The organism is Thalassospira sp. TSL5-1, assembly GCF_001907695.1.
GTDB lineage: Bacteria > Pseudomonadota > Alphaproteobacteria > Rhodospirillales > Thalassospiraceae > Thalassospira.
The window spans coordinates 173,014-230,684 of the sequence record NZ_KV880640.1 but is presented as its reverse complement, the minus strand read 5'-3'; the positions used below and the strand labels follow the sequence as shown (position 1 = coordinate 230,684).

Below are 57,671 nucleotides of genomic sequence, written 5' to 3'. Positions count from 1 at the left end.
AGGTCTGGCGGCGGTGCTGCTGATTATCTGGATTGGCTTTGACATCGCCTCTGGCGGGCGTTTTATCACCCCGCGCAATATTTTTAACCTCTCTGTCCAAACCGCCTCGGTCGCGGTTATGGCCTGCGGCATGGTCCTGATTATTGTGACACGCCATATTGATCTTTCTGTCGGCTCCATTCTGGGGGTGCTGGCGATGATCATGGGCGTTATTCAGGCCGATATTCTGCCGGAGTTTCTGGGCTACAACCATCCGATGACCTGGATCATCACCCTGCTGGCAGGCGTGGCAATTGGTGCCGTAATTGGCGGCATTCAGGGTGTTGCTGTGGGCTATTTGGGTGTCCCGGCCTTTATTGTCACGCTGGGGGGGCTTTTGGTGTGGCGCGGGGCGGCATGGTGGGTAACACAGGGCCGCACTGTTGCGCCGCTTGATGCCAATTTCATGCTGCTGGGGGGCGGTATTTATGGCACGATTGGCGCAACCTGGAGCTGGATTGTCGCGGCCATTGCCATTTGCGCCATTATTTATAATGCTGTGATGAGCCGACGGCGCAGGCTGGCCTTTGAATTTCCGGTTAAACCGGTTTGGGCGGAATGGACCAATGTGTGCCTGATGGCCGGTTTGGTGCTTGCGGGTATTACCACCCTGAATGCCTATATGCTGCCAAGCCGTGCAGCTGAGAAAATTCTGGAAAGCCGGGGCATACCCGTTACACCGGAAAACCTTGAAATTTCACATGGCATTGCCATTCCGTTGCTGATTGTCGCGCTGGTAGCGATTGTGTTGACCATTGCAGCAAAACGCACCAGGTTTGGCCGTTATGTTTTTGCCATTGGTGGCAACCCGCAGGCCGCCGCCCTTGCCGGGATTAACGTTAAACGCATGACCGTGGCGGTTTTTGCCCTGATGGGGGTGTTGTGCGCCATTAGTGCGGCGATTTCTTCCGCGCGTTTGCAATCGGCGGGCAATGACCTTGGCACGCTAGACGAGCTTCGGGTGATTGCGGCTGTTGTGATTGGCGGCACGTCGCTTGCCGGGGGGCTTGGCACCATTTATGGCGCGCTGATTGGCGCCCTGGTCATGCAAAGCCTGCAAAGCGGGATGGCGCTTTTGGGGGTCGATACATCCCTGCAAAGCATCGTCATTGGCCTTGTGCTGGTTCTTGCCGTGTTCAGCGACAAATATTTCCACCGTCGTTACAGTGACCCAAGCGCATAAAGGAGACCGGAAATGTCTGATATCAATGCCGGTAAAAATCCGCTTGTTGAAATGCGCGATATTCATCTCAGCTTTGGCGGGGTCAAGGCGGTGGATGGCGTGTCGATTGACCTGTATCCCGGCGAAGTCGTCGGGGTGCTGGGCCATAACGGTGCCGGGAAATCAACCCTGATCAAGGTTTTGGCCGGGGCTTACACGCCCGATAGTGGCCAGATCATCGTGAATGGGCGCGAGGCAAAAATTGAAAATGCCCGCGACGCCCGCGACAATAAAATTGAAACCATCTATCAGAACCTGGCGCTGGCCGATAATCTGGATGCCGCGCAAAACCTGTTTTTGGGGCGCGAAATTGTGACCAGGGCGGGGTTTTTGGATGATGTGGCGATGGAACACAAGGCGCGCGAGGTGTTGCACCGGCTGAACCCGAATTTCAAAAAATTCAATGCCCCGGTTGCGGCCCTGTCAGGCGGGCAAAGACAGTCCGTTGCCATTGCCCGCGCCCTGTTATTCGAGGCCCGCATCCTGATCATGGACGAACCCTGTGCCGCGCTTGGGGTACAGGAAACCCGAATGGTGGGCGAACTGATTGACCAGCTAAAGAAAGACGGGTTGGGCATTTTGCTGATCAGCCATGATTTGCACGATGTTTTTGATCTTTCCGACCGTTTGCATGTGATGAAAAACGGCCAACTGGTTGGCACGGTTCGCACGGCCGACGTTAGCCATGACGATGTTTTGGGCATGATCATTTTGGGAAAAATGCCCGAACATTTAATGCACCTGGCGGGGCCTGGGGCAACCAATGTTCCGGCGCCTGCCTGATTTAGGTGGCGGTACGCTATAGGGCGCGGGTTCGGTGAGTGCGCCGAACCCGGCCACGCCTGCCGGTACATTTCCTGAGTATCCCCGGATATAGGACTGTTGTGCCAATTGCCAAACCGGGCCCGCACATATAACAATCATCGGGATAGGGGCACCCTGTCTCAAATCACTTTCATTGCCAAAGCCCCCTGCTTTGTTTCCTCATATCACAGGCCCCTGCATGAGCCGTCGTTCCGCCTCCGATATTCCACGTCAACCTTCCCAAATCGCCATTTTGCGATATTTAAGGCTGCATGGCCCGGTTGCCCGCATTGATATTGGTAACGCAACCGGATTAAGCCCGGCCTCTGTTACTTCGCTGACGGCTGATCTGATTGCGCAGGGACTGGTGCAGGAAATTCAAAGTGTACCGGGCACTAATGACGGATCAAACGGAGCATCAGGCAGCGGACTGGACCCGCATGGGGGGATCACGGGTGCGGCTGCGGGCAGTGGCAATGCGCGCGGACGGCCGAAAGTGTTGCTCGATCTGGTGCCAACAGCGGCTTATGTTATCGGCATCAAGATTACGATCAATCTGATCGAAATTGCGCTGGGCAATTTTAAAGGCGACATAGAACGCATCAGCGAACATCGCATTCAAACCCGCGACCTTGATGAACATTCACTGATTACAACATTATGCGCGTTGATTGAGCAGTTTATCGCCGAGCATACCGATGTCATGGCGCGAAACCCGGCAGGGATCAGCATCGCACTGCAGGGTGTTGCCGATAATAATAGCGGCGAAATCATGTGGTCCCCTGCCCTGCGCCATCGCCAGATCGCGGTGACGGAACCCTTGCGCGCCCGCTATGGCGGGCTGGTGATGATGTCGAACGATGCCAATTGCATTGCCACGGCGATTACACAAAATACCGCGCTGCATCATGGCGGTGATTTTGCCGTCATCATGCTGGGTTATGGTATTGGCATGGGGCTGGTTTTAAACGGCACGGTGTATAATGGCCCGTTTGGCGCTGCTGCCGAATTTGGCCATATGAAATATCAGCCCGATGGTCCGTTGTGCAATTGTGGCAAGCGCGGATGTCTTGAGGCCTATATCGGCGACTATGCCATCCTGCGCGATGCCAGTGCGCTGACTGATATGCCAAACGACACCACCATCAGCAATCGTTTGCACCCCAGCGAGCACCAGATGATGGCGCTGGTGGACAAGGCACGTTGTGGAAACGAGGAATTTGCCGATCTGTTTCGCCATGCCGGGAAGGTGCTGGGCTATGGCATTGCCAATCTTATTGCCCTGCTTGGCCCGGAACGGATTTTTATTACAGGTTCCGGTGCCCGTGCCTTTGATCTGATGGAACCCGACCTTCACCGCAGCCTGCAGGATGCCCAGGTGCCGGAATTACGGCGTGGCCCGCAAATCGTTCATCTGCCGTGGGACAAAGATATTGCGATTCAAGGGGCCATCGGGCAATGCCTGCTGCGATACGATGAAAACATGTTTGTAGTGCGGCCCTGAACCAAAACTCAGGTAGAGCATTAATTATTTGCCATATCACACTGATTATTAAGCTTATTTATCGTTTCCGTCATCAAGTTTGCCCTCTGCCGCCTTAAAATAATACTGGCAGGCGATGAGCCATCCCTTGAGCGGGCGTAACGGTGGAATACAGGTCAACAGCAAAAACGGCAATGTTGTTACCAGATGCACCCAATAGGGCGCCTGATAGGCAAGCTCGATCCACAGGCCCATGATCAAAGACGGAATGCAGGCAAAACAAATGACGAAAAAGGCTGGTCCATCGGCGGGATCGGCAAAGGAAAAATCGAGATCGCAATAATCGCATTTATCCGCAATTTTCAGAAATCCGGAAAACATGTGCCCCTGTCCGCAGCGGGGGCAGCGCCCGCGAATGCCAACCCCAACGGGGCGTAATGGAGGCCATTCATCATCATTCAGCATCATGTTTTCTCCGTGCGGTCTTTAGTGTATGGACAATGTATGGATTTATGCTAAAACTTTAAGTCATCCGATACGCTTGAATCGTCATGCCCGGTTCAAGAAAGTTTATAATAATATTTCAGCATGTTATCGATTGATTTAAATCATATCTTTGAGCTGATTTAACAATCATAGGTAGGCATAACACAAACGAACCGGTTGGTGTATGTCTTTTTGTCACAATGCACACTTGCAATTTATCCATACAATGAGGGGCGTATGTGGAACCCGTGGGTCAAGGAAAATGCCCGTCTAAAATATATCGGTATCGTCGATGCGCTTGAGGAAGACATTAACAATGGTCTGATCGCGCAGGGCGAACGCCTGCCCTCGCAACGGGCCATTGCAGAAGCGGTCGGGGTGGACCTGACAACGGTGACACGCGCCTTTAACGAGGCCCGAAAACGTCACCTGGTGGATGCAAGCCCCGGGCGTGGGACCTTTATTCGCAAGGGCGTTGAAGTCACCGGTGTTGTGAATGACCGGCTGCCGCTGATTGACATGAGCATGAACACCCCGCCCCAGCTTGCGCATATGAATTTTCGCCGGTTGTTTGCACATGGCATGTCCGACATTTTGTCGAGCAAAACCGGCCTTTTGAACCTGCAATATCAGGAAAGCCGTGGTGCGGAATTTGACAGGATTGTCGCGGCTGACTGGCTGTCGTCCCGTCTTGGCAGCGTTGCCCCCGAATGCGTTTTGTTAACTGCCGGGGCGCAGGTTGCGCTTTATGCGTTGTGCGATCTTTTACTGCAGCGCGGTGATGTGCTGGCGGCAGGAAACCTGACCTATCCCGGCTTAAAAGCCGTGGCTTTGCAACGCGGGCTGCATCTGGTGGGTTTGGAAATGGACGAACATGGCATTATCCCCGATTCCCTTGAAAAGGCATGTGTCGAGGATCGGCCAAAGGCGATTTATCTAGTCCCCAATATCGATAATCCGACAACGGCAACAGTGCCGCTGGAACGCCGTGCCGCCATTGCCCGCATCGCCCGTAAATATCGCATTGCGATTATAGAAGACGACCCCTATTGGCCGTTACTGGATGATAGAAACAACCGGGCCATCGCCAGTATTGCCGGGGACATCACCTGGCATATTGCCACCTTGTCAAAATGTGCCAGCCCTGCCCTTCGCATTGCCTATGTTGTCGCACCTGACCCCGCGCAGGCGCAGGGGCTGGCCGCGATCCTGAGAACAACCATTCTGATGGTGCCGTCGCTGATGTCGGCACTGGCAAGCCGCTGGATTGTTGAAGGTGTATTGCAAGATTTGGTCGCGGCCATCATTGCCGAAAATAACGCCCGACTGGCCCTTGCCAAAAGCGAATTGGGCCGGCCTTTCCATGCCAATCCAAACGGACATCATATCTGGCTGGAATTGCCGACCCATTGGTCGGCAGATAATTTTGCCCGACAGGCCGAACTGGCAGGGGTCGCCGTTGTTCCGGCATCGGCATTTGCCATTGGACGAAGCAACGCAAATGCCGTTCGCATTTCGCTCGGGGTTAGTCCAGACCGCGAAACCCTGACAGGTGGCCTGCGCCGATTGGCCCAGTTACAAAACCCCGATATGCTGTCGCCCCGTATTATCGTTTAAAGACGATTGCCCTGAACCAGGCGCAATTCCCGTGGTATTTCAGGCGTTTACAGCCCTGGATTTATGGCGGCTCAAGACAATCAGTCCTGCGGTTTTATTTGTAGATTTCTGCAAGGTCAGCCAGGTCCCAATTCCCACCAGACAATATGGCGCACACCTTTTCATCAGGTCGAACCTTAACATTACCCGCCAGCAAGGCCCCGACACCGATGGAGGCGGCGGGTTCCGCAATCAGTTTTGCGTCTTTGGCAAGGCTTCGCATCCCGGCAATAATATGTTCGTCTTCAACAAGAATGATTTCATCAACATATTTTTCAATGATGGGAAACGGGTTCTGGCCGGGAACGCTGATCCGCAGACCATCGGCGATTGTATTTTTCAGGGGCAATGACGTTCTTTCTTTGTTCAAACGGCTCTGAAAATATTTCGGTGTCAAGGCTGGTTCCACGCCGATCACGCGAATGGAGGGTTTCGTTTCTTTAAGAGCGGTGGCCACACCCGAAATCAGCCCGCCGCCGCCAACCGGCACAAGAACCGTGTCAATGTCGGGCATATCCTCCAGGATTTCACAGCCCATTGTGCCCTGGCCAGCCATGACCCTTGGGTCTTCAAAGGCATGAATAGGAGCATATTTGTTTTCTTCGGCGATTTCATACACTCTTTTCCAGCGGGCAGCCGTGTCGCCATCGAAAAGAATGACCTCGGCGCCAAGGGCCTTTGTATTTTCGATTTTGATCTTTGGTGTTGTCACCGGCAGCACCAAAATGGCTTTTACACCCAGCATCCTGGCGGCATATGCCAGCCCTTGCGCGTGATTGCCCGACGAGGTGGCAATAATACCGTTTGCGATTTCGTCTCTCGGCAACGACAGCGCCGTATTCAGGGCCCCGCGAATTTTAAACGCACCGGTGATCTGCAATGTTTCCGGCTTGAGATAAAGCTGGCAGCCAACCTGACGCTCGATTTTATCGGCATGTAAAAGCGGTGTGTGCCGGATATGAGGCTTCAGTCGTGCTCGTGCTTCGTGGATGTCCTGGAGGGTCGGGTAATTGCGCATGACCATTACTCAAAAAAGGTAAAAAAGGAGCCGATATTTCTGTTTATCGCGTTCTGATAAATTCTGTTTGCCGTTGTATTGTCCTGTATGGCCATGCCGGTGGAATCAAATAGAGTGATTTCGTCTTCACTCTCCCGCCCGGATTTGTGCCCCAGCAGTATTTCGCCAATCTCGGCATGGATGCCATCGCGGGTGATGATATTGTTTTTAACTGCGTGGCTGGTTTCGCCTTTTTCGCAGCACTGCGAAACGGAATCGACAACAACTTTGGCAATGCCAAAAATTTCGGGGTCAAATTCCTGTTTGCCAGGCGCATCTGCACCAATGGCGACAATATGTGTCCCGGGTTTTACCCACGATGCTTCAACGACGTCCCCTTCACCCCGGGTTGTTGTGACGAGGATATCAGCCTGTTCAACTGCTTCCTTTTTGGAAGTGGCGATGATAACGGGGATCCCAAATTCCTGCTCGATTTCCGTCTTAAAAAGTAACCGCTTATCCGACGTCCGGCTCCATGCGTGAATTGCGTCAATCTTCATGACTTCAGTTAGCGCACGTATCTGCATCCGTGCCTGGTTGCCTGTTCCAACACAGCTTATTGTTCGGGAATTTTTGCGGGCCAGTGCCTTCGCCGAAACGGCACCAGCTGCACCGGTACGAAGCCCCGTGATCAGGCTGCCATCCATAACACAAATCAGGGTGCCACTTTTCGCATCAAACAAAAGAACGGTTCCCATGCTGTTGGGGACACCATGTTGTTCGGGATTATCCGTGAACCCGCCTGAATGCGCCTTCATCGAAATGATTTCACTAGTTCTGGAATAACCGAGCTTGAAATCAATCTCGCCACGATGATCGGGTAATTTGATCCCAATATAGCCCGGTTGTACAACCTGCTTGCTGCTAAACGCCTTATAGGCATCTTCGACTGCGTCTATCACGTCGGGCATTTTGATCAACTGATCTACTTCACTTTTTTTTAGCAGAAGTGTTTTCATTAAAATACCTTACCCTGAAAATGAGTCGCAGCCAGTCTGCCCCACAAGCCTTCCAGATTGCACCGTCAGGAAACAAGTTCTGTGGCCCGATTGTCATCAAAGGATTTTGCGCTCTCTTTTCCCAATAATATGCCGAATGCGATCCTGTTTTCCCAATTTATGATTACATTCGGCCTGTCGGCGAAATTTCCTAGCGAAAACGATATCCCCCTGCCTGACCGAGCACTGTTCTATGTGTTCCGAATGCCACCTTTGACAAACACCACATTATTGCCAGACTTTCCGCCAATATGAGGGATAATTGTTGGCACGAGGGTTTGCATACTCAAGCACTAACTCGCCTTCCAGAGAAGGGCCTTCGCAATAGCGCTGCCAATTAATCGAAAAAAACTATCAAAAAATAAAAAAATAACTATTTCACCTATCGGGCAATTCCACGCTAATTTTTTTCTACAGCAAAAACACACCGACACAGCACACCGCGACAAAGAACAAGCCATACACCTAAGTTGAACATTGACTTGGACATAAACGTATTTCGCACATATTCTGATAATCAGGCCATGCGTTTACAAAAGTCCTGATCAAGACAACAAGCGGCACACATCTCAGCCAGCATACGGAGAGAGAAATGGACGGAAAAGCAACAACAGGCAAATGCCCGGTCATGCATGGCGGTCAAACCGCCCTGGGCACCACAGTTATGGATTGGTGGCCCAATGCCCTGAATTTCGACATTCTGCATCAGCATGACGCCAAAACCAACCCGCTGGGCCAGGATTTTGATTATCATGAAGAACTGAAAAAGCTGGATGTCGAAGCTCTGAAAAATGACCTTCGCCAGCTGATGACCGAAAGCCAGGATTGGTGGCCGGCAGACTGGGGCAGCTATGTTGGCATGTTCGCCCGTGTCGCCTGGCATGCCGCAGGATCCTATCGTCTGGCCGATGGCCGTGGTGGTGGCGGTACCGGCAACCAGCGTTTTGCCCCGCTCAATTCCTGGCCCGATAACGTAAATACGGATAAAGGCCGCCGTCTGCTCTGGCCGATCAAAAAGAAATATGGCAACAAAATCTCCTGGGCGGATTTGATCATTCTGTCGGGCACCATTGCCTATGAAGTAGCCGGTCTGAAAACCTTTGGTTTTGCCTTTGGCCGCAAAGACATCTGGCACCCGGAAAAAGACATTTACTGGGGAGCTGAAAAGGAATGGCTCGCCCCGAGCGATGGCCGCTATGACGATGTTTCCAAGCCGGAAACGATGGAAAACCCGCTTGCCGCCGTGCAGATGGGCCTGATCTATGTGAATCCGGAAGGTGTTAACGGCCAGCCGGACCCGATGAAAACCGCCGCCCAGGTGCGTGAAACCTTTGCCCGTATGGCAATGGATGACGAAGAAACCGCCGCCTTGACCGCCGGTGGCCACACCATTGGCAAATGTCACGGGAATGGCGATGCCTCCAACCTGAGTGCCGAACCCGAAGCAGCCGACGTCACCGCACAGGGCATGGGCTGGATGAACACCAAGGGTCGTGGTATTGGCCGTGACACGGTTGTTTCCGGTATCGAAGGTGCCTGGAGCAAAAACCCGACCGAGTGGGATATGGGCTGGTTTGACCTGCTGTTTGGTTATGAGTGGGAACTCAAGAAAAGCCCGGCCGGTGCCTGGCAGTGGATGCCGATCGACATTAAAGAAGAAGACATGCCGGTCGATGTCGAGGACCCGTCGATCCGTTGCATGCCGATCATGACCGATGCTGACATGGCGATGAAGGTTGACCCGACCTATAACGCCATTTGCCAGAAATTCATTCAGGATCCTGAATATTTCTCGGAAACCTTTGCTCGTGCGTGGTTCAAGCTGACCCACCGTGACATGGGACCGAAGGCCCGCTATTTTGGCCCGGATGTGCCGAGTGAAGATTTGATCTGGCAGGACCCGATCCCGACTGTGGATTACACCCTGTCGGATAGCGAAATAGCTGATCTGAAGGCAAAGCTGCTGAATTCCGGGCTGAGCAGTGCTGAACTGATCAACACCGCCTGGGATAGTGCCCGTACCTATCGCGGTTCGGACATGCGCGGTGGTGCCAATGGGGCCCGCATTCGCCTCGCCCCGCAAAAGGATTGGGAAGGCAACGAACCGGACCGTCTGGCAAAGGTTTTGAAAACCCTTGAGGGTATTCAGGCTGGCCTGGACAAAAAGGTCTCGATTGCGGATCTGATCGTTCTTGGCGGGACGGCAGCGGTTGAAAAGGCCGCCCATGATGCGGGTGTAAACATCACTGTTCCGTTTGCAGCCGGCCGTGGCGATGCCACCGATGACATGACCGATGCGGACAGCTTTGACGTTCTGGAACCGCTGGCAGATGGTTTCCGTAACTGGTTGAAGAAAGACTATGTGGTTTCGGCTGAGGAAATGCTGCTGGACCGTGCCCAGCTTCTGGGGCTGACAGCACCGGAAATGACGGTTCTGGTTGGCGGTATGCGCGCCCTTGATACCAACTATGGCGGGACCAAGCATGGCGTCTTTACCGACCGTCCGGGCAAGCTGACGAACGACTTTTTCGTCAATCTGACCGACATGGCCTATAGCTGGAAACCGGCAGGGCAGAACCTTTATAACATCGTCGATCGTAAAACCGGCGATACCAAATGGACCGCAACCCGTGTTGATCTGGTATTTGGTTCCAATTCGATCCTGCGTTCCTATGCCGAGGTTTATGCCCAGGACGACAACCTTGAAAAATTCGTCAAGGATTTCGTTGCCGCCTGGACCAAGGTGATGAATGCTGACCGGTTTGATTTGCAGTAACCCGGTAACTGACTGAGACATAGAGCCATTTGGCTTGAACATTGGAACACTCCCGGTTTTGCGGCCGGGGGTGTTTTCTGTTTTATCGCGATCCAGACTGGTGAAAAGGCGCAAGGCCCCTTACCATGCGTTGTGCGCAAAACGAGGAGCCTGCCATATGGTGAAACTTGCCGAACGGGCCGAAAAGCTGATGGGCATGTCGCCGGAAATCTGGCAGCGCCATGCCAACCCCTGGAGTGGCTGGAGCCGCGTTGCCGCCCTGCCCCTGATCAGCCTTGCCGTTTGGAGCCGCATCTGGATTGGCCCCTGGGCATTGCTGCCCTTTGCTGTTTCCCTGTTATGGTTATGGGTTAATCCCCGGCTGTTCCCGCCCCCAAGGGATACACATAACTGGATGTCCCAAGGAGTGTTGGGGGAACGAGTGTGGCTGAACCGCCAGAAAATCCCGATCCCGCATCATCATCTTCGGATGGGGCATATCCTGAATACCGTTTCAGCGCTCGCCAGTGTCCTCTGGCTTGCCGGGCTGATCTGGCTTGATATTTGGGCAACCCTGTTTGGGATGAGCATCATCATGCTGGCAAAACTGTGGTTTATCGATCGCATGGTCTGGCTTTATACCGATATGCAGCCAGACCATCCCGAATATGCTGCCTGGATGAAAAATAAGGACAGCAGGTAAACTAATATTCTATGGGTTAGACATATTCGTGTAACGCGCCATCCACAATTACGCGTGTTTGCCCGGCACTGCACGGCTCCAGCCGGGCGCGTACCCGGTAAACATCCTGCAACAGAGTTTCTGTAATCACATCCTGTGTTGCCCCCCCCGCCACCAGCGACCCGTTGGCGATGACCAGAGTATGATCGGCATAGCGCAGCACATCGTTTAAGTCATGCAATGCCATCATCACCAGCATATTGCGTTGTTTGGCAAGGTTGCGCATCAAGGCAAGGATCTGGTGGCTGCGGCTAAGATCGAGGGCCGATGTTGGTTCGTCCAACAGCAAAACGCTCGGATCACGCACCAGCGCCTGCGCAATGCTGACAAGCTGCATTTGCCCGCCGCTAAGCTCCCCCACCGGCCTGTTGGACAAATCAAGAATGCCCAGCAAATTCAGGGTCTGATCGACTATTTCCATGTCTTGCTTTGAAACATGCCAATCTCCGCCCTGCTTTTTAGCCAGCAAAACGGCCTCATAAACACTCAGCGCAACGGAAACCATTGTGTTTTGCGGTACGTAACACATCCCATCACGCGATGATTCCTGACTTTCGCCCTTGTTTTGATAGTCAACATGCCCCGGTCCTTTAATCAGGCCGCAAATACGCTTAAACAGCGTGGATTTTCCCGCCGCGTTCGGGCCGACCACGGCAATCACATCGCCACTATAAAAAGGTCCGGCAGAAATATCGGACAGTACGGTTTTTTTACCCAGCCGCGCACCAACCTGGTCAAGTGTCAGAACTACCATAGTTTTTTTGAATTCGTCAGAACAAGGGAAACAAAAAACGGAATACCCACCAGCGATGTCACAATGCCAATAGGTAAAATTGCGCCGGAAATCAGGGTTTTGCTGGCAACCGAACTGGCCGAGAGCAACAGCGCCCCAGCCAATGCCGATGCGGGAAGGAAAAACCGCTGGTCCTCGCCAATCATCAGCCGGGCAATATGCGGCCCGACCAGGCCAACAAAGCCGATTGTTCCGACAAAGGACACCGGAATAGCGGCGAGAAGGCTGACCAGCATCATGGTTTCCAGGCGCAACCGCCCAACGCGAATGCCAAAACTGGCGGCCTTTTCATCGCCCATACGCATCGCGGTCATGGCCCAGGCACGTCGGACAAAAATTGGCATCACAATTGCCAAAATGGCACAAACGACAAAAAACTTGGGCCAGGTCGCCTTGGTCAGGCTGCCCATCGTCCAGAACACAACGGCAGCCAGACCTTCGGATGAGGCCAGAAACTGCACAAGGGCCAACAGCGCGTTAAAGCTGAAGACCATTGCGATGCCGAGCAACACGATGGTTTGGGTATTTGCACCGCGCCGCATGCTCAGAAGATGAATGACCAATGCCGCCAGCATCGCCATGATGAACGCATTGACCGGCACCATGATGGCGGTTGCCACCGGCAAAACCGTAATGCCAAAGGCCAGCACCAGCGATGCCCCAAACCCGGCAGCCGCCGAAATACCCAGTGTAAAGGGGCTTGCCAGCGGGTTGTTCAAAATGGTTTGCATCTGTGCCCCGGCAATCGCCAGGGCCGCACCTACAACCACGGCCATTGCCGCGACCGGCAGGCGAATGTCGCGCACCACCACCGAAACCTGGTCCGTTACACTGCCTGACAAAAACAGGGCGCGCACCACATCGACCACCGGGATACTGGCCGGGCCAAGTGACAGATCAAAGCAGATGCTGACGAACAGGGCGGAGCCAAGCCCCGCCAGTAATAACAAACGGCGACGGACAACATGCCGATAATGTTGTCCGCCGATTAATTCCTGATTTTTAATGTGTCGCAATTTCATGGCTTTGTCTTCAGGCTGGCAAAATATCCCGGTTGATAGTCAATCGGCAAAAATTGTTCATGAAATTCTCGAAATGTCTCATCAGGATCAAGATCACCAAACAGGTCTGGATGGAACCATTTGGCGAATTGCTGAATGGCAACAAATTGATAGGGACTGTTGTAAAACTGGTGCCAGACAGCATGAAACGCGCCGTTTTTTTGCGCTGCAATCCCGCGATAGGCTGGCCGTGTCGGATAAAATGCCAGTTTCTTTTGCACCTCGTCCATATCGGCCCCCGGCCCGACCGGCACCCATTTTCCCCCTGGCACATAGGCCTGCCAGTCGGCACTGGTGACAATCACCTGATCAGGATTGGAAACAATCACCTGTTCGGCATTAAGCTGACCGAATGTGCCAGGAAGGATGTCTTTTGCGATATTATCGCCGCCGGCCATTTCGACCATCGCGCCAAAATTGCCATTTCCGAATGTATGGCAGCAATCCTGGTAAAATCCGGCGGCACGATCAATGAACACCTTGGGGCGCGGCGGGTTGGCTTTTGCCAACACATCCGTCACCCGGGCGATCTGGGCACGGCGAAAATTGATAAAGGCTTCGGCGCGTGCTTCCTGCCCGAATAGTTTACCCATCAGGCGCATGGAAGGTTCGGTATTATGTTCAGGATCATGCCGGAAATCGACATAGGCCACCGGGATGTTCAGGCTTGCGAGTTTCTCGACAAAGTTCGCCTCATCTACCGCCTTTTTGGTTTCAAGGTTCAGAAAAACCACATCGGGTTTTTGGGCAATGGTTGTTTCAATATCAATCAGGCTTTGCTCCAGCCCCGAAAAAGTCGGGATTTTGGCGAATGCGGGAAAGGCCTTTTCATATTCATGATAGGTGCCTGGGTCCGCCTCGATCAAATCATTGCGCCAGCCGACAATGCGTTTGGCCGGGTTTTCACGGTCCAGCATCGCGATGACATAAAGCTGGCGTCCCTCGCCCAGTACAACACGGTTAACCGGTGCATTTACCTGAAGTTTACGCCCGGCAACATCCGTAATCGTGATCATGTCAGCCCGAACAGAAGCCGTAAATGCCATCAATGCGGTGACTGTGACGGCAAAAATGCCTGCGATTTCTCTCATTATTCTCAATTTTACTCTCCCGGAAGGCGGGCAACGGAGTTTTGGCGCATCATGGCGATACGCACGGTGGCCGTTATCCCCAGCCCGATAAAATAGATGAAGGCGACAAAGAAATAGATTTTCGACAAGCCAACAGACTGGCTAAACAAGCCCCCCAAGGCGATGCCGGTGATGGAGGCAAATTGCGAACTGCTTTGGGCAATTCCCAAGACATGTCCCTGGTGGTTTTCGCCTGCCGCACGCGAGATCAGGGCGGTCAGGACCGGGGTGGTTGCGCCGAGCAAAACACCCCAGGAAAAATACATCACGGTAAATACCGGGACCGAGCGGGTTAAACCGGCCACCAGTGTTACAATAACGCACCCGGCAATGATGGCGCACATCCGGGCCAAAACATCGCCCATGTCGCGATTTTCAAAATGACGCGCCCAAAACGATGCCGAAACGACAAACCCCATCGCCAACAGGCCGTAACACAGGCCGACAAGCCAGTTTCCGACATCAAAAGTTGACAGCACGTAAATCGAGAACGGGGATTGCGTAACCATACGCGCCATTAACAACACCCCCAAAATCGTCAATAGAGACAAGATTTGCGGGGATCGCAAAACGCTAAGGGAGGCAGCAGATACGTTGGAGGTGTTGTTTTTTGCCGTTGTCGTCTTTGCTGGTGCCGTGTCGTGGCGATGGGCTGCACTAACCGTGGGCAGTAAAATGGCAACCGCACCGATACAACCGACACACAACAGACCGGCGGAAAAATTGATCCAGAAAAACGCGGCATGATCCAGGATCACCCCGCCTATGAGTGCGCCAAGCAACGAGCCAAGATTGGTGGAAACCTGCAAATAGGCAAACAGCTTTGCCCGGCGGGCCGGGTTTTCAATGCTGACACCATAGGCCTGCGCCGGCGCGATATAACCGGCACAGGCGCCCTGTAAAAACCGCAACAGCAAAATGACAAAAACATCATTGGACCATGCCAGGGCAAGTTGCGTAATCGCCAGCCCGGCCAGAGCACGGATCATCATGGCCTTGTGACCATAACGGTCGCCCAAACGACCCCAAAATGTGCTGGTCAGCATAATGCCCAGCATCGGGCCAACATAAACACCGATGCTGGCGATGGTGAATATCTGATCGGAGCTTGCCAAAGCACGCAAATGAACGGGCCAAAATGGCCCGCTCATTTCCATTGCGCCCATCGAGACAAGCTGAATGATGAACAGGATGTGTATTTTCCAGCGGAGGGGAATCCGCGCATGAACCGGCATCATCACGCGTTATATGCCCCACTTGCCATCGGGTTGGGTAATTGATGCTGAATGCGATAATCCGCATATTTTTGCAGGTGCATCCGCAAGACCGACCGGGTTGACCAGCCCTGCTCCAGAAACTGGCCTTTTTCCTGTTGCCAGAAATCGGCATCCGCGATCCGGTCACGCAACGCGTCAAACACACCTTCGGTTTCCTGCCCCATCACGCGCCAGAGAACATCATCCTCCAGCCCGTAATGCCGGGTTAAAACCTGTGCAACTTCGTGCAAATGACAGACAAAACAGGCATCAATGACAAAGGATCGCACCGGTTCGATGTCATCATCAAAGATGGTCGGCAAAATCCCCTTGTAATAATAGGATTTCAGATCATAGCCCCGTCCGTTCAACAACGGCCGATAGGCACGACCATCGCCAAAATCGCGGATCAGCATCCGCACGGGTTTGCCTGCCGGATCAAACAGAATGGATGTATTTTGCTGATGTGCTTCGAGGGCAACGCCATAAAGCATGTAAATCTGAATGACCGGGTTAATGACAACCCAGGCGTAATCCCGGAAAAAGGCAATAACGTCATCGGCCGTTGCTGGCCCATCAGAACCATCAACCAGTTCCGCGATCAGGGGACGATCACCCGAAGGCGCACGGGTTAACAATGACGCGACCGTTACCGGCAACAGGTTGTCTTTCCGGTCCAGTTTGCCATTGGTTGTGCGGAAAATGACCGAGAGGTGCTTGCCTTCGGCATCATCCTGGCGTTCGGCATGTTTGTAATGAATGCCAACATCCTCGGTGAACATTTCAAGGGTTTGATCAAACCCGTTTTCATCGGCCAGGATCTGGCGGATGACGGTGCTGAAACGCGGCCCCATATGAATGGATTTTGCCTGCAAGGTGCGCATTTCGCTGGTCAGCCAGATGGCAACCGGCAGCTTGATGAAGGGGGTGGTTTCACCCTCGACCGGCAGCATAGTCCTAAAGGACATGCTGGGACGGGTTGCAATATCCGGCCCGGCAAGGCGTAAAATGCCTTCGTCTATCTCGGCGCGAAAATGCGATTTGACATGATTTTCCAAATGCCAGGCATGAATGGGCAGTGGCAGCCAGTTTTCAACGTTCTCGCCGTCCGCACGCAGTATGTCGCACCATTCGTCCCAGGTTTCCCGGTAATTTTGCGCAAACCAGTCATGGATATTATCAATCCCGGCCATACATTCGAGATGCGCCATATCGCGGCGCAAGGCGGCCAGCCGCACCGGCACAATGGCGGAAAACTCCGGCGACAGGCTGATCACTTCCTGCACATCCAAATTGGGTTTGGTTTTCCAGGTCGGATAAAACGGGTGTCCTTCCAGCGAGCCCCACTGATCAAGCAGAATGGCCGCATCGCGCACCGAATAAGCCTGCCGGAGATAGTCAATCAGGCCGCCTGCGTGATGATCCTTGATGGCCTGTTGTAACTGGTCATTCCAGTCTTTGCGAAAGGCGCGGGCCAGCACATCGTTATCGATACTGTTGGCGATGTCTCGCTTCAGGTTTTCCGCTCCGCTATCGGCGGGGTCAAAGTCAAAACAGGGCAGCAAAAGGTCAATCAGATCGGCGACTGTGGTAACAACATGCCTGCGGCCATCTTCATGAATCACGGCAATATCACCATGATTGGTAAATGTATTGGCCGGTGACTTTTGCAAATCATCAAAGCACAGCAGACATTTTTGGCCCCAGATCGGAAAAATGGCGGCGTGATGGTTTCCGATAAACACCAGTTTGCCGGAATCGAGGATATTTTCGGCAAACAGGCAGCGGATCACGCGTCGCATTGCGTTGCGTTGGGCGAAGTTAAATGCGCCGGGAACAACCGATAAACTGGAACCGGTATTCGGGGTGAAATGAACGGGAAGGTTCTGATTCATAACGTAGGTCTTTCCGTCGGCCAGTGTTTTGGGAAATAATCAAGAGACGAGCGGTTCAAACCGCCCATATGGTCTACACACCAGCTAAAAATCTCTTGGATATGCGGCAGCGGGACAGCCATGCGCCGGCCCATTTCAACAAGCAGCGCCAGGCCAAAGGCCACGTCTTCATGAAAGGCACGGCTTTGCCGGTCCATAACCCAGCCCTCGCCGTTTTCATCGGCAACCAGCGGGGCCTGTATGCCTTCATAGGCGCGGTTAGTTGTCAGCACGCTCCACATCGTGTGCGGGTCTTTGATCTGATTGCCATAGGCATCGGCAATCTCGTCTTTTAGCGGGCGGACTGATGACAGATCGATTTTAAGGTCGCTGGCGATTTTGTGGCATAGTGCCTGACTTTCGGCATCACAGCGTTCGAGAAAATAGGCCCCGATCTCCGGGCAATCCGACCACCAGCAAAGTGGTGCCTCAAACGCCCTGTCCCGCCATTGCCCGTAAGGTCCGATCAGCCCGTAAATAACCGAACTGTGCATGATCGGATTGCCCGGTGTCAGGGTGATTTCAAGGAAACTTTCCAGCAAATCCACCCGGGTTTGATAAAGACGTTGCAAATATTGCTGCAATACAACGCCATCCGCCCTGTCTTCGCGGTCATGCAAGGCAACGTGCAAAACACTTTTTGCCCCGCCCATGCGCACCGATTGCCCCGGTATCAGGTCAAAGGCGGTGTGAGGCACGTCTTTCATGCCCCAAATCACGATATTGTCGCGCGCGCCCAGCACATTTTCAGCCAGCCAGTCAAACCCGCAAAAACCGGGAATGGCGCCCAGAAACACCTTTTTGTCCGCCGGCAGGAATTCGACCATTTCCTGCAACGCAGCCAGCCGGACGTGGGCGGGCTGTGTCATCACCACAATATCGGCATCCATCAGAACATCCCCGGCATGACAACTGACATCATCTAGCCGGGCCGAGAGTGTGCCGCCATCGGGCAACAGCGCGGTAAAATCATCACCCGCCTGATACCGGGCCACAATATCGCGGTTATGTGTCAACAGCCGAACTTCTACATCGGCAAGCTGTTTGAACAAAATCGCATTTAAATGCCCGGTGCGCCCGCCACCACAAATAACCACCCGAAGGGGATGCTGTGTTTCCATCATCAGGCAACCCCCGTTCCGAAATGGTGCGATTGCGAGGTTAGAACCGAAACGGACTGGTTATGTCGGACCGGGGCGCCATAAAGACGATCAAGACCGATCCCCGCAGCCTGTAACCAGCTTTCGGGGAAAACATGACGTGTCGTCTTGATTGGATATAACCGCCGCTCCTGGGCGCGGGTGCGAATGTCATCCGGTGTCACGGTAATGTCCGCCCGGCGCGAGGTAACAGAAACCGAATGATAATCCGCCAGCAGGCAGGGCACATAGGCAAGCCCTGCCTCCAGTGCCACGGACAGGCGATGATGTCCGTCCATGACAATCAGGTTTTCCCATTCAACAATAACGGGGCTGGTCCAGATACCCGCTGTTTCGATCTTCTGCCGTAAATTGCGCGCATGATCGCCGTCATGTTCTTCATGGGCGCGCAAACGATGCGGGTTAATCAGCACAACCGGATGTTTGCAGGATGGCAGATTGATCATGCAACCTCCTCAAGCAAATCGGCATCGGTTTTGTAAGTGTGGCGAACCGGCATCCATTCGGCCATTTGTTGCCAGACAGCCGGGCTTAACAGCTCGCGTTCCGCCAGCCATTGCCGATTATAAACACTGTGCAGATATTTCTCGCCACCATCCGCGACAGAACATACAACCGTACCGCCAATGCGCCCGCTGTGAAGATATTCAAGGGCGGTATAAATCGCCCCGCCGGACGATCCACCAATCAAAAGCCCGGTATTTTGGGCAATATAGCGTGCGGTCTCGAAGGCCTCGGCATCGCCAACCTGTGTGCCGATGTCAATCACGTCATAATCAAGCACCAGGCCAACTTCGTCGCCCTTGGGGGTTCCCGTACCGGACTGATAATAGGGATGGCCCGGCTGTCCAAAAATGATCGAGCCCTTCGGCTCAACCCCGATGGTGACAATATCGGCGTTATACTGCTTGAGATATTTGGCAATGCCGCTTAACGAGCCACCGGTGCCGGTACAGCCACAAAAGGCATCGACCTGGCCATCCGTCTGGGCCAAAAGTTCTTCGACAAACCCCTTATATCCTTCGGGATTGGCCGGGTTATCTGACTGGTTCATAAAGATGGCACCGGGAATTTCGGTGGCAAGGCGCGCGGCTGTTTGCTGACGTTCAACAACGGCAACTTCATCTTCGGCGTAATCGCCTTCAACAAATTTCAGCTCCGCCCCCAGGGCACGCATCACGGCAAGTTTGTCGGGGGCTGCGTGATGGTCAACAACTGCAATAAAGCGAAAACCCATTTCGGCGGCGACAATCGCCAGGCCAATGCCGGTATTGCCCGACGAGGATTCCACAATGGTGCCGCCCTTGCCCAAACGGCCATCGCGGATTGCCGCCAGCACCATACTGCGCGCCATGCGGTCTTTCATGCTGCCGCCGGGATTATTTTTTTCGATTTTCAGCAAAAACCGGGCATTGGGAGCCGCAACAGGCAGTTCCAGAAGCGGGGTATTGCCAATCAGGCTGCTTACCTTGTCGTAAATCATTGTTGTGCTCCCTTGGCATTAACGGCGTTAACTGCGATATCGGCGTGAACGGTTGTCAGATCGGCATCAAGCGAGATGCGACGCGGCATCGGAACCCGGTGGAATTCGTTCTCCAGAAGGTCCATCTGGTATCCGGCGGTGTTGCCATAAACGAGAAGATCGCCACGCTTTGGCACCGTAAAAAATGTGATCAGGCGATTGGAAACGACGTCTTCTTCCAGGCAGCTATGACCGGCAAGATAAGCCCGTATCGACGTTTGATCAGGGCTTGTCTGATGATGTCCGTTCTGTTGTGACGGGATCAAAATGGGATCGATCAAAAATTCGGAGGCAAACCAGGTTTCGCAGGCGCTAAAACTGCTGCCTTCCACAAAGATGACATGGTGGCCGCCCTCAAGTTCCTTGACCCGGCTGATGCGAAAAACGGAAATCGCGGTTTGATCGGCTAGGCTGCGCCCCGGTTCGATCCCGAGCGTGATGGCCTGGTTTTGCAAATAGCCTGCAATGGTTTGATCCGTCTCGCCTTTTGCCGACAGAAATGTTTCCAGCCAACCCGCGGCATCCATTTTATGGCCATAGGGATAAAAACTGCCCGGGAGCATGGCATTGCGATAATGCTCGGCATCCTGGCGGGCCAGAAAGGCGTCATAAGTCTCGGCATCCACATAACGCACCGGCAAGCCGCCGCCGATATCGATCAAGGAGACCGCAAGGCCTAAATCGCGGGCAGCTTCAACCCATTGGGTCAGTTCCCAAAAGGCGGCAATGCGGGTTTCCGGCGCATATCCGCCCAGATGAAAGTGAAAACCTTCAAAGGCAAAACCGGCCGCATGCCGGGCGATCATCTCCAGACACGATCGCATGTTGTACGCCGAGATGCCAAACCGGCTTTTTACCGCACTGTTTGGCCGATATCGCAAAATGATCCGCGCTTTCGGGGCGTGATCAAGACTGGACAGAAGCTGTGCGAGATCTTCAAGCTCCTCGCAGGAATCAACAGAGATCAGGGCCTGCTGATCGATCAGTTCTTTATGAAATTCTGGTGTTTTTGCAGGCCCCGAAGCACATATCTCCCGCCCTGCGCACCCCGCATCAAGCGCATCGCGCAATTCATAGCGACTTGAGACATCTACGCCCAAACCAGCTTTTACGGCCTCGCCAACAAGCGATTGCGACTTATTCACTTTTGCGGCGTAAAAAATTTTTGCGCCAACAGAATATTGCGTGATTGCGGCATGCAATTTGGCAAGATTGTCATTCAATATGGACGGGACAACGATGTTTAACGGTGATCCGTATTGCTGAACCCAGTTAAACAGGTTGTCCTGATGATATTCCAGCAAGCTCGAAATCCGAGGATGCAGGATCGGCGGTAAAGACAAATCGTTTGCTGACAGCAAACCTGGCCTGGAGATATGTGTCATTGATGTATTCCCGATAAGCCATTTGAAGGTTTATTGCTGATAATTCGTGTCCCATATCAGTCGTTAAGTGCCAGGAAGCAGAGCCTTGAATATTATTGCGCTCGCATTTATGCGGCTCTGCTTCCCGAGTTTTCGTTAGAAGTCTGCCGTTAATGACACCAGGGCCGTGCGGGGTGCGCCTAGTGAAATCATGCTGTAGTCATTCACGCCCGACCAATAGGATTCATTGGTGACGTTCTGGATGGTCGCACGCACCGTTACCGGTGTGTCGGAGATGGTGGTTTTATAGCGCAGGCCCAGATCAAGCGTCGTCCAGTCCGGAATGTCCTGGCTGTTTGCGGTATTGATATATTGCTCGGCGGTATGGGTAATCGTCCCATTTAATGTCAACCCCGGCGCAAAGGGGGTATCCCATTCTGCTGTCAGGTTTGCCTGCATTTTGGGTGTGCCAACCGGACGGTTGCCCTTGGTGGCCGCGCTGTTGGTTTTGGTCAGTTCCGCGTCCAGGAACATCACGCCTGCCAACAGGCGCACATCCGGCGTGACTTCGCCAAAAACATTCAACTCCAGCCCGCGATTGCGCTGTTCGGCATCGGAATTGTAAACATTGTTAACCGTCTGTCCCGATGGCTTGGTGATCTGAAACAGGGCCGCACTACCGCCAAATGTTCCAAAGTCAAGCTTGATACCGGTTTCAATCTGCTTGGCAACATAGGGGGCCATTGCTTCGCCGGCATTTGCAGCCGAACTTGGCGCGATATCACCCTTGCTCAAGCCTTCCAGATAATTGGCATAAACCGACATATAATCTGTCGGCTTAACGACAAGGCCGACCATCGGCGTAATGACGCTGTCTTTGTAATGCGCGGTTTTAACCCCGGTTGTCCCATTAAAATTGTTTGTTTCAATCGACTGATGCCGCGCGCCAAGCGTTAACTTTACCTGGTCTTGCCAGACCGACAGGGTATCAGCGACGGCGATACCTCTCAGGTCCGTTTCGGAAAGTTTTGGTTTGGCGGTTGGTGCGGCAACAAAAATTGGCGGAACCGACGATGGATTATAGATATTTGATGCCGGATCAGTGGCCGAATAAACCGCACCCCGATAGAAGGTATCGGCGTAATAACTGGCTGAGACGGTTGCCTCATGATTAATCGCCGCCGTACTGAAATCACCCCTTAACCCTGCATTTGCCGTAAACCGATTGGTCTGAAAACGCATATAAGACAGTGAATCGTCGTCAATATCGCCCGCGTTGTTTGTGATGATCGGATAACCGAACAAACGATCCACTTCGGTGCGACCACCCCCAACGCCGCCAAACAGGGTCAGATTATCAGCAAGATCATATTCACCCTTCAGCATTGCTGACTGGTCTGTCGCATCCGACCATTGCCAGTCTTGGACCGCATTTTTGCTGCCATCCGGTGCATCCGGCATGGTAACGCCCGATGTAAGGCGATATTCACGAAACGGCGCATCTATGTCTTCGCGCTGATCAATCAGGTCCAGCGACAGACGCAGATCTTCGCCTTTATAATCCAGGGCCAGCGCGCCCAATGTTGCCTCGCGCGACTGTTTGTCCAGATAGGTATCGCCATTATGGTAGCCGCCATTAAACCGGACACCGAACTGTTTGTCCTTGCCAAAACGGCGGCTGAAGTCAACATTGCCACCTGCTTGCTCGCCCAGCCCGTAATCAACGCTGACGCGATTAAGGTCTTTGTCACCGGCGCGCTTGGGCACGATATTAATCACACCGCCAACACCACCATTGGGCGACATGCCGTTGAGTAAGGCGGCCGGACCTTTCAAAACTTCAATGCGTTCGGCAAAGCCTGCTTGCACACGATAATTCGGTGCAACACCATAGGCACCATCCATTGCCACTTCGCCGGAATTGCCGGTATTGATGCTAAAACCGCGTATTTGATACGTATCAAGCATACCGCCGCCGCTATTGGGCGCGCGGACGGAGGGATCGTTTTTCAAAACATCAGCAATGGTTTTGGCCTGCTGATCCTCGATTTTTTCGCTGGTATAGCTGGTGATGCTGACCGGTGCGTCCATGATATCGGTATCGCCAAGCATCCCAAGTTGCCCGCCGCTGGCGACCTGGCCGCCGGCATAGACAGGCGGTAATCCATTTTGTTCTTCTGCCGCTTCAATGCGGATCGGATCGAGGGTTGTCACATCGCCATTTGCTGCGGCGCTGGAAGGCTTGACGATAACAAGCGCATTATCCCCCGTAGAGCGATAGGAAAACCCGGTTCCCTTGAGCAAAATATCAAGCGCCTGCATTGGGGACATCGTCCCGCGAATGACCCGTGCGGTGTCAATTGCGGGCAATTCCATCGTATAGGCAATGCGCCACCCCGATACGGCACCAATTTCGGCAATCCCCTGGGCGAGAGACTGCGCCTTGATATCAAAAGAATATTGAACCCGTTCAACACCCGATGTTGCATTGTTTGTTTGCGCATAGGCAGACACAGGCACAAGCATCGTCGTGGACAGCAAAAGTTTTGCCGCTAAGGCATGAATCTTGTTTTTGGTGTTATCGGATCTCAATTTCCCGCTCCAGTTATATGTCTTCGCAAGCAGGTCCCCCCTGCTTCTAACTAGACAAACGAACGGGCGATCAAACTCCTCACATCCTCATCAACATTTTTTGCGAATTTTTCGCAATCTCAATAAATAACTGTCATCCACGGAGAAACCCGGACAAGCTTTGCATCAAGAGCATCGGCCATTGTTTGTAAAGATCCCGGGATATTCGCCATTGTAAAAGTGCCGGAAATTCTTCTATCTGCCAGATCACCCAGCACCATAATCCGGTCATTCTGATAGCGGGCGAATTGTGCTACCAAGTCCGCAACCCGGACATTTTCAACACTCAGCCGTCCCTTTAACCAGGACAAGGCCAGTACCGGGTTCACCTGCCGGGGTGTTTCTAGCGCGCCATCCAAAACAGAAACCTGCTGCCCGGGACCAATTTCAACATTGTTGTTTTTCTGCCAACCCGCGACCTGCACCCGTCCTTCTTCAACGGTAACAACCGTGCCCGCACTCTGTTGGTCCACACTAAACCGTGTTCCGACAACCCGCACCGATGCCTCGCCGGATGTCACGGTGAAAGGGTCGCCATGACGTGAAACAACATTAAAAAATGCCTGTCCACGCAAAAGCTCAACCCTGCGACGATCACCGTCAAAGTCCGTCGTAACGGCACTATTGGCAGCCAGTATGACTGATGATCCATCTGGCAGTTGAAAACGGCTTGTCACATCCGGCCCGGCAACAATATCAGCCCGCAGGTTTTGCAAAATCCACGGATTGCCTGACCATAACGCACATACAGCAACCAAAATGACGGCAGCCGCCATCCCGATGGAGAAAGGCCGTGCAACGGGACGTACAAACGGACCGAAAATGCGACGCCAGGCCGAGCGCTCCTGTTTTGCCAGACGAGAGGCCGGTTGTTCAAGTTGCGTCCACAATTGGCGCATTTCCTCAAAGGCCGCCCGATTACCTTCATCCGCATTCAGCCAGGCTTGAAATTCTGCCTGCTGACGGGACGACATTGACCCGCCCGCCTGGCGGGCATACCAGATGGCAGCATCGTCTTTTTGCTGATCCGTCAATTCGTTATGATGCGACATTGCCTCTGACTATTCCATTCCCGCGGCCATAAGCCACCCCAATCGCCTATCGAAAACCTCTCTATAGGTAATAACGATTGAGAAGGAAAATATCCTCATATTTTGTGCGGAAAAGATTAATCAGGGTCGATATGGGCGGCAAGGCGTTCCTGACAATGTCGCATGGTACGGGCCAATTGTTTTTCGACGGCACTAACCGAAATGTCGTATTTTTTGGCAAGTTTGGCATTGGAAATGCCATCGACCCGATGGGCCAAAAACATCTCCCGCGCCCGGGGTGAAAGCTCAAGCAGGGCTTTGTCTAACGCGCCGAGTGCCTGCCGGGCCTCAACATGATCCTCTGGGGAGTGTGTTTTCTGCTGTTCCCACAGCTGGCTTGGTAAAAGGCTTTCCATGGATCGGCTATGATTTCGGATGGACCTGTGATGGTCGATAATGGCGTTGCGCACGGCGGTATACAGAACTTTGATGTTCTCTTCCTTTGTGCCAACACTGCCATGCTGCATCATACGCAAATAAACGTCCTGAACCAATTCAGCCGCCACTTCACGATCCTGCATCCGGCGAACAGCCATCGAAAGCAGCCTGCTTCGGTGCTGCTCGAATAGATATGCGAGCGTTCTGGCCCAGAATTTCATTCTAAACAACCACCTGATGGCGTGTAAGCGGATAACACGGCACTGCAACCCAAAATAACCGGGGCCTAAATCAATGTCGGGCGCAAACTAGCAGTAATGATAATCATTTTCAATATTAAGAATAGGGAGCACCATCAATTATCGACTTCTGGTTCAAACAAACCGCACGCATATCGTTCAAGGCGTGCGAGTGGTTTGTAATGCAAGGCTGGTAGATACAATATTGCCAAAAGGGATCGCGTGGCGCTTGACATAAAAGTCCATCACTTTGCAAAACGAGGGCTGGATGGGGACGAAAAGATCGTATCGCGGCGGATAATGCACAAATATAATCGCACTATCCGTTTGCGTAGTGATACAAACGCGCCTGTCATCTTCTGACCTAGGGGCTCTTAGAATGGAAATAAAGTGGCTTGAGGATTTTGTTTCGCTGGCCCGGACACGCAATTTTTCGCGTTCGTCCGAAGAACGCAACGTAACACAACCGGCATTTAGCCGCCGTATTCGTGCCCTGGAAAACTGGATCGGCACCGATTTGATTGATCGGCGCACATATCCCATCACCCTGACGGAAGAAGGCCGCCTGTTTCGTGATACGGCTGAAACCGTTTTGCATGATATTTACCATGACCGCGCACAGTTTCATCAAATCCAACATACCGGCCGCCCAGATATCCGGATTGCGGCCGCCAGCACGCTCAGCATCAGTTTCATTCCCGGCTGGTTAAGACGGGTTCAGCAGGTGATTGGCCCGTTTACCAGCCATATCATGACAGAAAATTTCCATGACATGGTGCGTCACCTGGCCGATGGGGATATTGATTTTGTTTTGCAATATTGCAGCCCAAAGGCACCGGTTCTGTTTGACACGACCCAGTTTCGCGCCATGACGCTTGCCAGCGAAAACATGATCCTGGTCGCCCCGACAGATGCACACGGGAATGCGATTATTCATCCTGATCAGGATGGGGAAATTGCCTATGTCGGCTATTCAAAAAATGGCTATTTTTCCGAAATCGAAGCGATGATTTTCAGTCAGAACCCAACCGTTCGGAAAAAAATCAAACGCATTAGCGAAAGCCCAACCTCGGAATTCGTCAAACGCATGGCGATTGAATTTGGCGCATTGACACTGGTGCCGGAAAGCTGCGCACGGACAGAACTTGCCCGGGGCGAGCTGGTTGAAATTGATGCCGCCAGCTGGCGGCACGCGCTTGACATTCAAATCTATCGCAAGGCAGACACAAAACGTTCTGTTACCCGTAAATTGTGGGACGCCCTTGCCGATATAACCTGACCCGTCGTTGCAAATACGACGGGCCCTGGCCCAGTATTGCATTCCTAGGCGGGCGTTTCATCGCTGTAAATATAAGTCTCGAACCGCCCTTCCTGGGTGACAACACCACGATACATGCCTTCACTGTTCATCGGCATAACAACATTGCCCGCCCCATCCACAGCGATCAAACCACCAGAACCGTCATTTTTGCCCAGATCTTCCATCACGACATGGTTGGCCGCATCCGCAAGGCTTTGCCCCGCATGGCGCATCCGGGCCGAAATTTCATGGGCGGCACAATAACGAATAAAAACCTCACCATGCCCGGTTGCAGACACCGCACAGGTGGCATTATCGGCAAATGTTCCCGCGCCAATCACCGGGGTATCGCCGATCCGGCCCGGTGCCTTGGCCGTCATGCCACCGGTCGAGGTTGCAGCCGCCACCTGCCCGTTTACATCACACGCAACAGCGCCCACTGTGCCATGACGCCGGGCGGGGTCGTCGCTTTCCAAGCCCTGTGAACGTAACTTCAACGTTTCCTGCAAGGCATTCCAGCGGGCATCGGTGTGGAAATACGCCGCATCTTCAAAGGGCAAACCCGCCTTTTGAGCCAATTTTAGGGCCGCATCGGCACCAAAAAACACATGCTCGGAATGCTCCAACACCTCGCGCGCCAGCCGAACAGGGTTTCGCGGACCACAAATGCCTGCCACGGCACCGACATTGCGCTGTGTGCCTTCCATCACGGCAGCATCCATTTCGTGTTTGCCTTCGCTGGTAAAAACCGCCCCCCGCCCGGCATTAAATAACGGGTTGTCTTCCAGGGCGCAAACAGCCTCCACCACGGCATCAACCGCCGACCCGCCCTTTTCCAAAACCGCATATCCGGCCTGTAGCGCCGTTTTCAACCCTTCATGATACGCTGCTTCTTTTTCGGCAGTCATTTTGCTGCGCAAAATGGTCCCTGCGCCACCGTGAACGACCAGTGAGAAGCGATGTGTCATATGAATGCTCCGGGTTGGAAAACGGGAAAATGAACATAGTGAATGCGGGCATATTATGGCAGGGGCGCACGCTGACAAGGGCGCGTTTCAGGTCGATTTTGCGGCTTCATACGCTGGCGGCATAGAGTTTTTGACACCAGAAAAGACCAATTTAAGCAAAATGAACCTGCGTCAAAGTGCCTGCTTAAGCCGTTTCGCACTTGCGAAAACAAGCGATTGACAAAAACTATGCAAAATCGGCATAGATGTTGCCAAAACAGCTTTGGCAGAAGCTGCCCCTGATGGTTAACGTCTTCGCACAAGCAAAAAACCCAACGGCAAACGATACCGTGACTGAGTTTCAGGGAATATTGAATGGCTGAACAAACGCGCCCGACACTGTTATCCGTACGCAACCTGACTGTTGCCTTTGGCAATGATAAAGCCCCTGTGACTGCCGTTAAGGGCCTGGACATTGACGTTTACAAAGGCGAAACCGTCGCCATTGTTGGTGAGTCCGGTTCTGGTAAGTCCGTTACCGCCCTTTCCCTGATGCGCCTGATCGAATTTGGCAACGGTAAAATCACCGACGGGTCGATCAATTTACAGCTGCGCAGCGGTAAAGTCGTTGATATTCGGACCCTGGATGACGAAAACGCCCGCACCCTGCGTGGCGACGAAATTTCGATGATCTTCCAGGAGCCGATGACCTCGCTTAATCCGGTATTCACCATTGGTGAACAGTTGATCGAGGCGATTGCCACCCACCAGAAAAAATCGCGCAAGGAAGCCGCCAAGGTTGCCATCGAGGTTCTGGAAAAAGTCCGTATTCCCGATGCCACCAATGTCATGAAACGCTATCCGCACCATCTTTCGGGCGGGATGCGTCAACGTGTCATGATTGCAATGGCCCTTTCCTGCCGCCCGCAATTGCTGATCGCGGATGAACCGACAACGGCACTGGATGTGACCATTCAGGCGCAGATCCTGCGGCTTATTCATGATTTGCAGGTCGAAAACAGCATGTCGGTGCTGTTTATCACCCACGATATGGGGGTGGTTTCCGAAATCGCCGATCGCGTGGTGGTGATGTATCACGGCGAAAAGGTCGAGGAAGGCAAGGTCGAGGATGTTTTTGCCAACCCGCAGCATCCCTATACCAAGGCCCTGTTGCAGGCCGTGCCGCGCCTGGGGTCGATGAAGGGCAGCGATCTTCCCAAACGGTTTCTCATTCCGGGCAAGGAAACGGTGGAAGATTCCAAACCGGGAACCGTGATTGATTATTCCAAACCGCCACTTTTGTCGGTGCGTGAATTGACCACGCATTTCGACATCAAGGAAGGGTTGCTGAGCAAAACCACCAAGCGCGTCCATGCTGTTGAAGGCATCGATCTTGATATTTGGCCTGGCGAAACGCTGGGTCTTGTGGGGGAGTCCGGGTGCGGTAAATCCACCACGGGTCGTTCTATCCTGCAGCTGGTGCAATCGCGGTCTGCGCGCCTGATGTTTGACGGCCAGGACATGTCATCCATGTCCAACCCTGATTTGCAAAAGCTGCGCCGCCAGATCCAGTTTGTCTTCCAGGATCCGTATGCGTCGCTTAATCCACGCCTGACGGTTGGGTATTCAATTTGTGAACCAATGCTGATTCACAAGCTGGAAACGCCAAAATCGGCAATGGATCGCGCTGTCTGGTTGCTTGAGCAGGTCGGGCTTTCGGCTGACCATGCCAAACGCTATCCGCACGCCTTTTCTGGCGGGCAGCGCCAGCGTATTGCAATTGCACGTGCCCTGGGCACCAACCCCAAAATGATCATCGCCGACGAAGCCGTATCAGCACTTGACGTTTCGGTGCAGGCGCAGGTCGTGAACCTAATGATGGATTTGCAGCAGAAATTTGGCCTGGCCTGGCTGTTCATTTCCCATGACATGGCCGTGGTTGAACGGGTCAGCCATCGCATTGCGGTAATGTATCTGGGGCAAATTGTTGAAACGGGTCCACGGCGAAATGTGTTTGAACATCCCGGGCATGCCTATACCCGCCGCCTGATGGATGCCGCCCCCATCCCCGACCCGGCCTTCCGGATTGAAAACCGCCCGTTGATTACAGGCGAAGTTCCCAGTCCGATCAGGTCTATTCACAATCCTCCTGCCAGGCTTGCCTTGCAGGAAATCTCGCAGGGACATTTCGTCGCAGCGGAATGAACGTCCAGTCTTTTAACATTCAACAACAATAAACGAACACTCAGATCAGCAAAGAGGCATTAACACATGAAACATCTGAAAAATGCGGTTCTTGGCGCAACCATGCTTGCAGGAGCCTTTGGCACCGTGCACGCCGCCCAGGCAGCCGACCTTTCCATTGCGCTGAACCAGATTATCCAGGGTCTGAACCCGCAGGATTCAAACTACAATGTCGATTATTCTGTCGCGAACGGCATTTATGAACGCCTGATCGCATTTGACGGCGACATGAAGCTGGTCCCGCAGCTGGCAACCAGCTGGGAAGGCAGTGACGATGCCAAAACCTTTACCCTGCACCTGCGCGAAGGTGTTAAATTCCAGGACGGCACCGATTTTAACGCTGCAGCTGTCAAGTTCAACCTGGACCGCCTGGCCGATGCCAGCCTGAATTTGAAAAAACACAGCCTGTTTAAACTGGTTGAAGCGGTTGAAACGCCGGACGACTACACCGTTGTCATTAAACTGAGCAAACCGTTTGGTGCCATGATCAACACGCTGGCCCATCCGTCGGTCGTGATGGAAAGCCCGGCTGCGATTAAGAAATACGGCAAAGACATTTCCAAGCATCCGGTTGGTACCGGCCCGTTCAAATTTCAGGAATGGGTTCCGGGCGAAAAGATGGTTGTCGTAAAGAACGAAAACTATTGGGATTCCGAATGGCCGAAGGTTGACAAGGTCACATTCTATCCGGTCGCCGAAAACGGTACCCGTGTTTCGATGCTGATGTCGGACGAAGTTCAGTTCGTGCCGATCCTGCCTGCCGAACTGATGAAGCGTGTCAGTGAATCCGACAAATACGAAGTGCTTGAAAAGCCGGGCATTTCGGTTTGGGTCATGGCAATGAACATGATGCGCAAAGAATTCAAGGACATTCGCGTTCGTGAAGCCTTTAACCTGGCGATTGACAAAAATGCCTTCACCCAGGTGGTTTATGGCGGCCATGCCATTGTGCCGGATTCACCACTTGCCCCGGCAACCCAGTTCCATGCCACCCAGACCCCGGCCTTGACCACCGATGTTGCCAAGGCCAAGGAATTGATGAAAGAAGCCGGCTATGCCGATGGTTTCTCGATCAATCTTTGGGCGCGTAACAACTCGACCGAAGTGCGCATGTTGCAGTTTATCAAACAGCAGCTTTCGCAGATCAATGTTAAGGTTGATATCGTTCCGCTGGAAGGCGCAACCCGCGCTGAAAAACTGTTTGGTTCCAGCGTAACCCCGGAAACCGCCGAGTTTGATACGGTTATTGGTGGCTGGTCGCCCTCGACCGGTGATGCCGACTGGCACCTGCGCCCGGTCTATTCGACCGAAGGCTGGATTCCGAACATGTATAACGAAGCGTTTTATTCCAACCCGGATGTGGACAAGGCCATCAATGATGCCCTTGAAACTGCTGACCCGGCAAAACGCGCAGCGGCATATGAAATCGCCCAGAAACAGATCTGGAAAGACAAGCCGGTTGTCTGGCTGGCCGTCGATAATGCCCTTGCAGGTCGTAAAAAAGGCCTGACCGGTGCATTCCCCATGCCGGATGGCACCATGCAATATGCCCACGCCGCGTTTGAAGAATAAGCCCGCCTGAAACTTCCGGCCCGGTAATATCATTTGGTATTACCGGGCCGCCGACACCAAGAGCACCAAATGGTTCAATATTTCCTGCGACGGCTTTTTGCGTTAATTCCGGTTCTTTTTCTGATTTCGATATTCGTTTTTCTCTTTGTCCATGCGCTGCCGGGCGACCCTGCCCGTGTGCTGGCGGGCGATACTGCCACGCTCGAAGAGGTAGAGACCGTTCGTCGAACGCTTAATCTGGATGCGCCTTTATACCAGCAGTACTTTAAATTCATTGGCAATATCCTGAGCGGAAATCTCGGCACCTCTTTGCGCACACACGAGCCCGTCACCACCATGATTGGCCGGGCCTTTATGCCGACAGTATGGCTGGCCCTGTGTTCTTTGGGATGGTCGGTTCTGTTTGGCTTGCTCTCGGGTGTGATTTCGGCGGTCAAACGTGGCAGCATTGGCGACCATGCCGGCATGTTCGCGGCTGTTTCCGGCATTTCCATGCCACCTTTCTGGCTGGGACTGCTTTTAATGCAGTTTTTCTCGGTCCAGTTGGGCTGGTTTGGCACCAGTGGCTTTGACAGTCCTTCGGACCTTGTCCTGCCTTCGCTTACCCTGGGGGCTGGTGTGGCGGCCATTATGGCACGCTTTACCCGGTCCGCCGTGATCGAGGTTGTGCGCGAAGATTACATTCGCACCGCGCGCGCCAAGGGCCTTACGGAGAAAATTGTTATCTGGAAACACGCCCTGCGCAACGCCCTGATCCCTGTTGTCACGATGGCGGGCCTTCAGTTTGGCTTTTTGCTGGGCGGCTCCATTGTCATCGAACAGGTGTTTCGCTGGCCGGGCATGGGGTCCTTGTTGCTCGATGCGATCCGTTTCCGCGATTACACCGTTGTTCAGGCCGAGATCATGATCTTCTCGCTTGAATTTCTGCTGATCAATCTTTTGGTTGACGTCCTTTACGGGCTGATCAACCCGAAAATTCGCTATAGCTAGGATACCGTGATGACGCAACAACCCGAAATCGTCATTGATGCGGCCCCGGCCCCCGACGAGGCGGCGACCAGTCCGTTCAAGGAATTCTGGAAACGGTTTGCCAAACGCAAAGTCGCGCTGGCAGCAGGCATTTTTCTGTTGCTGATGTATGTTTTGGCTTTTCTGGCCCCGGTTATTTTACCTTTTGGCCCGGACAGCTTTGACTATATGAACACACTACAAACACCAAGCGCCCTGCATTGGGCTGGTACCGACGAATTTGGCCGCGATATTTTCGCCCGTTTGTTAAACGGGGCCAAATTGTCGATGTTTATCGGCTTTACCTCGGTCTCTGTCGGTGCTGTCATTGGTGTTCTGGCCGGGCTTTTTGCCGGGTATTATGGCGGCTGGCTGGATGCCTGCACCATGCGGGTGTCTGATGTGCTGTTTGCCTTTCCCGGCATGTTGCTTGCCATTGGCATTGTCGCCATTCTTGGCCCGGGGCTGACCAACGTGATTGTGGCTGTCGCCATTTTCAGTGTTCCGGCATTCGCCCGTATCGTGCGTTCCGGCACACTGGCCCATAAAGAAAGCACCTATGTCGAAGCTGCCCGTGCGGCCGGGGCGTCGGACTTCATCATCATGTTCCGTCACATTCTGCCCGGTGTTTTAGGCGCGGTGATCGTTTATTTCACCATGCGTATTGGTACCTCCATCATCACCGCAACCAGCCTGTCATTCCTTGGCCTGGGCGTGGAACCCTCAACGGCCGAATGGGGGGCGATGCTTTCAACCGGGCGCGATTACATGATGGCCGGTGAATGGCACCTGACCCTGTTCCCGGGGCTTGCCATCTTCATTACCGTTCTATCCTTCAATATTCTGGGCGATGGTCTGCATGACGCGCTCGACCCGAAACTTGACAGGGAATAGGCTGCGATTGCGCGGCAAAAGACAATGACAGTGCAATTTCGTGACAGTTTGTCGCCTGGTGACTGGTGGGTACACCCGACCGGGCAAAAAAACCTGATTACCGATGTTCCCGGCGTTACCGTCGGGCATACAACCCTTAATCAAGGCACAACCGCCCGCACGGGTGTAACGGCCATTTTGCCGCATGGGGGCGATCTGTTTGACCGCCCGGTTCATGCCGCCTCTGCCGTGTTAAATGGCTTTGGCAAAAGTATTGGACTTGTTCAGCTTGACGAGCTTGGTGAAATTGAAACGCCAATTATCCTGACCAATACATTCGCTGTTGGTGATTGTGGCAAGGCCCTGATCAAACGAGCCATTCGCCAGAACCCGGCCATTGGTCGCAAAACGGCAACGGTTAACCCGTTGGTCCTGGAATGCAATGACGGCATCGTCAACGACATCCAGGCGTTTCATGTGACCGAAGAAATGGTGGATCACGCCATTGACCAGGCCAGCGAACATTTCCAACAGGGTGCCGTTGGTGCTGGCACAGGCATGAAAACCTTTGGCTTTACCGGTGGTGTTGGCTCTGCCTCCCGCCAGGTCAAAGTGGATGCCAAATGCCGCTATCATCTTGGCGCACTTGTTCTTTCCAATTTCGGCCAAAAATCGGAATTGCGGGTTATGGGTAAGAAATATTCTGCCTTTAACCCATCCCTACCCGACGCCCAGGACAAAGGTTCCATCATTATTGTACTGGCAACCGATGCCCCATTGGATTCCCGCCAGTTAGGCCGGATTTGCAAACGGGCGGGTGCAGCCCTTGGCCGGATGGGCAGTTATTGGGGTCACCAGAGTGGCGATATTGCCATTGCCTTCTCAACCCAAAACAGCCATTCCCGTTCCGGGGCAGCCGAATATGAGGCCACCCGACTTGCTGAAAACAGCATGAATATCTTTTTCCATGCTGCCGTTGAAGCCGTTGAAGAAGCCGTGCTGAACGCCATGTGGTTTGCGCGTGCGAGTGTTGGATATACGGGTAAAACCCTGCCCGAATTTCACGCGTTTCTTACGCAAGCCAGCTGACATCATCTGTCTATATGACAAAAGCAAAGGGCCCGGACATTCATCCGGGCCCTTTAGCCTTTGCATTATTGATCAGGTTAAACCGGACAAAACAGCGTTTATTGCATGCCCGCAATCATAAGTGACAGGGCCGAAATGACCCCGATTGCCGTGGCATGGCTTTTGGCCTGAAAGCAAACCGTATGTGCATCGGTCCGTTCCATAATCGGCAGCAAGGCAGCAGCATCGGCATAAAGCGATTTATGAAACCGCACGGTCACATCCAACGGTACTTGACATGGCGCTTCAACTTTTGCGGTGGCGGCACTGGCGACGGCTTCAGCTACCTCGCTGCGGATCAAGGCACGCGAGCGAATGGGCGAAAGGCTGTTGGCGGCATGAGCCCCCAGGGCTTCCTTGACGATAATGCGACGCGCAGCGGGGAACTGTTCGGCAATTTCCCGGGCCAGGCAATCATCGCCACTGACGGCCAGCAAAGGTACGCCAATTTCAGCCGCGTATCCGCCAAACAGGGTGGGTTCGCCAGCGCGAATGCCATCGATTTCGATTGAATGAAACGCCATACCGCTGACGGTATGGGCCATAACACCACTATTCGAGGCCGCACCATGATACCCGATCAGCACAACACCATCGTGATTTTCATCAATCCCCTGGATCATCGACAAGGGACGCGGCTTGCCCGAAACAAGGCGGGCACGCTCGTCAAGATCTTCGGCAATAATGTTACGCATAGGACCATGAGAATCTGCAACCACAACCTCGGTCGCGCCGCCGTCAAACGCGCCAGCAATGGCGGCATTGGCTTCCTGTGTCATCAGGCGACGGGCAACTTCGTATTCCGGGTTGCCGCGACGCCCCTGAAGCGTCTCGTTAACGCCTGCAACACCTTCAATATCAACCGATATCATTATTCGCATTTTTTTCTCCGCGCCTTATTAGGATTTTCAGAAAAATCCTAAGGCCTGACAGCAAAGCACATCCAATGCCTATTTGACATGATGTATGCCGCAGCGTTTTTTTTCCGCCTCTGACAAATGAGATAAACAGGACGATCTCATAAGTAAAAATTTGTCCATCGGGCAAATCTACCTGATACGGCGTCAATTCGGCCCCTGTTTATTGCGTTTTCTGGCTCGAAAATACAACGGCTTTATCCCATGAAGACGAAAACCAAGGGTGAGATATATCACCCCAAATTTTAAAATATTACAAAAATTTAAATCATTTTTTTGAGGAATTATAATACTCGATCCTATATCATTGGAGTGGTTGATACTTCATTCGTATATTACGGCGATCTGCACCAACCTATGGTACCTATCTTTTTGGGGTGCGGCGTCTCTTATGCAGGCGTAATCAAACAAAACTGACGAGCAACTGGCACAAACCGGCTTTGCGAAACCGACCACATAAATATCCGGAGCAAGACGGAATGAACTTCCTAAAAAATATCAAGATCGCCTATAAAATTTCAGCGGGATTTGGCATAACTCTTGTCCTTCTCCTTGCTGTCGCAATTATTGGCGTTCTTGCGCTACAATCTGGTGACACAAATTTCAACAGGTACCGCCTTATTGCCAATCAATCCAATTTGGCAAACGAGATGCTGACCAATATCCTCGATACGCGGCTTGTCGCCCGAATGTATAAAGACGAACCGACACAGGAACTGTCCGAGCGCGCCCTGAAGAACATGAAGAATGCCCTTGATCTTGGCGATCAGCTTCAGCAACTGATTGTTTCGCCCGAACGGGATCAGATGGTTCGCGCGATTAAAACCGATATCAATACTTTTGTAGCGGAATTTAACAGCTTACTTGCCAGCAAAGACCCGGCCGAACAAGAACACCTTTTGGCCGAGAAAATTCGTCCCATCGGTGGCAAGCTGAGACGGAACCTGGATCAATTCACGGATTCCATTAGCGATGAGCAAAATGAGCTTGGTGGCCGTGTCGTTGCTGAAAATCAGCAGGCCATTATTACAGGCGAGATTATTGCCGCAATCGCGGTTATCTTCGGGATCGCCGCTGCATGGGTCATTGGCAACGGTATTTCGCGCCCCATCCTGACAATTACGGAATCGATGCGTAAACTGTCGGACGGTGATAAAACCGTCGAAATTCCTGGCACAGACCACAAAGACGAAATCGGCGAAATGGCCGCCGCCGTTATTGTGTTCAAAGAAAATATGATCAAAGCCGAAGAACTTGCCGCCGAAGAGGTCAAGGCGCAACAACGTCGCGAAGAACGCACGAAAGTGATTGAGAAGCTGACCAATGATTTCGATGCGGATGTATCCGTTGTTCTGAGAACGGTTGCCTCTGCTGCAACCGAAATGCAGGCAACCGCCACTTCGATGACAGCAACCGCGGAAGAAACCAGCCGCCAGTCAACCGCTGTTGCAGCTGCGGCAGAACAGGCGTCAAGCAACGTTGAAACCGTTGCCGGAGCATCAGAAGAACTTACCAACTCCATTGCCAGAATTTCCCAGCAGGTCAGCCAGTCAGCCCAGGTTGCCAATAAGGCGGTTGCCGAGGCAGACCGGACCAACAGCCAGGTGCGTGGCCTTGCCGAAGCAGCCCAGAAAATTGGTGATGTTGTTGGCCTGATCAGCGATATTGCCGCCCAAACCAACCTTTTGGCCCTGAATGCGACCATCGAGGCTGCACGCGCAGGAGACGCAGGTAAAGGGTTTGCCGTTGTTGCCGCCGAGGTGAAGAACCTTGCCAATGCAACCTCCCGGGCAACCGATGATATCACCAGCCAGATTACCGGTATTCAGCAAGAAACCAATGGTGCTGTTGGGGCGATCCAGTCAATCAGCGCAACAATTACCGAAATCAATGAAATCGCATCTTCGATTGCCAGTGCGATCGAAGAACAGGGTTCTGCCACCGAAGAAATCACCCGCAATGTTCAGCAAGCTTCTGCGGGAACCCGCGAAGTCACATCCAACATTCATGGTGTGAACGAAGCAGCTTCTTCGACCGGCGCGGCCGCCGAACAGGTTCTGTCCGCATCGGGTGATCTGTCCCAGCAGGCAGAAGACCTTCGCAAAAAGGTCGAGACCTTCCTGAACTCGGTAAAGGCAGCATAAGACAGGTTTTTCTTACAAAAATAGACGGAACTGACGGATTTTTCAGGGCTGGCGAACTTCGCCAGCCCTTCTTAAAACTGGATGGTCAGCCAGCCGATAAACTGCATGGTTGCAAACAAAACCCCGCCAATCAGAGCGCCAACCAGCGTTCCATTCAGGCGGATTGATTGTAAGTCGCTGCCCATTGCCAACTCTAACTGGGCGGTCAGTTCATCCGCACTCCAGGCCTCCACTCGTTCCTTGATGAAATGGCGGATCTTTTCGCGATATTCGCCAATATAGGGGTCCACCGTTTCAAGAACCCACAGATTAAGCCAGTTTTTCATTTCCGGATCGGCATCGAGCTTGGTGCCAATATTTTGCGATGCGCCGATAATGGCGCGGCGAATTTCCGATTGTGGATTTGCCAGGTCTGATCGCAACCAGTTCAGTGTTTTGCTCCAGATATGGGCGATGTAATCCGATAATTCCTGATTATCGAGCATCCGGTCACGAAACTGATCAAGGCGCGCGCGCAAAACCGGGTCGGTCTGCAAACGGTCAATAAAAGCGGGAATTTTATTTTCAAATTTCAGGCGCAGTTCGTGGTCCTTGTTATCGGCCAGGTCCTGGATCAATTCGCGCAGGCCAACGGCCACCTTTTCGGTAATGTTGTCGGCAACTGCCTTATCAAGGTTCACCCAACGCAGTACCGACCATAATTCACCGGCAATTTTATCAGCCAGCATATTGCGGGTTTCATCGCTGTTGGTGAAATCGGCAATATCGTTTAACAGGCTATCGACCATTTCATGATGGCGGCCATCCTGGGTCAGGATGGTGATAAAACGGGCCGAAAGTTTGCCCACATCCGCCTCGCGCAGTTTTTCGCGGGTTGTTGTGCGCACAAATTCCTGCAATTCGGCACTATCAAGCAAATACATCAGGCGCGGGGCGAACTTCACCACCAGATCGGCCATTTGCGCCGATGTTTTAGGATTGGCACAATATTTTGCCAGCCTGTCTGCCGGATCGAATTCGCGAATTTTTTCCAGCACATGGTCCTTGCCCAAAAAATGGTCGCAAATAAAATCCGCCAGATTGCGGGCAATTTTATCCTTGCTGCGCGGTATAATCGCGGTATGCGGAATTTTAAGGCCCAGCGGATGACGAAACAGCGCAACAATGGCAAACCAGTCCGCAAGGCCACCAATCATTGCCGCCTCGGCCATTGCCACAAACAGCCCGACCCACCAGTTTTGGTGGTCAGGGTCATAAACCGTCAGCCCGACAAAACACGCGCAAGCCAATAACAGGGTTAGCAACGCTACCCGTTTCTTGTGCGCCAGCTTCCTGGCCCTGACGATATTATCGGGGCCGCCGGGCGATGCCGCCTGCAAAACGGGTTCTGCCATATGCTCTGTCTATCCTGCCGTGATAACCGTCCGGGAGTGCGATCGTTATGCCACACCCCGGCTTGACCCGTGCAGATAGTCTTTTTTACCCTGTTTTGCAACGCGCCCCGGCAAACCGGGTTATGCCACTCCGGAATAACAGGGCAGGCTATATTGCCCCGGATTTGGAACAACAGCCATAACATTCCCGGTGAAAATCTGGGTGACATAAGGTGATGTCATGGCGCGCAACAAGGCGCTGTAGTTAAGCTGAAAGGCAATTTCAGCCCCCAAAGCCAGGTGGCGGATGCCCGTATTAACGACAAGATGGTCGCTGCTCGCCCCCAGAACCGTCACAGCCGATAATGGTTGCAATCCATCCGGGTCGATATCCTGCCGGCCGATGGCAAGAATGGATTGTGAAATATCGCCATCATCAATGGTGACAGGAACCTGGTCAAACGGGGCTAGCCCCAGTGTCCCCCAGGGTTTACTTGGTTTGGTTTTACTTTCGATGACTTCAGCAACAAGTGTAATGGCATCGCAGTAAAGACCGGGAATGCGGCGGCCCAGAAGCGGATCACGGCCACATAATATGGCCTCACCAAGGCGCAAATTATTAACCCGCCGAACCTTACCACCCCCAAATGCCCAGGAAAGATTACTGGAGTTACCGCCTGACACAATAAAACCGGGATTTTGTATGTTCTCCCCGGTCTGATCTGCCAATATGGACAGCGTTTCCATATTGGCATTATCAGGGGCAACCCCGCTACGGCAGGCAAGGTTGGCACCTAGCCCCATCAACCTGATATGGGGGAAACGGCGTACCGTCTGAACGGCTTTTGCCACATCGCACGGCATGATGCCTTCGCGAAGATCCCCCAATTCGACCATCAGGACAACACCGTGCGCTGTGCGGTTCTTTTGCGCCGCCCTTGAAAGGGCTGCAATCACATCAAGCTCGGTATTGAAGCTGATATCTGCTGCTGCGACAACCCGATCCACCTGACTGATCATCGGGGATCGAACCAGTGTTATTTGTGTATCAATACCGGCTTGTCGCATGCGTTCAATATTTTCGATCCGGGAATCACCCAGCCCTGAAACACCGGCACGCTGCAACATTTGCGCAATTTCCGGCGCACCGCGAAAGGCTTTGGTGATCCCGGTTACGGTGATCCCCCGCCTTCCAAGGCGCCTCACAAGGGTTGAGGCATTGTGATATATTTTATCAAGATCAATCTCCAGCCTGGGGGTGATCATTGAAGGGTAACGGACAATTTCTTTTCGAGGGCAGGAAAGGACGACAGCACCATGTCAACCAACAGATTAACCGGCCGCGCCAGGGCATCGGTTACCGGTATACCAAGCTGTTTATGATATGCGGTGATACTGGTCCCGATTTCAGCGTCTGTCATATTTTCATGATTGATTGTGAGGCCGATGACGCGGGTGTCAGAAAAGGCTTCAATCAGGCGAATTTCAGATTCAGGGCTTGGCATTGGCATTTGGTCAAAATCGCAGCGATGAACGCGGTTTGGCGCATGCTGCAAAATCACGCCATCAGGGGTGCAGCCCCGCAAAATAAAGGCCGATGTGCAAAAGGCCGGATGACTTAACGCGCCCTGCCCTTCAACGATGATAATATCGGGATGGTCACCTTCATAGGCTTCGATCACGGTTGCTTCAAGTTCGCCACAACAAAACTGTGACGGAACCGCATCAAGTGCGACACCATATTTAGAGCCCTGCATCATACCGGTTTGCCCGGTTGTGACCATAACCGCCTTTATCCCGCGGGCGATCAACGCGCGGGTCAGGATGCTGGCGGTTGTACGTTTGCCAATCGCGCAATCGGTCCCAAGAACGGCAATGCGCGGGCACGGTATTTTACTGACATTGCCGGTAAACAGGCGCAAATCATTTTTGGGGCGCGGTTTGCGAATATCGATAATATCAACATTGTTGGCTTGGCTGGCCAAGACAAATTCGGGATCGTCATTGAGAAATTCATGCAGGCCATTCACCACATGCAAGCCCCGGTTCAAGGCATCCAGAACAATATCGCGTTCGTCGACCGATAGCATGCCGGTTGCAGGCGCCATGCCATAAATGAAATAATTCGGGATGCGCTGCCCGTGTTCAAAAGCCGCATCAAGATGCGCCAGAACCGGAATTCCGTTAGCTTTGCCATCTAGCAAAACGCCCGTATCACGGCCAGTCTGTGTGCTGTCGATCACGGAAAGTATGTCATATTTTTCCGAATGCCGGACCAAACCGTTTGCGGTTTTACCGTCATCAAGGCCAAAATTGGCTTCGCAATAAACAATGGCTGTTGGTCGGGCCTTGTAGGCGGATAACACTGTCGGCCCCACCGGTGATTGTCCAGACCTGGTGTTAAAGGGCAACTGGATAACGTTTTGAGCCGTTGCGGCTTTGGCAAATGAAGGGATCGTCATGCTGGCTCCGGGGTTAAACATTGGCACGCCATAGCGACAGGTAAACGTACCCATCCCCTCGACGCCTGTTACAGGACCACGCAAAGGCCAATATTAATGAAAATGAAAATTGCAGCTTCCCCGCTGAGAAACCCGCCACGTCGGGTCAATGCACCGCACGAAGTTTGTCATCAGGGTATTGAAGGGGGCTGGTCTAAGTAAGGCTGGTTTGGTTTGATCGGGTAGGATGGACAAAGGCCGCCTGGATCCTAATCCACAGCCCGTTTACGCATGTCCTGCAAACCAATATGCACTTCATCATGCACCGACAGGCCCCAACATGCAATGCCTAATAAAATAAATATCAAATAACCGATATTTACATGCAAATATCGGTGTAATAAAAATTTCCTCAAATGTCGGAAATTCGCAAAAAAAATGTACGTTAATTTTAAATAAAAAGAAAATAACTCACTATATTCAAATGAAAACACCCGAATCATTAAAGTGATTCGGGTGTTTTCTGTCATTTTGATAGCAGTTGAGTGCTAAAATTATCCCAACTCTGCCGTCACGGCACCAAGTGCGCCCTGCGTAAGGATACAGTCAAGCCGTGAGACGACGGCTTGCATCCAGACAGAGGAGGATAGCAGCGACTGCGGGAACAAACCGGGCAACTGAGACAGGGCATTATAAATGTCCTGCGCAGCGGCTTTCCCGGACAAGGCCGCAATAATTTCCGCCTGCCGTGGGTCTGAAATGTCGTTACCGTTTCGCTGCACCACCAATTTATGCAAATAGGCCATCCAGAAGGCAACCGCGATGGCATAAGTCGCAATTTCCTTACCCTCTTTCAGGGCGTCCTGTGCAGGGTGGAGCAAACGTTGCGGCAACTTTTCGGTACCATCCATGGCGATTTGCCGGGTTTCATGGGCAATCGCCGGGTTTTGGAACCGTGCCACCAGGTCATCGGCATAGCTGGCAAAATCCAGGGCTGCGACCGGCACCAAAGTCTGTGCCGCCGCCAGCATATGGGCATGAACCAATTTTGCGCAATCTTCATCGGCCATCACATCGCGCACATATTTGTAGCCCGCCAACTGCCCCAAATAGGCAATCAGGGAATGAGTGCCATTAAGCATGCGAAGTTTCATATGTTCGTAAGGACGAACATCATCGACCATCAAAACACCGGCCTTTTCCCATGCCGGGCGACCAGTGGGAAAGTCATCCTCGATCACCCATTGCGAAAACGGTTCGGTTTCAACCGCGCAGGCATCATTATGACCGGTCATGGCGCGCACGGTTTCATAAGTCGCATCGGTGGATGCAGGCGTGATGCGGTCCACCATCGAACTTGGGAAATGCACATTTTGTGCAATCCATTCGCCCAGGTCGGCATCAAGGCGGCTGGCGAAATCAACCATCCCGGCGCGTAAAACCGCACCATTTTCCGGCAAATTGTCGCAGCACAGGCAGGTGAAAGGCGCATTGCCTGCATCACGGCGGCGGCGCAAGGCCTCGGTTAAAATGCCAATCACACCTGTCGGCTGACCGGGATGGGCCAGATCATGGGCGATCGCCGGATGATCCGACAACACTTTCATGGCCTGCCGGTCAATGCCATAGGCCTTTTCTGTCACCGTCAGGGTCACTATGCGAATGGCGGGATCACTCAGGGCATCGAGCACGGCATCAAGTTCGCGTGCGGCGGCCAGTACATGGGAAATGGTGTAAATGGTCTGGCATTCATCGCCGGCGGGGTTGCGCACGATGACACAAAAGGCACCATCCTGGGCATTTAACTGGTCGGCGATGTCGGTGCTGCGCGGGGTGACGCCAATAATGCGCCAGTCACCGCCAGCGGCCAGCATCGCCTGCTGGGTATAAACCGCCTGATGGGCGCGATGAAACGCGCCCACACCAATATGCACAATGCCATTGCCCGCATTGGCCAGCGGGTTTTGCGGCCAGCCTTTGCCAACAGTCTCAGAAGATCCCGTCATGGTTACTCCGATGCCTTGTTATTGGGCCGCATCATCAGGGCGGTCATGACGCCGCGCAGTTCCGCCAGCCCCTTCAGGCGGCCAATGGCCGGATAACCCGGTTGACCCTGACGGTTAAGGTCGTCAAGAATATCCTGGCCATGATCAGGGCGGAACGGAATGTTCCAATCGCTCTGCCCTGCGGCCTTGCGCTTGGCTTCCTCGTGCAAAATCGCCTCGATCAGGTCTACCATGTTGGTGTCCCCGCCAAGATGTTCCGCCTCGTGGAACGAACAGAGCAGGCCTTCGGTTTCGCGCAGGGTATTGCGCAAATGAATGAAATGCACACGGTGCCCCAGGCGTTTCATCATGCCCGGCAGGTCATTTTCGGCCCGCACCCCCAGCGACCCTGAACAGAGCGTAATGCCGTTTTCCGGCAGATCAACCGCCTCGATGATACGGCGATAATCTTCCTCGGTGGACATGATGCGCGGCAGCCCCAAAAGCTCGAAGGGCGGATCATCGGGATGGCAGCACATGCGAATGCCAACTTCACGCGCAACCGGCACCACTTCGGCCAGAAAATCAATCAAATGCTGGCGCAGTTTTTCGGCATCAATTCCGGCATAGCTTTTTAGCAAGGCACGCAGATCATCCAGCGTCAGTTGCTCGACCGAACCTGGCAGGCCAAACGCCACCGTGCGGGTTAATTGCGCGCGCCGTTCCTCATCCATATTGGCAAAGCGTTCTTCTGCCTGGGCCAAAAGGGCGGCGTCATAGCCCTCCTCTGCCCCTGGACGTTGCAGGATATAACGGTCAAAGGCGACAAAATCGATCAGATCAAAGCGCATGCAGGTGGCACCATTGGGCAGGCGCCAGTTCAAATGCGTGCGTGTCCAGTCCAGCACCGGCATGAAATTATAACAGACAATCTCGATGCCTGCTGCGGCGAGATGACGAAGGCTTTGCTTATAGGCTTCGATATGCTCGCGCCATGGACCTTCCTGCTTTTTGATGTCTTCGGAAACCGGAAGGCTTTCAACCACGTCCCATTTCAAACCCGACGGCGCACCATCTTTCATGGTCGCAATTTCTGCCTGCCGTTTGGCGATTTCAGCCGGGCTCCAGACCGCGCCACTGGGAATGTGATGCAAGGCGGAAACCACCCCTTCTGCGCCAGCCTGACAAATATCGTCAATGCTGACCAGATCATGGGGGCCGAACCATCTCCAGGTTTGTTTCATGCTGTTCTCTCTGTGTTGGCGTGGCTGCATGTCCACAGTCTATAACTTGGTAACCGGCATCATAACATGCCAGAATATGGTTGACTAGTATGGTAGTATGCAGCATAAACAAAAAACGCAAGGAGTTAAAATATGACCGATCCCGGCGAATATAACTGGTCTGTTTCAACCGATCAGGCGGTTGGCCCGCAAATCCATCGCATCATTCGCGAGCGGATCGTGTGCGCCGATCTTTTGCCCGGCGTGCGTATTTCCGAAGCGGAACTGGCACGGTCCTATGATGTCAGTCGCCAGCCCGTGCGCGAGGCCTTTATCAAACTGGCCGACGAAGGTTTGCTTGAAATCCGCCCGCAGCGCGGCACCTATGTTCGCAAAATTTCCATTTCATCGGTCCTTGATGCGCGCTTTGTGCGCGAAGCCATCGAAGCCGACATTGCCAGTTATGTCGCCAGCAACCCGTCTGATGGCGCGATTGACCGTCTGCGCGACCTGATTTCAGCCCAGCGCGCCGCCATGCAAGGCGATGCCAAATCTTTCCTTGCCCTCGATCATGATTTTCATCGCTGCCTCGCGGAATCTGCAGGAAAAACATATGCCTGGAAAGTGGTTGAAGATGTGCGTGCCCAGCTCGACCGGGTGCGCTTCCTGAGTTATTTCCAGTTTTCGATGGAAGATATTGTCGCCCAGCACGAAGCGATCCTGGCCGCCATCGAAGCAGGCGACCCGCAAAAGGCCGGTGCCGCCATGCGCCGCCACACCCGAGAGATCCTGCTGACGCTGCCAGATATTGCCAAATCACGTTCCGAACTATTCGACGATTCCGAACCGGTTTCGTCACCCTGAGGCATCACCACATTATGGGAGGAAAAATGATGCTTACGTTCAAGAAAACAAAAACCATGCTTATGGCCGGGGCAACTGCGCTGTTTATGATGCACAGTGCAAATGCTGCCGAAATGACCCTGAAACTGGGGCACCTGGCCAACGAACAGAATGCCTGGAACAAGGCCGCCCTGAAGTTTGGCGAAGAATTGTCCAAGCTGACCGAGGGCCGCATTGACGTGCAGGTTTTCCCCAACGAAACGCTGGGCAAGGAAATTGACCTGATCAACGGCATGCAGCTGGGCTCGGTCGACATGACCATTACCGGCGAAAGCCTGCAGAACTGGGCACCGATGGCGGCCCTTCTGGCGGTGCCTTATGCCTATTCCTCGCTTGAGGAAATGGACGAAGTTGCCAGCGGCGACATTGGCAAAAAGATCGAAGAACAGATCATTGAACGTGCTCGCATTCGCCCGATTGCCTATTTTGCCCGTGGCCCGCGTGAACTGACATCCAACCGCCCGATCAAAACCCCGGCCGACCTGGACGGCCTGAAACTGCGCGTGCCGAACGTGCCGTTGTTTGTTGACGTTTGGAAAACCCTTGGTGCCCGCCCGACCCCGATGGCATTCTCGGAAGTGTTTACATCGCTTCAGGCTGGCACGATTGATGCCCAGGAAAACCCGCTGGCGCTGATTGATTCTGCAAGTTTCAACGAAGTGCAGAAATACGTCAACAAAACCGACCATGTACGTTCCTGGATCTATCTGACCATTTCGGAAATCACCTGGCAGAAACTGTCGGATGAAGACAAGAAAGCCGTGATGGAAGCCGCCAGCCGTGCACAGAAATTCGAGCGTGGTCTGTTCCTTGAAGACGAAAAACGCCTGACCAAAGAACTGCAGGACAAAGGCATGACCTTTGTTGATGTGGACCAGGCCGCCTTTGCCAAACAGGCCGAAGCCGCTGTTTTGAAAAACGTGTCTGACGACATTCGCCCGATTGTCCAGGACCTGTTTGCCAAAAAGAAATAAGTCTCTGAAAGCCCGGCTGTTCATTGCAGCCGGGCCATTCCCGGCAAAGGGGAGTTATCGTGACTGCCGCCCGTCTTTATGCCCTTTTGATCGCGCTTTGCCGTATTTTGACCGGCATTGCCTTTGGCCTGTTATTTGCCACTGTTCTGGTACAGGTCTTTGCGCGCACCTTCCTGCCTGATTCCCCGGTCTGGACCGAGGAATTTACCCGCCAATGCCTGCTTTATATGGCAGCCTTTGGCGTAGGCCTTTCCTATCGCAATGGCGAACTGGTCAATGTGGAACTGGTGACAGACATTCTGCCTGCACCCATTCAAAAAACGCTTTTGTTTGTTTCCGCCATCCTGACAACCGTTTTTGCCGGGCTTCTGATTATGCCCGCATGGCAGTTTGTTTCCATCGGCCGGTGGCAAACCTCCCCTGCGATGGGGGTTCGCATGGATTTTGTTCATGCTTCTGTTTTTGTTTTGCTGATTTTGCTGTCACTTTTTGCGCTGCTGCGCGTTGTTCGCGTTTTGGCAGGCGCATCTAACGGCAAACCCGAAGGCCAGTCCGGAGAGTTACCATGAGCCTTGCTGTCCTGCTGGGTGTTTTTGTCCTTGGCCTGATTATTGGCCTGCCCGTGGCCGTTACCCTTGGCCTGTCATCAATGGCTTACCTGTTGATGCAGGGCATGCCGCTGGTGATTATTCCGCAAAAAATGTTTGCCGGCATGGATGTGTTTGTCCTGCTGTGCATTCCCGGTTTTATTCTGGCCGGTAATTTGATGAATGGCGGCGGTATTACGCCCCGTATCGTGCGCTTTGCCAACGCCCTGGTTGGCTGGATGCGCGGTGGCCTTGGCCTGACCAACGTTGCCGGTTCCATGCTGTTTGGTGGCATTTCCGGCACGGCTGTGGCCGATGCGGCCTCCATTGGTGGCATGATGATTCCGGGCATGAAGCGTGCGGGGTATTCCGGCCCGTTTGCGGCAGCTGTTACAGCGGCATCTTCAACGGTTGGGCCGATTATTCCGCCGTCCATGCCCATGATTATCGTTGGCGCACTGTCGGGCATTTCGGTTGGGAAAATGTTCATCGCCGGTGCCCTTCCGGGCATGATGATGGGGCTTGCCATGATGGTGACGACCTATATCCTGGCGGTCAAAAATGACTTCCCCCATCAACCGTGGCAGGGTATGGGCGAACTGGGCAGGTCGTTTATGGGGGCCTTCTGGGCACTTGCGATGACGGCCCTGATCATTGGCGGCTTGCTAAGCGGGATTGCCACGCCGACCGAAACGGCCGTTATTGCCAGCCTGTATGCCTTCGTCGTTGGTGCGTTTGTTTACCGTGATCTGCCGCTTCGCGCCGTTCCGGGTATTCTGATTGATAGCGCGGTGACAGCCGCCGCCATTTTGGCCCTGGTTGGTTTTGCCAATGTCTTTGGCTGGATCCTGGTGTCCGAACGCATCCCGACCATGATTTCCGATGCCGTGCTGGCGCTGACGGATAACAAATATGTCGTGATCCTGCTGATCAACCTGGTGCTGCTGGTGGTGGGCATGTTCATGGAAACCATCGCAGCCCTGATCATTCTTTTCGTGCCCTTGCTGACGCTGGCGCAAAATGTCGGCATTGATCCGATCCATTTTGCAGTCTTTGCGGTGTTGAACCTGATGATTGGTTTGACCACCCCGCCCGTCGGCATTTGCCTGTTTATTTGCGCCAATATCGCCAAGTCGCCGCTCGGCCCGGTCATCAAGGCCCTTGTGCCCTACCTGATCACGAACATCATCATTCTGTTTTTGGTGTCGTATGTGCCGTTCTTCTCGACCTGGCTGCCGTCCCTGATGGAGTAATCAAAAGATGGAAACCCGTGTTTGCCGTTTATACGGACAACAGGATGTGCGTATCGAAACCGATAATGTTGCCCCCCTTTCGTCCGGACAGGTCACTGTCCGCATCGGGGCTGGCGGGATTTGCGGTTCGGATATTCACTATTTTTATGAAGGCGGGATCGGCCAGATCCGCGTGCGCGAACCCATCATTTTGGGGCATGAGGTTGCGGGAACGGTGATTGCCGTCTCTGACGATGTTAATAACGTTAGCATCGGTCAAAAAGTGGCCCTTAATCCCAGCCACCCGTGTGGGGAATGCGAATATTGCAAAAAGAATTTGCAACAGCATTGCCTGGATATGCGGTTCTTTGGTTCGGCCATTCGCCTGCCGCACGTTCAGGGCGCGTTTCGTGATGTGATGACAGTTAATGCCGCGCAATGTGTGCCGGTTTCCGAACAAACCAGCCTAGCCCAGGCCGCCTGCGCCGAACCGCTGGCCGTATGCCTGCATGCCGTCAACCGTGCGGGCGATCTTTCGGGCAAGCGCGTGCTGGTCACGGGTGCCGGGCCGATTGGTGCATTATGTGTTGCCGCTGCCAAACAGGCCGGTGCAGCGGAAATCATTGTTACAGACCTTCAGGACTATGCCCTGGATATCGCCCTGCAAATGGGTGCGGACAAGGCCGTTAACATCGCCCGTCATGCCACTGACCTCGCCCAATATGAAGAGGGCAAAGGCCAGATTGATGTATGCTTTGAATGCTCCGCTGCCGCCCCGGCCATTGGGTCGGCCATCAAGATGCTGCGCCCGCAGGGCATTCTGGTGCAGGTTGGCGTAGCTGGTGATATTCCGGTGTCCTTCAACCCGGTTGTGGCCAAGGAACTGATGATTGTCGGCACACACCGCTTCCATGAAGAATACGCCCAGGCAGTTCATGCTATTAATAGTGGCAAGATCAATGTCAAACCGATCATCACGACCAGCTTTGAACTTGATGATGCCGTCGCCGCCTTTGACATGGCGCGCGACCGCAGCAAGGCCGTAAAGGTGCATTTCGCCTTTGCCAGCTAAGCAAGGTTAGATCGACCGATCAGACGGGGGTGCATTCTGTGCATCCCCGTTTTTGTTTTGGGGTGGCATGCCATAATCCATCCCACTTGTATGTGGCATTTTTGCCAGCCATGCCACACTGGATGATGACGTGATTTATTTGCTGGAGCGTACTGAAAATGGCCGGCCACAACCACCGGCCTGATTGGGCCTGTGCCATTCGCACCGGTTTTTCAAAACAGTCGCTTTAAACCGGTTATCTCCCGGCCTGTTTCAGCCACGCCAAAACATCCTCGACATACCCGGCGGGGTTTTCGATGGGGTAAAACACATGGCGAATAAGACCGTCACGAATGGCCAGGGTTAAACGGCGCATCAGGGTCATGCCTTCGACTGTAAAAACAGGCAATTTCAGGGCTGTAACCAGCGCCAGATCCGCATCGCTTAATACTGAAAAGGGCAAATGGAGGGAGCGGATCAACACCCGATAGTCCATTGTGGCGACAAGACAGTCCTGGGTATAATCAAAAACCGGGGCACCGGATAAATTGGTTTCTCCGACCATATCCTGTGCCACAAGTTGTCGAAATATCCCAGGCAGCATACGACACAAAGCAAATGTGTCAGGCACCAAGACGCCGCGAGATTTCCCTGCCTGCATTGACCAGTTTCCCACCCAAGTCTGCGATGGCTTTGGCTGTAGCCTCGCTTCGGGTCAGCGAAATCGCCAGCCCGGCAACCGCATCGCCGGCATGGTTATAAAGTGCGGTGCCCAGGCAAATCATCCCTTCGCGAACCTGCCCGTCATCGATCGAGAACCCCCTTTGCCGAGATTCTTCAAGATCGCTGCAAAGTTCGGCAAGGTTCCGCACACTACGCGATGTTAAAGGAGCGGGAAATTCCCCGGAAAACAAATCCTGGACTGTAATGGGGTCCAGTTCGGCCAATAGTGCCTTGCCGGTTGCCGTAAAGGCGGCAGGCAGACGCATACCAATGCGAAACGTTACGCCAAGCGGCAAACTGGCATTGGAACAGGCAACATAAACCACCTTGTTACCGTCTCGCACTGTCATTGTGAGGGTATATTCGGCGAACTCACGAGTCTCCGCAAAGTAGGTTTTGAAAACCTCCACCAGGTCATTTTGAGCCAAAAATCCGTTGGCCCAACGCATCGGATGCGGACCGGCACTAAAGGTGCCGTCTGAACCTCTGGTTAAAAGTCCCAGCTCTGCCATCGCAAGCAACAAACCGTGCAGCGTACTTTTGGGTAAAGACAAAACCCGCCCAATTTCAGCGGCATTGGGTGCTTTTGATGCCCCTGAGACAAAATCCATTATCGCAACTGCACGGCGCAATGCCGGAACGGCAGTTGCACCTGCCTTGGATGTTTCAATTTCTGCCATGCCCGTTTTCCTTCTTGACTTTAAACAGTGTTTGGCGGCACCGTTGGTTCAACTAATTGATATAAGTTCAATATAATGAACTTTCAAGGAGGAAAAATGCTCAAGCTGAAAAATCCCGAACTTTTGAAAACCGCTTGTCTGATTGATGGCAAATGGGTCACATCCCCCAAAGGCGCGACGCTGGATGTTACCAATCCATTTGATGGCAGCGTTGTTGCGACCGTGCCGATATTGGGCAGTGTCGAAACCGAAACCGCCATCACCGCAGCCGAGCGTGCCTTTGCTGACTGGTCCGCCCTGGCGGCCAAGGAACGGGCGGCCATTTTGCGGCGCTGGTTTAACCTGATTGTTGAAAATGCCGATGACCTTGGCGCCATGATGACCGCCGAACAGGGCAAACCGCTGGCGGAAGCCAAAGGTGAAGCCATGTATGCGGCATCCTTTGTTGAATGGTTCGCCGAAGAGGCCAAACGGGTTTATGGCGATACCATCCCGTCACCGACAACTGACAAACGGCTGATCGTATTAAAGCAGCCGATTGGCGTTTGTGCGGCAATTACGCCCTGGAACTTCCCTGCCGCCATGATCACGCGCAAGGCGGCCCCGGCATTGGCCGCGGGCTGCACCATGATTGTCAAACCGGCTGAACAAACACCGCTGACCGCCCTGGCCCTGGCCTATCTGGCCGAGCAAGCCGGCATCCCCAAAGGGGTGTTTCAGGTTGTCACCGGCCCGGCACGCGAAATTGGCGGCGTGCTAACCGCATCGGACAAAGTGCGCAAATTGTCCTTTACCGGATCAACCGAAGTTGGCCGTATTCTGATGGGTCAATGTGCTCCGACCATCAAAAAACTCAGCTTTGAGCTGGGCGGGAATGCCCCCTTCATTGTTTTTGACGATGCCGACATTGATGCCGCCATCGAAGGCGCAATGGTATCGAAATATCGCAATGCCGGACAAACCTGCGTCTGTGCCAACCGCCTTTATATCCAGGCCGGTGTTTACGATGCCTTTGCCACCAAGCTGGCCGAACGGGTTAAAGCCATGAAAGTGGGTTCCGGCAGCGAACAGGGTGTGTTGATTGGCCCGCTGATTGACGAAGATGCCCTGGCGAAAGTCGAGGAACATGTTGCCGATGCGCTATCCAAGGGGGCAAAGGTTGTGACCGGCGGCACGCGCGGTTCACAGGGCGGCACCTTTTACGAGCCGACCGTTCTGGCCGACGTCACCCAGTCCATGAAGGTCGCGCGCGAAGAAACCTTTGGCCCGGTTGCCCCGCTGTTCAAATTCGAGACCGAAGAAGAAGTCGTTGCAATGGCCAACGACACCGAATTTGGCCTGGCGGCGTATTTCTATACCGAAAATGCCCGCCGGAGCTGGCGTGTCGCCGAAGCCCTTGATTACGGCATGGTCGGGCACAATACCGGCCTGATCTCCAATGAAGTTGCGCCGTTTGGTGGTGTGAAACAGTCCGGTTTGGGCCGTGAAGGCTCCAAATACGGCATCGAGGAATATTTGGAGATCAAATATTTCTGCACCGCCATTCGCTAACGCTGACAACGCAATAAACGACCCCTTACGGAGGAAACAATGACCCTCAATCCTTTCGGCTTTACAACCGCGGCCGATATTTATGTTGAATGGGGCGGCGCTGCCCGTCTTGGCGATTTACTGGCCGAACGTTTTGCCGAGCGCAACGCCCTATTGGTGACGGACCGTGGCCTGATTGATGCGGGCTTGATCGCGCCTGTTAAAACCGCACTCGAAGCGGCTGGTTTTGCGGTATCGATCTTTGACGATGTTGTTGCCGATCCGCCCGAAGCCATCGTGATGAAAAGCGTTGACATTGCACGCGCCCAAAATGCCGATATTGTTGTCGGCCTTGGCGGCGGATCATCGCTGGATATTGCCAAACTCGCCGCTGTTATCACTGGTAGCGACCAGCCCCTTTCGGAAATGTATGGCATTGGCAATGTCAAAGGCAAACGCCTGCCCCTCGCCCTGATTCCGACAACGGCGGGCACGGGGTCGGAAGTGACCAATATTTCCATCATCACCACCGGCGAAACCACCAAAATGGGTGTTGTTTCCCGCCAGCTTTATGCCGATTTTGTTTTGCTGGATGCGGAATTAACCGCTGGTCTGCCGCAAATTCATACCGCCGCCACCGGCATTGATGCGATGGTCCATGCCATCGAGGCCTATACATCCAAATTCAAGAAAAACCCGCTTTCCGATGCCCTGGCCCGCGAAGCCCTGCGCCTTTTAGGCAGCAACCTGCTGGCTGCGTGCAAAGACGGCACCAACCGCGAAGCCCGCGAAAATATGTTGTTGGGTGCCATGCTGGCAGGCCAGGCCTTTTCCAACTCGCCAGTGGCTGCCGTTCATGCGCTGGCCTACCCGCTGGGCGGGCATTACCATTTGCCGCACGGCCTGACCAACGCCCTGATGCTGGGCCCGGTCCTGCGTTACAATGCCAAGGTCGCCGCTCCCCTTTATGCCGAACTGGCTGACGTGATGGGCGTTGAAGGCACGGGCGATGCCAATACACGGTCCGAAGCCTTTGTGAGCCACATGCTGGCCCTGATGGATGAAAGCGGTGCGCCGCGCCGTTTGCGCGACGTCAATGTTACCGATAACAGCCTGTCGATGCTGGCAAAAGACGCGATGAAACAATCGCGCCTTTTAGTCAACAACCCGGTTGAAGTGACCGAGGAAGACGCCCTGGCCCTTTACCGCGAAGCCTATTAAGGCTTCGCCCCCTTTCCAGCCAACAAACCTGGCACCTGCCAGAAGAAAAGCCCCAAACGGGAGGTAAACCAATGACAGATATTCGCCTTTACATGTTTCAGACCGGTTCGCTGAAATGCAAGGTTCACAACATCAAAATGAATGAAGGTGCCGGTGCCGATTATGAAATTCCAGTGCCGTTCTTTCTGATCACGCACCCGGAAGGCCACACCATTATCGATGGTGGCAATGCTGTTGAAGCCGCCATTGACCCGGTCGGCCACTGGGGTGGTGTGACCGAGGTTTACTGGCCAGTGATGGAAGAGTCAGAAGGGTGCGTTGCCCAGCTTGAAAAAATGGGCATTAAGGCCGAAGATGTACGCTATGTGGTGCAGTCCCATTTGCATCTGGACCATACCGGTGCCATCGGCCGTTTCCCCAATGCAACCCACATTGTCCAGCGCAGTGAATATGAATATGCCTTTACCCCGGACTGGTTTGCCGCCGGCGGCTACATCCGTAAGGATTTTGATAAACCGGGCCTGAAATGGCAATTCCTGGAAGGTACGGCGGATGACCATTATGACATTTACGGCGATGGCACATTGACCACCGTTTTCACCCCGGGTCATGCACCAGGGCATATGTCGTTTAAGGTTAACCTGCCCAATACCGGCAACATGATTCTGACCATTGATGCGGCCTATACCACCGATCACTGGGAAGAAAAATCGCTGCCGGGCTTTTTGGCATCAACCGTGGATACAGTACGTTCGGTTAAAAAACTGCGTGCCCTGGCCGAAAAAACCAAGGCCACCGTTGTCACCGGACACGACCCGGATGCCTGGGCGACCTTTAAACACGCCCCCGAATATTACGATTGATCCTAGCCCTGCCCCGCCCGACATCATCGGGCGGGGTAATGCCTTTGCCCGTCTTTGCCCGTCTTTGACCGTTACGAACCGTCGATTATCTGCCCGGAATAGGCCAAAGACGGACTAAAATTATCCTTGAGTGATACGCCGGAAATGCTGTTTTGACGTGCCGCATTCATAAGGTAAACAAGCTTGTGCGCCGCATCGCGCACCGGAAACCCGGCAGGGCGGATATTTGAAATACAGTTGCGCTGGGCATTACTGCAACCAGGCTTTGGCCCAAAAGTCAGATAGGCGCCCAATGAATCCGCACTCGAAAGGCCGGGGCGTTCACCAATTAGAACCACACTGATTTTTGCTTTCAACCGGCTGGCAATTTCATCGCCCAAGGCAACACGCGCCTGATGGGCCAAAACAACCGGCCCAACCGACCAATCCTTCCCGAGCAGCGACAGTGTTTGCCGCAACATATCCGCGCCATTTTCATGAATGGCCCGCGCTGACAAACCATCGGCCAGGATAAAAACAATATCGGGCGCAGCATTTGGTACCGTGGTATTTGCCGCCGCCTCAAGCTCCGTTTCACTATCCGGGGCGAGTTTGCGACCATAATCAGGACGTTGTAAGAATTCCGCCCGATTGGCCGCCCGCGATTGTACCGTCATCACCGGTACGCCCAGATCGCCAATATTATCAGCCAGCAATGCGGCATCAAACGGCATATGAACGGAATCCCGTGCTCGCGCATGCGCCATTTGAAATTCCAAAAGCTGGCGTGTCGGCAAACCATCGCCGACCCGGCCCAAACCAATACGGGCACTGGTATGTACCCGCAGGCGCGACCACGGGTCCAACCGGGGGATATCGGGGTTATCTGACATACTCATTACGCCGCCCCCGACCATGCCAGCAAATCCTGTGTCAGGCTGCTATCCAGTTTGGGGCGGGTGCGCCCGCTTTGATCGAAAATTTCCATCTTGCGCAACCATGCGGCAAATTCCGGTGCGGGCTGCAAATTTAGTGCGGATCGCAAATACATGGCATCGTGAAAACTCGTGCTTTGATAATTCAACATGATGTCATCCGCCCCGGGGACACCAATGACAAAATTGGTCCCAGCAACACCCAGCAACGTCAAAAGGTTATCCATGTCGTCCTGATCAGCTTCGGCATGGTTGGTGTAACAAACATCCACCCCCATCGGCACCCCAAGAAGCTTGGCACAGAAATGATCCTCCAGCCCGGCGCGGGTGATTTGTTTGCCATCAAACAGATATTCCGGGCCAATAAAACCCACCACCGTATTGACCAAAAGCGGCGAAAACGCGCGCGCCACAGCATAGGCACGGGTTTCAACCGTTTGCTGATCCAGGCCTTCATGCGCGTCGGCCGATAATGCCGCCCCCTGGCCGGTCTCAAAATACATCACATCATTACCAACCGTTCCACGATTAAGCGACAAAGCCGCCTGTTCGGCCTCTGCCAGCAGGGCAAGGTTGATGCCAAAACTGTCGTTGGCCGCCTGGGTCCCGGCGATGGACTGAAATACCAAATCGACCGGGGCATTGCGGTTCATGGCTTCAATGGCGGTCGTCACATGGGCCAGCACACAGGATTGCGTTGGGATTTGTAGCCGTTCACGCACATCATCAATCAGCTTCAAAAGCTCGATCATGGCATCGGGGCTGTCGGTGGCGGGATTAATGCCAATAACGGCATCCCCTGCCCCGTGCATCAAACCATCCAGAATGGATGCCGCAACGCCCGCGGGATCATCAGTTGGATGATTGGGTTGCAACCGCACACCCAAATGGCCTTCAAGACCCAACGTATTGCGAAACCCGGTGACAACCCTGCATTTTTTGGCAACGGCGATCAGATCCTGATTGCGCATGAGTTTGCTAACCGCTGCCACCATTTCGGGTGTCAGGCCCGGGGCAAGTGCCTTTAATGCCGCTGGTGTCGCCTCGTCCGATAACAGCCAATTGCGAAAATCACCAACAGTCAGCGATGACACAGCCCGAAACGCGATATCATCATGACTATCCATGATCAGGCGTGTCACTTCGTCGCTTTCATAGGGCACCAGCGCCTCGGACAGAAACCGCTTTAGCGGTATATCAGCCAAAATGTAACGTGCTGCAACCCGTTCCTCGTCCGTTTCGGCAGCAAGCCCTGCCAGCAAATCGCCCGAACGCAGCGGGCTTGCCTTAGCCATGACCGTTTTCAAATCGGGAAATGTGAACCGGCTAAATCCGGTAACGGATGCGGAATACAAAATGACGGCTCCCTGATACTTTCAACCGATTGGCGACATGCCCTTACATGCCGCAGGCGCAAAAATGACGTACTATCCCAAACATGATCGCGCAATTTAGTGCACACCGGAATGAACTCTCTGGTGCAAGCACTTGTGTTAAAATTTCAGCAATTTAGGAAAACTCAAAAAATCGCATAAAAAATAATCAGATACCGCATAAAACAATCCCGACACTGCCCAAATTGACTGTGCCGGGATGGTTTTAAATTTTATTCAGCAGCAAATTTGGACATGATTTCGTCGGCACGAGACCCTGTTCTTGCTTTCCAGTCTTCAATTACCGGCTGGGCAGCTTCAGACAGCTCTTTGGCAAAAGCAGGATCAACCTTTTCCACTACCGTCATACCGTGCGAGCGCAGTTCGTCATATTTTGCCGCCTGATTTTTGCGGATCTGCTCTGCACGCCATTCGGTCGCCTCTTCACCAGCTTGCATAACGGCCTTTTGCAGCTCGGGCGGCAGAGAGTTATAGGCATCCATGTTCATATGAACGAATGTGAGCGGCATGGCATAGTTGATCTGGGTGAAAACGCTGGTGTAATCCCAGAAATTGGCAGCTGCACCACCATCAACACCCGTCAAAACCGCCGAAATGGAACCGGTTGCCAACTGCGGCACAACATCCGACCATGAAATTTGCA

The 57,671-nt window shown here is 53.4% G+C and carries 48 protein-coding genes (2 of these 48 only partly in view); 21 read left to right on the top strand and 27 right to left on the bottom strand.

What is annotated here, in order from left to right:
- From LF95_RS19620 to LF95_RS19610, 3 genes are all read left to right on the top strand, one after another.
- A protein-coding gene (locus LF95_RS19620; RefSeq protein ID WP_252509838.1) for a sugar ABC transporter permease crosses the window boundary here: on the top strand, positions 1–1,222 show its 3' portion. Its footprint begins 44 nt before the window's first position; 1,222 of the gene's 1,266 nt are visible here — the last part of the coding sequence; its start codon lies beyond the left edge, outside the window; its stop codon occupies positions 1,220–1,222.
- Positions 1,223–1,234: 12 nt separating this feature from the next.
- On the top strand, positions 1,235–2,044 hold the full coding sequence (locus LF95_RS19615; protein WP_073956882.1) for an ATP-binding cassette domain-containing protein: 810 nt from the start codon (positions 1,235–1,237) through the stop codon (positions 2,042–2,044).
- 220 nt (positions 2,045–2,264) lie between these two features.
- Positions 2,265–3,569 (top strand): ROK family transcriptional regulator, encoded by a 1,305-nt coding sequence (locus LF95_RS19610; RefSeq protein ID WP_073956881.1) that lies wholly within the window; start codon positions 2,265–2,267, stop codon positions 3,567–3,569.
- Positions 3,570–3,623: 54 nt separating this feature from the next.
- Here LF95_RS19610 and LF95_RS19605 read toward each other — a convergent pair whose 3' ends face one another.
- A complete protein-coding gene (locus tag LF95_RS19605; protein ID WP_371440833.1) occupies positions 3,624–4,016 on the bottom strand; it encodes a DUF983 domain-containing protein in 393 nt (130 codons plus the stop codon).
- Between the two features lie 255 nt (positions 4,017–4,271).
- Between LF95_RS19605 and LF95_RS19600 the strand changes: the two genes are divergently transcribed.
- Complete coding sequence (locus LF95_RS19600) at positions 4,272–5,651, top strand: aminotransferase-like domain-containing protein (RefSeq protein ID WP_073956880.1); 1,380 nt, start codon at positions 4,272–4,274, stop codon at positions 5,649–5,651.
- Positions 5,652–5,745: 94 nt separating this feature from the next.
- Here the strand turns inward: LF95_RS19600 and LF95_RS19595 are convergent, their stop codons facing one another.
- Together LF95_RS19595 and LF95_RS19590 are read right to left on the bottom strand one after the other, a co-directional pair.
- Complete coding sequence (locus tag LF95_RS19595) at positions 5,746–6,708, bottom strand: threonine/serine dehydratase (protein ID WP_073956961.1); 963 nt, start codon at positions 6,706–6,708, stop codon at positions 5,746–5,748.
- Between the two features lie 5 nt (positions 6,709–6,713).
- The gene (locus LF95_RS19590) at positions 6,714–7,706 is read right to left on the bottom strand and encodes an ornithine cyclodeaminase family protein (protein ID WP_073956879.1); all 993 of its coding nucleotides are present in this window, start codon (positions 7,704–7,706) and stop codon (positions 6,714–6,716) included.
- 631 nt (positions 7,707–8,337) lie between these two features.
- Between LF95_RS19590 and katG the strand changes: the two genes are divergently transcribed.
- On the top strand, positions 8,338–10,521 hold the full coding sequence (gene katG, locus LF95_RS19585) for a catalase/peroxidase HPI (protein WP_073956878.1): 2,184 nt from the start codon (positions 8,338–8,340) through the stop codon (positions 10,519–10,521).
- A gap of 157 nt (positions 10,522–10,678) precedes the next feature.
- Positions 10,679–11,203: a DUF6653 family protein gene (locus tag LF95_RS19580; protein ID WP_073956877.1), complete on the top strand. Its 525-nt coding sequence runs from the start codon at positions 10,679–10,681 to the stop codon at positions 11,201–11,203.
- Between the two features lie 16 nt (positions 11,204–11,219).
- On the opposite strand, the gene LF95_RS19575 is transcribed toward LF95_RS19580, so the two are convergent.
- From LF95_RS19575 to LF95_RS19520, 12 genes are all read right to left on the bottom strand, one after another.
- Complete coding sequence (locus tag LF95_RS19575) at positions 11,220–11,996, bottom strand: ABC transporter ATP-binding protein (RefSeq protein WP_073956876.1); 777 nt, start codon at positions 11,994–11,996, stop codon at positions 11,220–11,222.
- Positions 11,990–13,057 (bottom strand): FecCD family ABC transporter permease, encoded by a 1,068-nt coding sequence (locus LF95_RS19570; RefSeq protein WP_073956875.1) that lies wholly within the window; start codon positions 13,055–13,057, stop codon positions 11,990–11,992. Before LF95_RS19570 ends, LF95_RS19575 begins: the two co-directional genes overlap by 7 nt.
- Positions 13,054–14,187: an ABC transporter substrate-binding protein gene (locus LF95_RS19565; protein WP_073956874.1), complete on the bottom strand. Its 1,134-nt coding sequence runs from the start codon at positions 14,185–14,187 to the stop codon at positions 13,054–13,056. Before LF95_RS19565 ends, LF95_RS19570 begins: the two co-directional genes overlap by 4 nt.
- Before the next feature lie 11 nt (positions 14,188–14,198).
- A complete protein-coding gene (locus LF95_RS19560) occupies positions 14,199–15,464 on the bottom strand; it encodes an MFS transporter (RefSeq protein WP_143182115.1) in 1,266 nt (421 codons plus the stop codon).
- A complete protein-coding gene (locus tag LF95_RS19555) occupies positions 15,464–17,377 on the bottom strand; it encodes an IucA/IucC family protein (protein WP_083607828.1) in 1,914 nt (637 codons plus the stop codon). The genes LF95_RS19560 and LF95_RS19555 overlap by 1 nt, the downstream gene beginning before the upstream one ends.
- On the bottom strand, positions 17,374–18,540 hold the full coding sequence (locus tag LF95_RS19550; RefSeq protein ID WP_073956873.1) for an NAD/NADP-dependent octopine/nopaline dehydrogenase family protein: 1,167 nt from the start codon (positions 18,538–18,540) through the stop codon (positions 17,374–17,376). The genes LF95_RS19555 and LF95_RS19550 overlap by 4 nt, the downstream gene beginning before the upstream one ends.
- On the bottom strand, positions 18,540–19,022 hold the full coding sequence (locus LF95_RS19545; protein ID WP_073956872.1) for a ParB N-terminal domain-containing protein: 483 nt from the start codon (positions 19,020–19,022) through the stop codon (positions 18,540–18,542). Before LF95_RS19545 ends, LF95_RS19550 begins: the two co-directional genes overlap by 1 nt.
- Positions 19,019–20,059, bottom strand: coding sequence for a PLP-dependent cysteine synthase family protein (locus tag LF95_RS19540; protein ID WP_073956871.1), 1,041 nt, complete (start codon positions 20,057–20,059; stop codon positions 19,019–19,021). Before LF95_RS19540 ends, LF95_RS19545 begins: the two co-directional genes overlap by 4 nt.
- Positions 20,056–21,483 carry a Y4yA family PLP-dependent enzyme gene (locus LF95_RS19535; RefSeq protein WP_073956870.1) on the bottom strand — a complete coding sequence of 476 codons (1,428 nt, stop codon included), beginning with the start codon at positions 21,481–21,483 and terminating at the stop codon, positions 20,056–20,058. Before LF95_RS19535 ends, LF95_RS19540 begins: the two co-directional genes overlap by 4 nt.
- A gap of 135 nt (positions 21,484–21,618) precedes the next feature.
- Positions 21,619–24,054 carry a TonB-dependent receptor gene (locus tag LF95_RS19530; RefSeq protein WP_073956869.1) on the bottom strand — a complete coding sequence of 812 codons (2,436 nt, stop codon included), beginning with the start codon at positions 24,052–24,054 and terminating at the stop codon, positions 21,619–21,621.
- Positions 24,055–24,173: 119 nt separating this feature from the next.
- A complete protein-coding gene (locus tag LF95_RS19525) occupies positions 24,174–25,145 on the bottom strand; it encodes a FecR family protein (RefSeq protein WP_073956868.1) in 972 nt (323 codons plus the stop codon).
- Between the two features lie 116 nt (positions 25,146–25,261).
- Positions 25,262–25,783, bottom strand: a complete 522-nt coding sequence (locus LF95_RS19520; protein ID WP_073956867.1) for an RNA polymerase sigma factor — start codon at positions 25,781–25,783, stop codon at positions 25,262–25,264.
- 397 nt (positions 25,784–26,180) lie between these two features.
- Between LF95_RS19520 and LF95_RS19515 the strand changes: the two genes are divergently transcribed.
- The gene (locus LF95_RS19515) at positions 26,181–27,080 is read left to right on the top strand and encodes a LysR family transcriptional regulator (RefSeq protein ID WP_073956866.1); all 900 of its coding nucleotides are present in this window, start codon (positions 26,181–26,183) and stop codon (positions 27,078–27,080) included.
- 44 nt (positions 27,081–27,124) lie between these two features.
- Here the strand turns inward: LF95_RS19515 and LF95_RS19510 are convergent, their stop codons facing one another.
- Positions 27,125–28,069, bottom strand: coding sequence for an isoaspartyl peptidase/L-asparaginase family protein (locus tag LF95_RS19510; protein WP_073956865.1), 945 nt, complete (start codon positions 28,067–28,069; stop codon positions 27,125–27,127).
- A 354-nt stretch (positions 28,070–28,423) separates the two neighbouring features.
- Between LF95_RS19510 and LF95_RS19505 the strand changes: the two genes are divergently transcribed.
- The 5 genes from LF95_RS19505 to LF95_RS19485 all read left to right on the top strand — a co-directional run bounded on the left by LF95_RS19505 (position 28,424) and on the right by LF95_RS19485 (position 34,834).
- Positions 28,424–30,253, top strand: a complete 1,830-nt coding sequence (locus tag LF95_RS19505; protein ID WP_073956864.1) for an ABC transporter ATP-binding protein — start codon at positions 28,424–28,426, stop codon at positions 30,251–30,253.
- A gap of 66 nt (positions 30,254–30,319) precedes the next feature.
- Positions 30,320–31,864, top strand: a complete 1,545-nt coding sequence (locus tag LF95_RS19500) for a glutathione ABC transporter substrate-binding protein (RefSeq protein WP_073956863.1) — start codon at positions 30,320–30,322, stop codon at positions 31,862–31,864.
- Positions 31,865–31,933: 69 nt separating this feature from the next.
- Complete coding sequence (locus LF95_RS19495; protein ID WP_073956862.1) at positions 31,934–32,854, top strand: ABC transporter permease subunit; 921 nt, start codon at positions 31,934–31,936, stop codon at positions 32,852–32,854.
- Between the two features lie 9 nt (positions 32,855–32,863).
- Positions 32,864–33,766, top strand: coding sequence for an ABC transporter permease subunit (locus LF95_RS19490; RefSeq protein ID WP_073956861.1), 903 nt, complete (start codon positions 32,864–32,866; stop codon positions 33,764–33,766).
- Between the two features lie 24 nt (positions 33,767–33,790).
- Entirely contained in the window at positions 33,791–34,834 is a 1,044-nt protein-coding gene (locus tag LF95_RS19485) for a DmpA family aminopeptidase (protein WP_073956860.1), read from the top strand.
- A 98-nt stretch (positions 34,835–34,932) separates the two neighbouring features.
- On the opposite strand, the gene LF95_RS19480 is transcribed toward LF95_RS19485, so the two are convergent.
- Positions 34,933–35,754 (bottom strand): M55 family metallopeptidase, encoded by an 822-nt coding sequence (locus LF95_RS19480; RefSeq protein ID WP_073956859.1) that lies wholly within the window; start codon positions 35,752–35,754, stop codon positions 34,933–34,935.
- 515 nt (positions 35,755–36,269) lie between these two features.
- On the opposite strand from LF95_RS19480, the gene LF95_RS19475 reads away from it, so the two are divergent.
- On the top strand, positions 36,270–37,934 hold the full coding sequence (locus LF95_RS19475; protein ID WP_073956858.1) for a methyl-accepting chemotaxis protein: 1,665 nt from the start codon (positions 36,270–36,272) through the stop codon (positions 37,932–37,934).
- Between the two features lie 71 nt (positions 37,935–38,005).
- Here the strand turns inward: LF95_RS19475 and LF95_RS19470 are convergent, their stop codons facing one another.
- The 5 genes from LF95_RS19470 to uxuA all read right to left on the bottom strand — a co-directional run bounded on the left by LF95_RS19470 (position 38,006) and on the right by uxuA (position 44,977).
- Positions 38,006–39,328 (bottom strand): DUF445 domain-containing protein, encoded by a 1,323-nt coding sequence (locus LF95_RS19470; RefSeq protein ID WP_073956857.1) that lies wholly within the window; start codon positions 39,326–39,328, stop codon positions 38,006–38,008.
- A 120-nt stretch (positions 39,329–39,448) separates the two neighbouring features.
- Positions 39,449–40,573 (bottom strand): alanine/ornithine racemase family PLP-dependent enzyme, encoded by a 1,125-nt coding sequence (locus LF95_RS19465; protein WP_073956856.1) that lies wholly within the window; start codon positions 40,571–40,573, stop codon positions 39,449–39,451.
- The gene (locus LF95_RS19460) at positions 40,570–41,769 is read right to left on the bottom strand and encodes a DUF1611 domain-containing protein (protein ID WP_083607834.1); all 1,200 of its coding nucleotides are present in this window, start codon (positions 41,767–41,769) and stop codon (positions 40,570–40,572) included. The genes LF95_RS19465 and LF95_RS19460 overlap by 4 nt, the downstream gene beginning before the upstream one ends.
- A 533-nt stretch (positions 41,770–42,302) precedes the next feature.
- Entirely contained in the window at positions 42,303–43,754 is a 1,452-nt protein-coding gene (locus tag LF95_RS19450; protein WP_073956854.1) for a mannitol dehydrogenase family protein, read from the bottom strand.
- A 2-nt stretch (positions 43,755–43,756) separates the two neighbouring features.
- Entirely contained in the window at positions 43,757–44,977 is a 1,221-nt protein-coding gene (uxuA, locus tag LF95_RS19445) for a mannonate dehydratase (protein ID WP_073956853.1), read from the bottom strand.
- A gap of 132 nt (positions 44,978–45,109) precedes the next feature.
- On the opposite strand from uxuA, the gene LF95_RS19440 reads away from it, so the two are divergent.
- From LF95_RS19440 to LF95_RS19420, 5 genes are read left to right on the top strand one after another with little or no spacing between them, the layout of a single operon-like run.
- Complete coding sequence (locus LF95_RS19440) at positions 45,110–45,820, top strand: GntR family transcriptional regulator (RefSeq protein WP_073956852.1); 711 nt, start codon at positions 45,110–45,112, stop codon at positions 45,818–45,820.
- Positions 45,821–45,846: 26 nt separating this feature from the next.
- Positions 45,847–46,833 (top strand): TRAP transporter substrate-binding protein, encoded by a 987-nt coding sequence (locus tag LF95_RS19435; RefSeq protein ID WP_252509836.1) that lies wholly within the window; start codon positions 45,847–45,849, stop codon positions 46,831–46,833.
- A gap of 59 nt (positions 46,834–46,892) precedes the next feature.
- The gene (locus LF95_RS19430) at positions 46,893–47,402 is read left to right on the top strand and encodes a TRAP transporter small permease (RefSeq protein WP_143182114.1); all 510 of its coding nucleotides are present in this window, start codon (positions 46,893–46,895) and stop codon (positions 47,400–47,402) included.
- Positions 47,399–48,673, top strand: a complete 1,275-nt coding sequence (locus LF95_RS19425) for a TRAP transporter large permease (protein ID WP_073956850.1) — start codon at positions 47,399–47,401, stop codon at positions 48,671–48,673. The genes LF95_RS19430 and LF95_RS19425 overlap by 4 nt, the downstream gene beginning before the upstream one ends.
- A gap of 7 nt (positions 48,674–48,680) precedes the next feature.
- The gene (locus LF95_RS19420; protein ID WP_073956849.1) at positions 48,681–49,724 is read left to right on the top strand and encodes an L-idonate 5-dehydrogenase; all 1,044 of its coding nucleotides are present in this window, start codon (positions 48,681–48,683) and stop codon (positions 49,722–49,724) included.
- A gap of 235 nt (positions 49,725–49,959) precedes the next feature.
- Here the strand turns inward: LF95_RS19420 and LF95_RS19415 are convergent, their stop codons facing one another.
- Both LF95_RS19415 and LF95_RS19410 read right to left on the bottom strand, forming a co-directional pair.
- Positions 49,960–50,268 carry a thioredoxin domain-containing protein gene (locus tag LF95_RS19415; protein WP_073956848.1) on the bottom strand — a complete coding sequence of 103 codons (309 nt, stop codon included), beginning with the start codon at positions 50,266–50,268 and terminating at the stop codon, positions 49,960–49,962.
- A gap of 58 nt (positions 50,269–50,326) precedes the next feature.
- Positions 50,327–51,106, bottom strand: coding sequence for an IclR family transcriptional regulator (locus LF95_RS19410; RefSeq protein ID WP_073956847.1), 780 nt, complete (start codon positions 51,104–51,106; stop codon positions 50,327–50,329).
- A gap of 96 nt (positions 51,107–51,202) precedes the next feature.
- On the opposite strand from LF95_RS19410, the gene LF95_RS19405 reads away from it, so the two are divergent.
- The 3 genes from LF95_RS19405 to attM all read left to right on the top strand — a co-directional run bounded on the left by LF95_RS19405 (position 51,203) and on the right by attM (position 54,720).
- Positions 51,203–52,657 carry an NAD-dependent succinate-semialdehyde dehydrogenase gene (locus tag LF95_RS19405; RefSeq protein WP_073956846.1) on the top strand — a complete coding sequence of 485 codons (1,455 nt, stop codon included), beginning with the start codon at positions 51,203–51,205 and terminating at the stop codon, positions 52,655–52,657.
- A gap of 39 nt (positions 52,658–52,696) precedes the next feature.
- A complete protein-coding gene (locus LF95_RS19400; RefSeq protein WP_073956845.1) occupies positions 52,697–53,857 on the top strand; it encodes an iron-containing alcohol dehydrogenase in 1,161 nt (386 codons plus the stop codon).
- A 71-nt stretch (positions 53,858–53,928) separates the two neighbouring features.
- A complete protein-coding gene (gene attM / locus LF95_RS19395) occupies positions 53,929–54,720 on the top strand; it encodes an AttM family quorum-quenching N-acyl homoserine lactonase (RefSeq protein ID WP_073956844.1) in 792 nt (263 codons plus the stop codon).
- Positions 54,721–54,791: 71 nt separating this feature from the next.
- Here the strand turns inward: attM and eutC are convergent, their stop codons facing one another.
- The 3 genes from eutC to LF95_RS19380 all read right to left on the bottom strand — a co-directional run.
- Complete coding sequence (gene eutC / locus LF95_RS19390; RefSeq protein WP_073956956.1) at positions 54,792–55,598, bottom strand: ethanolamine ammonia-lyase subunit EutC; 807 nt, start codon at positions 55,596–55,598, stop codon at positions 54,792–54,794.
- On the bottom strand, positions 55,598–56,992 hold the full coding sequence (locus LF95_RS19385) for an ethanolamine ammonia-lyase subunit EutB (protein ID WP_073956843.1): 1,395 nt from the start codon (positions 56,990–56,992) through the stop codon (positions 55,598–55,600). Before LF95_RS19385 ends, eutC begins: the two co-directional genes overlap by 1 nt.
- Positions 56,993–57,240: 248 nt before the next feature.
- Positions 57,241–57,671: the 3' end of a TRAP transporter substrate-binding protein gene (locus LF95_RS19380; RefSeq protein WP_073956842.1), read on the bottom strand. It continues 553 nt past the right edge of the window; the window shows 431 of its 984 coding nt (coding positions 554–984); the start codon falls outside the window, past its right edge; its stop codon occupies positions 57,241–57,243.

Excerpts from the sequence above, each read along its gene's own strand:
- LF95_RS19615 (WP_073956882.1), top strand. The coding sequence starts at position 1,235 with ATGTCTGATATCAATGCCGGTAAAAATCCGCTTGTTGAAATGCGCGAT.
- LF95_RS19610 (WP_073956881.1), top strand. The coding sequence starts at position 2,265 with ATGAGCCGTCGTTCCGCCTCCGATATTCCACGTCAACCTTCCCAAATC.
- LF95_RS19605 (WP_371440833.1), bottom strand. The coding sequence starts at position 4,016 with ATGATGCTGAATGATGATGAATGGCCTCCATTACGCCCCGTTGGGGTT.
- LF95_RS19600 (WP_073956880.1), top strand. The coding sequence starts at position 4,272 with ATGTGGAACCCGTGGGTCAAGGAAAATGCCCGTCTAAAATATATCGGT.
- LF95_RS19595 (WP_073956961.1), bottom strand. The coding sequence starts at position 6,708 with ATGCGCAATTACCCGACCCTCCAGGACATCCACGAAGCACGAGCACGA.
- LF95_RS19590 (WP_073956879.1), bottom strand. The coding sequence starts at position 7,706 with ATGAAAACACTTCTGCTAAAAAAAAGTGAAGTAGATCAGTTGATCAAA.
- katG (WP_073956878.1), top strand. The coding sequence starts at position 8,338 with ATGGACGGAAAAGCAACAACAGGCAAATGCCCGGTCATGCATGGCGGT.
- LF95_RS19580 (WP_073956877.1), top strand. The coding sequence starts at position 10,679 with ATGGTGAAACTTGCCGAACGGGCCGAAAAGCTGATGGGCATGTCGCCG.
- LF95_RS19575 (WP_073956876.1), bottom strand. The coding sequence starts at position 11,996 with ATGGTAGTTCTGACACTTGACCAGGTTGGTGCGCGGCTGGGTAAAAAA.
- LF95_RS19570 (WP_073956875.1), bottom strand. The coding sequence starts at position 13,057 with ATGAAATTGCGACACATTAAAAATCAGGAATTAATCGGCGGACAACAT.
- LF95_RS19565 (WP_073956874.1), bottom strand. The coding sequence starts at position 14,187 with ATGAGAGAAATCGCAGGCATTTTTGCCGTCACAGTCACCGCATTGATG.
- LF95_RS19560 (WP_143182115.1), bottom strand. The coding sequence starts at position 15,464 with ATGATGCCGGTTCATGCGCGGATTCCCCTCCGCTGGAAAATACACATC.
- LF95_RS19555 (WP_083607828.1), bottom strand. The coding sequence starts at position 17,377 with ATGAATCAGAACCTTCCCGTTCATTTCACCCCGAATACCGGTTCCAGT.
- LF95_RS19550 (WP_073956873.1), bottom strand. The coding sequence starts at position 18,540 with ATGATGGAAACACAGCATCCCCTTCGGGTGGTTATTTGTGGTGGCGGG.
- LF95_RS19545 (WP_073956872.1), bottom strand. The coding sequence starts at position 19,022 with ATGATCAATCTGCCATCCTGCAAACATCCGGTTGTGCTGATTAACCCG.
- LF95_RS19540 (WP_073956871.1), bottom strand. The coding sequence starts at position 20,059 with ATGATTTACGACAAGGTAAGCAGCCTGATTGGCAATACCCCGCTTCTG.
- LF95_RS19535 (WP_073956870.1), bottom strand. The coding sequence starts at position 21,483 with ATGACACATATCTCCAGGCCAGGTTTGCTGTCAGCAAACGATTTGTCT.
- LF95_RS19525 (WP_073956868.1), bottom strand. The coding sequence starts at position 25,145 with ATGTCGCATCATAACGAATTGACGGATCAGCAAAAAGACGATGCTGCC.
- LF95_RS19520 (WP_073956867.1), bottom strand. The coding sequence starts at position 25,783 with ATGAAATTCTGGGCCAGAACGCTCGCATATCTATTCGAGCAGCACCGA.
- LF95_RS19515 (WP_073956866.1), top strand. The coding sequence starts at position 26,181 with ATGGAAATAAAGTGGCTTGAGGATTTTGTTTCGCTGGCCCGGACACGC.
- LF95_RS19510 (WP_073956865.1), bottom strand. The coding sequence starts at position 28,069 with ATGACACATCGCTTCTCACTGGTCGTTCACGGTGGCGCAGGGACCATT.
- LF95_RS19505 (WP_073956864.1), top strand. The coding sequence starts at position 28,424 with ATGGCTGAACAAACGCGCCCGACACTGTTATCCGTACGCAACCTGACT.
- LF95_RS19500 (WP_073956863.1), top strand. The coding sequence starts at position 30,320 with ATGAAACATCTGAAAAATGCGGTTCTTGGCGCAACCATGCTTGCAGGA.
- LF95_RS19495 (WP_073956862.1), top strand. The coding sequence starts at position 31,934 with ATGGTTCAATATTTCCTGCGACGGCTTTTTGCGTTAATTCCGGTTCTT.
- LF95_RS19490 (WP_073956861.1), top strand. The coding sequence starts at position 32,864 with ATGACGCAACAACCCGAAATCGTCATTGATGCGGCCCCGGCCCCCGAC.
- LF95_RS19485 (WP_073956860.1), top strand. The coding sequence starts at position 33,791 with ATGACAGTGCAATTTCGTGACAGTTTGTCGCCTGGTGACTGGTGGGTA.
- LF95_RS19480 (WP_073956859.1), bottom strand. The coding sequence starts at position 35,754 with ATGCGAATAATGATATCGGTTGATATTGAAGGTGTTGCAGGCGTTAAC.
- LF95_RS19475 (WP_073956858.1), top strand. The coding sequence starts at position 36,270 with ATGAACTTCCTAAAAAATATCAAGATCGCCTATAAAATTTCAGCGGGA.
- LF95_RS19470 (WP_073956857.1), bottom strand. The coding sequence starts at position 39,328 with ATGGCAGAACCCGTTTTGCAGGCGGCATCGCCCGGCGGCCCCGATAAT.
- LF95_RS19465 (WP_073956856.1), bottom strand. The coding sequence starts at position 40,573 with ATGATCACCCCCAGGCTGGAGATTGATCTTGATAAAATATATCACAAT.
- LF95_RS19460 (WP_083607834.1), bottom strand. The coding sequence starts at position 41,769 with ATGACGATCCCTTCATTTGCCAAAGCCGCAACGGCTCAAAACGTTATC.
- LF95_RS19450 (WP_073956854.1), bottom strand. The coding sequence starts at position 43,754 with ATGACGGGATCTTCTGAGACTGTTGGCAAAGGCTGGCCGCAAAACCCG.
- uxuA (WP_073956853.1), bottom strand. The coding sequence starts at position 44,977 with ATGAAACAAACCTGGAGATGGTTCGGCCCCCATGATCTGGTCAGCATT.
- LF95_RS19440 (WP_073956852.1), top strand. The coding sequence starts at position 45,110 with ATGACCGATCCCGGCGAATATAACTGGTCTGTTTCAACCGATCAGGCG.
- LF95_RS19435 (WP_252509836.1), top strand. The coding sequence starts at position 45,847 with ATGATGCTTACGTTCAAGAAAACAAAAACCATGCTTATGGCCGGGGCA.
- LF95_RS19425 (WP_073956850.1), top strand. The coding sequence starts at position 47,399 with ATGAGCCTTGCTGTCCTGCTGGGTGTTTTTGTCCTTGGCCTGATTATT.
- LF95_RS19420 (WP_073956849.1), top strand. The coding sequence starts at position 48,681 with ATGGAAACCCGTGTTTGCCGTTTATACGGACAACAGGATGTGCGTATC.
- LF95_RS19415 (WP_073956848.1), bottom strand. The coding sequence starts at position 50,268 with ATGGTCGGAGAAACCAATTTATCCGGTGCCCCGGTTTTTGATTATACC.
- LF95_RS19410 (WP_073956847.1), bottom strand. The coding sequence starts at position 51,106 with ATGGCAGAAATTGAAACATCCAAGGCAGGTGCAACTGCCGTTCCGGCA.
- LF95_RS19405 (WP_073956846.1), top strand. The coding sequence starts at position 51,203 with ATGCTCAAGCTGAAAAATCCCGAACTTTTGAAAACCGCTTGTCTGATT.
- LF95_RS19400 (WP_073956845.1), top strand. The coding sequence starts at position 52,697 with ATGACCCTCAATCCTTTCGGCTTTACAACCGCGGCCGATATTTATGTT.
- attM (WP_073956844.1), top strand. The coding sequence starts at position 53,929 with ATGACAGATATTCGCCTTTACATGTTTCAGACCGGTTCGCTGAAATGC.
- eutC (WP_073956956.1), bottom strand. The coding sequence starts at position 55,598 with ATGAGTATGTCAGATAACCCCGATATCCCCCGGTTGGACCCGTGGTCG.